Origin of the sequence: Marinobacter sp. DSM 26671 (assembly GCF_900112835.1) — a bacterium.
Taxonomy (GTDB): Bacteria; Pseudomonadota; Gammaproteobacteria; order Pseudomonadales; family Oleiphilaceae; genus Marinobacter; species Marinobacter flavimaris.
In genome coordinates this window covers 447,496-505,166 of sequence record NZ_FONF01000001.1, presented here as the reverse complement: position 1 = coordinate 505,166, position 57,671 = coordinate 447,496, and the positions used below count along the sequence as shown (strand labels likewise).

Sequence of the window (57,671 nt, the reverse complement as noted above, 5' to 3'; positions counted from 1 at the left end):
CGACATCTGATGGCGCAGGAATCCCAAAGCGCTCGGGATGATATGGCGCGGGTCAGCCTGTTCGGCGGCCTGGCGCTGGCAAACTCGGGGCTCGGTGTGGTTCACGGCATTGCCGGCCCGCTGGGAGGGCTGTGTGGCGCGCCTCATGGGGCTATCTGCGGCGCCCTGTTGCCCGCTGGCATCGCCGTAAACCGGGAGCACTCGGACAGTGCTGAGCTGACCCATCGCATCGACCAGGTGACCGGCTGGATCGCTGAGGTGTTTGAAACTCAGCCCGATTCAGCGCTTGCCGACTTTCGCCAGTGGATTATTGACAACGGGCTTCCGGGGCTTGCGTCTCTGGGAGTGACCGAAGCACAGGTCCTAGCGACGGCGCAGGCGGCGGCCAGCTCATCCTCCATGAAAGCCAATCCGGTGGCGTTGTCAGCGCAGACGGTTGAGGCAGTGATGCGCGAGTCTTTCTGACCGATTTGCCATCAAGTAATCTATAGGCATTCCACTAGCTCAACAGGCAGTGGTGTTCGTCCTGAATGCGATCTACGAGCCGGACGTTATGGGGGGGGGGCTCCTATGGTTTTTGGCTGGGTCTAGGACAATACGATCAAGGTATATCCAATAGGCTCAGAAAACGCAGGCGCTGTTCCAGCAGATCTCTGTACTCCCTTTGCTGTAAAGGAGTCATAAACGAGCTTTCTATCACATTAGCGGCCTGTTTCTGGGTATTTCTCAGCAGGTTGGTCATCCGTTTTCTGATGGCTGATTCAAGCAAACCGGCTTTAACGCCCAACTCGAGAAAATCGCTACCTGCATAGTAGCCATTCCCCATTGATTCATAGTAGGTGGGCTGGCCTTCTTTGAAAAAACGAAGGGCCATCGGGTGCGTCTGCACATCCTCTGTGCACACGCACCAATCTTCACCACTAATCCCGCTCTTTTGATCCGGATTTCACGCATCATTTACATGCCAGCCTGTATATTTAAAGCCTTTTCAGTCCTATGGCACAGGGGTTGCAGAAGATCACGCAGAAATCTCAAATACTGCTTGGGGGATAACTGTGGAATTAAAAAGATTCAAAACTCTCTGGGGCCATGAAGGTCCTCTGACAGAAGCCATTGCACAGGTAAAAGAAGCAGGATTCTCGGGCATTGAGGCACCTGTACCGGATTCAGGGAAGGGCGCTGCGGCCTTTGGTGAGGCATTGGCCGAGAACAACCTCCTTTGGATTCAGGAAATCTGCACTGCGGGAGGTTACGTTCCGAGGCGCCACGCAACGATTGAGGAACACCTTGAAGACTTCGAAGAAAAAATACTAAGCGCCTCCGGGACTGGTTTGAAACCGCAATTCGTCAACATCATGGGCGGCTGTGACGCCTGGACAATTGAGGATTCGGTGCGCTTTTTCTCAGAGGCCCAGGACATCGCTGACAGGCACAACGTTCTCGCGAGCTTCGAAACGCACCGCGGACGCAGTTTTTTTAGCCCATGGAACACGGTGGCCATCCTCGAGAAAGTGCCGCACATCGAGGTGACCTGTGATTTCAGTCACTGGGCCGTCGTCAGCGAGCGCCTGCCGCATATCGAGTGGGACTGCATTGTGCGAACAGCTCAGCAGGCCCGCCATATTCACTCCCGCGTTGGCTACGATCAGGGGCCGCAGGTGCCACACCCGGCCGCTCCCGAATACGCTGACGCACTCGCATCCCATCAGGCCTGCTGGGAAGCAGTCTGGGAATCCCAGATGAAGCGTGGTGTGAAGGTCACAACCATGACGCCGGAGTTTGGCACGGACGGATACCTGCACATGCTGCCCTTCACCAAAGCGCCCATTGCCGATCTCTGGTCTCTGAACCGGTGGATCGGTGAAGAGGAACTTGCCCATTTCCAGCGTTGGCAGTCCTCTGCAACCAGAAAAACCAAGATCGCTTAATCCCTGAAGGAGGAGTAGGGACCATGTTTACCATCAAGCAGCATTTTCGCCATGCTGACGGAGTCTGGCCGCTGGCCCTTGTGCTGGCCTACATTCTTGTCACCTATATCGGTGGCTGGCTATTGATGGCCCAGCCCGGCTTCGTTCTGCCTTTGATCGGCGTCCTCGCCTGCGGCCATGGAATGGTGATCGCCGCATACCTGGTGCATGACTGCGGACACAACGCGCTGTTCAGGAAGACCGAGCATAACACTCGTCTGGGCAAAGCACTGAACTGGATTACGGGGGCCTGTTACGGGACTTACGAGGATTTACGCTACAAACACATGCGCCATCATGTCGATAATGCTGATCCCATTTCGTTTGACTACCGCGCGTGGCTGAAAGCTCATCCAAAAACCGAAAAGCTCGTTTTCGCTCTTGAATGGGGGTATTTCCCTGCCGTCGATATCATCATGCATGCCATGCTGGTGATTGCTCCTTTTACAAGCATTGGAAAACCCGGATTCCGGAAACGTTCATTGGCCGTTATTGCCACCCGAATACTTCTGCTTGCAGCGCTTGCCGTGTGGAGCCTGAAAGCGGTTTTGCTCTATGCGCTTGCCTACCTTTTTATGCTCACAGTGCTGCGATTCTTCGATGCCTACCAGCACAACTATGAAATTCTGGTGACCCTGAACGATCCGAACGCAACTTTCCCCCACAAGGGAGACCGAGAATACGAGGAAAATAATACGTACAGCAATCTCCTCAGCCGCCGTTGGCCGGTGTTCAATCTGCTGGTGTTGAACTTCTGCTACCACAACGCCCATCACACCAGGCCCACCACGCCCTGGTACAAGCTGCCAGCGCTGCACAAAGAACTCTACGGCGACAATTACACCCGCACAGTAGGTCTCAAAGGACAGCTCAAGAGCTACCACAGGAACCGTATTGAAGGCATCTATGCTGAAACTTACGGCCAGGTTGAGGTTCCGGCCGCCCTACGTGATGGCAAAGCCGTGCCGGTCTACGGACTCAGCTTTCTGACGGCTTTCTGAGGTTGACCCCATGACAGCAAAACTCTCGGAGCAGGTAACCGGGCAACGACTTCACAAAGCCGCGGGCACCAGCATTCCGCCAAATGGCAAGTCCGAAAAGTGGTTCGATTTCAACCAGAGTATTCCCGGAGCTCAACGACTGCTCCTCGGCGCAGTCGGCTGGTTAGCCTTCCTTGCACTTTGGCAAATCACGTCGCAAATGGATCTTGCACCGGATCGCCTTTACCCGGGGCCCGTCGCTGTTTTCAGCTCTTTGCAGGAACTGTTCCTGGAGAAGAACTTTTTCTCTGACGTCCTTGCCAGCGTTACCCGAATCGTCGTCAGCTTCGGGATTGCGGTCATGATTGCGTTACCTTTCGGGCTTCTGATGGGGTCCTTTGCGCGCGTTGACAGCGTTCTCAATCCGCTGCTGGGAGCCTGGCGTTACCTGCCGGCGCCAGCTTTCATCCCACTGCTTCTGATGTGGCTCGGAACCGGCGACAGCCAGAAAATCACGCTTTTGTTAATGGGGGTGGTTTTTTTCCTGGTCATCATGCTGGCCGATGTAACCCGGCAGACTCCCCGGGTACTCATTGAGACCGCGAAAACACTGGGTGGCGGGCGGCGCATCATTCTCTGGACAGTGCTATTCCGGAACTCGCTACCCGGTTACCTCGATACCTGCCGGCAGATGCTGGCGGTGAGCTGGACCTACCTGGTTATTGCCGAAATTGTCGCAGCTACCGACGGCATCGGCGCCATGATGATGCGGGCCAAACGGTTTGTTCACGTGGACGACATCATGGCGGGTATTGTCACCATTGGCGCCCTCGGTCTCATGTTTGACGTGTTATTCAGACTGATTTACCGAAAATGCTTTCCCTATCTTGGTCATGCGAAGTGACGCAGAACACTTTCTTCGATTCGTTTCTCAATGCAAGAGGTATCAAAAAATGAACTGGCTCAAACGTACCGTTTCTCTGGTGGTGCTCCTGCTACTCTCAAGTAGTGTGCTATCGGCTGAAAAAGTCAGACTGTCGCTGTTTTCATGGCCCGGTTATGGATTCTGGTTTATTGCTCAGGAAAAGAACCTGGCTCCCGATCTGGATTTTGAAATCACAATTATCGAAGATCCTTATGAGAGTTTTGCACTGATGTCGGCCGACGCGCTGGATATAACTTCCAGCACCGCAGAATATGCGCCAATTGCAGCCGATAAAGAGGTACCGGTAAAAATGGTTACCTACACCAACCCCTCCTATGGCACCGACAAGATCATTCTGGCGCCGGGCGTGAACAGCGCTGAGGACCTGAAGGGAAAGTCGGTTGCGGTTCTTGAAGGCGGCCTGACACAGATCTTCATGGGAATCTGGCTGGAGGAAAACGGCGTTAGTATTGATGAGGTCCAGTTCACCAACCTGATCATGGATGACGCTGTTGGCGCTCTGGTCGGCGGTGATGTGGCGGCCGCAGAATTCTGGGAACCGTTCGGCTCTCAGGCACTTGACGCGCTACCCGGTGCAACCGTTGCCGCCACTTCTGAAGAGCCCGGCTGGATCGAAACTGCGTTGCTCGGTGACGCCATGTATATGAGTGACTACTTTCTCAAGGACAAGCCGGAAGTCGCTGCCAAGGTAGTACAGGCCTATTTCGATGCCGTGGACTTCTGGAAAGCCAACCCGACGGAAGCCAACAAGATCATCGCCGAAGGTCTCAACTTCCCGGTGGCCGACGTAGAGAAAGTGCTCGGTTCCGACGGTGAAATTTACAAGGGTGGCATCTGGATCTTCGACAAGACCCAGGCTGCCAGGTACATGGGCTTGATTCCCGGCGAATTGCCTTTGGGGCTCCCCAACGGCCAGGTGACCAACAACTGGGAGACCGTGACCGATTGGTGGCTCAAGTTCGGGCTGGTTGAAGAACGCCATCCGATGGAGTCCGGCGTGGATATGACGCCACTGAAATCCACGCTCTGAAACGTCGGCGGAAAGGAGCTATCTCATGTCTTCCACAACTGGTCTTGCCATCACAGGTGTGAGCAAGGTTTTCAAGTCCGCCGGACGCACCGTTCAGGCTCTCGAGAACATCTCGCTGTCATTGTCCGCAGGCAAGGTGGGCGTGCTGCTGGGGCCTTCGGGTTGCGGCAAGTCCACGTTGCTGCGCATGGTGGCGGGGCTTGAGAAGCCGTCGGAAGGCAACATACAGCTGAACGGCCGGGCGGTTTCCCAGCCCGGCCGGGATCGAGGCATGGTATTCCAGGACTACACCTCGTTCCCCTGGCTGTCCGTGCGGGAAAACGTAGCCTACGGCCTTAAAATCAACGGCGATCGCAGTGCGTTGAATGAGGGCACCGTTGATCACTTCATTCAGGCTGTCGGTCTCGAAAAATTCGCCAGTTCCTATCCTCACCAGCTCTCCGGCGGTATGCGCCAGCGCGTGGCCATTGCCCGTACTTTGGCCAACTATCCCGAATTACTGTTGATGGATGAACCCTTTGGCGCCCTGGATCCGGAAACCCGCTGGCAAATGCAGGATCTTCTGTTAAACGTGGTGCGCAAGGAACGAAATACCGTGTTGATCGTAACCCATGATATTGAGGAGGCGCTGTACCTGGGGGACGTGGTGTACTTCCTGTCACGCCACCCCGGCCGCCTGAAAGAAACGATCCACACGGATTTCAAAGCCAATTTGCCCGCAAACCACCGTGAAGCCTTCCTCCAATCAGACGATTATCGACACCTCGAAATTCACATTCGGCGTCTGATGCGTGAGGAAGGGCGGGATGTTGCCTGACCGGAAGGTCTTGCCCTATTTGCCGGTTCTTTTGCCGTCGAGGGAGCAGTAAACGTCAATCCCTCTTCTTGAAACATCCCGAAAGGTATATCGTTGTCCTGTATAGCCAGGTGGGCACCCATGATTGCGATAGCTCGATTTCGCGACGCATTGCTTTAAGATTGGCCAGAACGTCAGATGTATCACAGCAGTTGTCGTCTGAGTCGTATACCCGATTATGTGCGAGCCTTGCCAGATCCAGATCAGTTGTTCCGGGCAGCCGGTGTTCACAACGGCAGGTGAAATATTCAGGGTTCATACCCTTGACCTCTTTATTCTGGTTCAGGGTAGCAAAATGCTCAGACAACTCAGCTAGCGCTACTGCTGCACCGTGGGTAAATACTGGCTCGCCCCTTGGCCCCTCTGGCTCATACCCTGTACAGACCGATCTCACGATCGACAAAAAGCATTCGCGCTGATACTCCCAATACGCGGGTGATATATGGCGGCCAACACGATAAACGCTTTGATTATTGCGTATTTTTCCGTCGAACAGACCAGTGTTATGAACGATAAACGGTTCTGAAACAGGGTTTTCGAGATCAGTCCATGTAATTCGGACGCCGAAACTTTTACCGACGGGCGCAACCAAAACCGTTCCCGGCAAACCCACAAGAATGTCCTGCAGAGTGAACCCGGGAACCGGAAAAACACCGTTGGCTGCATTGATTCCTGCAACGGACTCAATGTAAGTCTTGAACCGATGATTGGCCTCATCGGATGCGTCCAGGGCGAGTGGTAAATGATTTACCAGTTCTTTGTAATTACTGGCACCCTGACTGGCGGCCAGGGCGCTGCTGATTTGGATGGTTGAAGCACTGATATTATATGAATCAAGCTCCCGTTTAATTTCACAGATAAACTCGTCGTGGTTGTGGTGGGCGATGGACGGCATGATAAAACTCCTTATTGCTGACGTTATGCCAGCTTAAAAGTGGATCGTCCTGTTCTGTCGTCGTTAAAGTGACTATTTTCGACACTTTCACGTCATGAAAGGTTTTTAAGAGCATTGAAGAGTCAGTGTGCCCCCGACGAAAATCGTGACCGGCCCTCCAATAGGCAATACTGTTTGAATTGTGTTGCCAGGGTATTCAAAATGCATAGATATATTGCTGGGCGCCGGGTAAGCTCTGGCGCTTGATGTTGAGGCCGAAGTACGATCGTAATGCGGTCGAAGACAACCTTTTGAACTAAGTCCGGTTTGAGATAAAGGATCAAGTGGATCAATGGCAATTCAGTTTTGTGATGAGATTGAGAAGAGAGGTCGGTTTAAAGGATGGAGGGTATCCGTTGACATCCGGGGGAAGCGTTACCGGAAGAGCTTCAGTCTGGAAAAAATGTCGAATAGTATCCCTGACGATGTCTGGTATCGGTATCAACATACCAAGGCCCGCTATCATGAGGCCAAGCTGCTTGCCAGGGCCGCAGCGACCCAGTATGTCGATTTCATCAATAGCGAACATCGGGGAACCAAGCCCTGTCGTGGGGTAGGCTTTCACGGCCTCACTCTGGGTATTGGAAAACTGAAACGCGATCAGGATTATCAGTGCTATTTTTCGGTGAATGTCTCGGGGCGTCCCCACCGGGTCCCGGTAACTCAGTCACGTAATCTCACAGAAAGCTGGCAAAAAGCGGTGGCCCTCTGGGGACGCCTGCATGGGATTCGACAGAAAGATATTGATACTAAGATGAAGGCCGTTCCGGCACCCGAGCGTTTCAAGGAGTTGAGACAGTACATGAATGCAAACGAGGGTAAGAGCATACCTGTCGATGTACTGCATCATGTGTTTGCCGAGAAGCGCCTCGAGCTGGAAAAGCAGAAGAATCTGAGAAAAGTCGAAGTTCAGTTTTCTGATCAGGATCTCATAGAGTTTCAGAATTCATTGAAGCAGGAAATTCAGAGTTACCGAGCGTCTCGATAGTCATGAACTGTAAACGATGGAGAGCGCGAGAGATCTGATTTGCCCGGTCCTTCATTTATACGAGAAGGACCAGGCCATCAGTCCAGATTATTGGGTCATGGAGACAGGTCGTGGTGTTCCGTCAGTGCTGGGCGGCAATTCCGGGTATTTAATTTCCGGGACTTTGCCGGTCAGGGTTTTCAGGAATGCAACGATGGCGTCGACCTCGTCTCCCGCCAATTCCGCACCCAGCTGTGCGGTTCCCATCACAGCAACGGCTTCTTCAAGGCTCCATACTGCGCCTGAGTGGAAATAGGGCGCCGTCAGTTCGATGTTCCTCAGCGGAGCGGCTCTGAACACATACTCGTCTGAGGCTGTTGCGGTCACTGCGAAACGGCCCTTGTCGCCCTCAGGAAGAATCTCCGCCCCGGGTTTCGTTACCAGACCAAAGGGGAAGTAATTCTGGCCACCGAGATTAACGCCGGAGTGGCAAGAGGCGCAGCCTTTGTCCATGAATAATGCTAATCCCTCTTGTTCATGGTCGCTCAGTGCCGCGGTGTCACCACGCAGAAACCTGTCGAACGGAGCGTCGGGAGTGATCAGCGTTGCCTCGAAAGCTTCAATAGCCGTAGCCATGTTATCGAAAGTAACGGGATCATTCTGTCCCGGGAATGCATCCTCGAACTTACTCACGTATTCAGGCATGCTTTTCAACGTGGCCACAACGCGCTGAGGCGTACTGCTCATTTCAACACCAGCCTGCACAGGGCCTTTTGCCTGTTCAGCAAGGTCGGCGGCTCTGCCATCCCAGAACTGGGCGGCGTTGAATACAGCGTTAAATACCGTTGGTGAGTTGCGGGGGCCTTTCTGCCAGCCGTGGCCAATGGAAGTTGGGAGGTAGTCATGGCCCCCCATACCAACATTGTGACAGGTGTTGCAGCTAATCAGGTGGCTTGAAGAGAGGCGCGGTTCGAAGAACAGCATTTTCCCCAGCTCAACTTTCGCCTGGGTCAGCTCGTTACCATCAATCACGGGTGGGTACTTGGGAACGGCGCTGAACATGGACAAGGCTCGGTCCTGCAGTTCACTGCCGGTAGCTGTTGGCGCGAGTGCAATAAGTCCCACTCCGGCTGCAATGCCCAGTAAGTGTTTAATCATTTGGTTTCTCCTCTGGTTAAACCCTGACAACATTATTAATGTAATAATATCAGTGGTCTGGCCGAGGAGTACGCAAATTTAATACAAATCGAAAAGAAAGTTGACGGTGATCAAATTCGTCAGAGGCTCGGGGCAAATGCTGGTATAAACAGCTTGTCTTGGTTCTGAGTGTTAACCTGGAAAAACTGAAACATTGCTCTTGACGGCCTTTGCGTCGCCAGTAATCAACTGGTCAACAAGAATTGAGAGAAAGTCAGCCAGTTCCATGGGCTTGTAGGCGAAATAGCCCTGCACGAAACTGGCTCTGTGTTCGGCAACAATATCCCATTGTTGTTGATTCTCTATACCTTCAACAACGGTGCTTACGCCCATCTGATGCGCGATATCCAGGATGCCCTTCAGGAACTGGCTTCTGGCGGGACTGTTTTCGATCTCATTCACGAACGACCGATCAACTTTCAGTTTGTCAATTCGGAGGTGCTGCAAATACTCGAGTGATGAGTATCCCGTGCCAAAATCGTCCAGCGCTATGGAGACTCCCATTGCCCGGCACTGCTCTATGACCGGTATGGTTCTGTCAAAATCTAGTGAGGCGTTATCCTCGGTGATCTCAAGGCAGATATGACCGGGCTCCACTCCCGCAGCAACTATGGTGTCCTTGAGAATTTCGGGCAAGGACTCATTGATTAGCGAAGGGTTGAGATTCAGGGACAGAAATCCCTGGAATCTTAGTACAGAGAAAAGTTGGGACGCCTCGTTACCAACTTTTTGGAATAACCACGCACCAAACTTGCTTCCCAGTCCATGGCGTTCGCAGATATCGACAATTACATTGGGCGGTACGAAGGTCTCATTATCCAGTTTTGCCCGCAGAAGCACCTCTGCACCGGCAACTGTTTTCTGCTTGTCGATCTGGACAATCGGTTGATAAACCAAGGATAGGCTGATCTTCGTCGGTTCACCTCGGAAAAAACGTACCAATTCACCAAGAACCTCTGCCCTGAAGTCGAATTTGGACAGCAACTCATTGTCAATAATGCAGAAATTATGGTCATTTAACAAAGAGTGGTTCAGTGCTCTCAGTGCGTTTTGATGCCTTATTTGCCAGGGTCGGCTCACTTCCTCGTCAGGTTCCCCGGGATCGGCCCCCGCTACGAAACGGATAGGTACAGAGGTATTAGCTATTTCCCAGTCAAATGATGAGCATGCGATGACTTCGCTCGTTACGTATTCTGGTGCTTTCCGACAATCCCGCTTGACAATAACAAAGACGCCATAAGAAAGGTGAATGAGCGTGTCCAAACTCGAGATGCATTCAGAGAGTTTTTTGGCGCAAAGAGCGATAAGCTGGTCTGCCTCTGCCCCCCCGTGTTCGGTCTGTACTTGCTGAAAGTCTCGGATTTCGCAGACTATAACGAGGTCCTGCTCACTGACTGAGCCTTTCTTTTCCAGATAGTGACGGTTGGCCAGGCCGGTCAGTGGGTCTTTCCGGAACTGCCGCCTCAGATAAAGGATGGCGAACACGAAATACACAAACCCTGCGGCAAGGAGGATCAGAAGCACGGTGCGCATTTCGGCGAGCTGTTCAAGATCCTTGTCGAATTGCTCTGTAAGGTTCCCGGTTTCTCCTCCAACCATATTTTCGATAACAAGTGCGTTTATGTCCTTGTGCAGAGCTCGCCAGTCAGCTTTCAGTAACTGGAGAGACCGTTCGTCGTACTCTCCATTCGAGACTCTTGAGACAACGGCGTCCAGTGTTTTGAATTGTGAAAATAGGCTTTCGATTCTGGTGACGTTGTCGTTCACGCTCCGAACAGCATAGGATTCTGTGCTGGTGAGCAGATAGTCAAAACGACTCCAAAGGATGTCGTAACGAACGTAAAGCATTTCTGGCTTGGCAAGCCGGGTACTCATCAGTACCAGTTGCCGGTCAAAGGAGCGTGCCTCATCACGAAGCTGTGTCAGGCTCCAGGAGGCAAGCCGGATCCCTGACAAGGTAACGTCTTTTCGGTCCTTCGCCTCCATATAATTTGCGGCGGTGACGATTAACAGAAAGCAGGTGAGAACGAATACCGAGAAAGTAATCCGGTGTGAAAATAAACGATGGAACAGCGTTGACCGGGCCCAGGAAACCATAGGGTCAATCTCCGACTTTGATTCGGGACAACTGCCAGACAAGCAATCTGTGGTACTGCTCGTTATCCAGTTCAGGGCGGTCGGACAGGGGAAGGATGAGCCAGTACGGTCCGCGATCCCGGATTGACAGTCGGATACCGTCCTTGCGAGTGGCTATGATCGCGTCAGCTTCGCTCAGAACGTCAAGTGTGGTCTGGACGAAATAATCATTGAGCGCCGACAATGTAATCGGATTTTTCCCTTCAGGCTCCTTTCCTGTCGCATGGATAAGCACATCCTCTAACAGTGGCCCGCTAAAACGAACCTGCCCTTCAAAATACGGCGATCCCGTAGCAACAGAGTGTTGGGGGAGTGCGTCCAGTGCTGTATGAGAGATAGTTAAGTGGCGGGCACTGTCGCCATGCACAATCTCAAGCGGAATCGACTCATCAGGATGAACAGAAGCCGAAAAGAGCAAAATTATCGCGACTGAGGTAGTCCAAAGTACCCATGACAGGTTATTAGGATGGCTCAACACCTTTATAGCTCCCCGTAAAAACTTCAATCCGAATAGTAAACAAAGACAATACTTAATGCTACGCATGAAGTTTACCTTATCAGGATAAAAGATAGCAGGCTTGTTTTCCGTATTTTGTATTTCACAGTTTTTTGCATATCTGAAAATGCTGCGCGAATCGCCACAAACTCTGACCAGAGCGAGGATGCCTGAAGACAGAGAATTTGATGGATAGTCAAACTCTTTGGTGTCGATTGAAAGCAAAATGTTGACATAATTTCATCAAAGTACTAAAAACGGATATATTATGGATATCGAGTAGTGAAGCAATACGTGGGATCGAGACGATGATGTTTCAGGAGTTTAAAAGTTGTAACGGGTCCTTGGGGTTGGGGCGATCCGGAAGTCCGTCCGATCCCATCAGAGGGATGCCTCTAACAGGGCGCGACAATCGTCTGCGGGGGTATGTTTTCGACTTGAGCACTTCATGTGGTGTCGATGGCGGCTTTTGCCTGGGGATGTCGGACGAACAGGATTCCGAGTGCGTAGAATTCCTGGCATCCAGGATTGGGCGAATTGGTTCATCCGTATACCGGTCGAGTGCGAAGGATCCCGTGGCATCGGATGAGTTGGATGCTAGCCGGGGCGATTCCGTTATTTTCAGGACCGAAGCGGTGGCTCTTTGCAGCGAAGGCATTCAGCAGCAACTAGTGCAGACCGCTGAGCTTTTGCTGAAGGTGGGTGTAAGGGTATTCGTTGCCTTTTCAGAGCCTTCCTCGAGCGACGCTGGGTTTCTGAGAAGTTTTAGGGCGGCTCTTTACGTTCTGGAAGATCAGGGCATTGAGGTATTTTTTGTCGGCACCCTTAGTCAGAAACTCGGCAGAAATTTGCGAAGTGTTCTTGAGCGCAGCGTATCGGGTTTGATGGTTTCTCCAAGAGCCCTGGGACTTGGTGACAAGTACGGAGCCTACAACCCTGTCAAGTTTGAAACCGGAGTAAAAATGCTCAGTGAAGCCATTCATGAACATCGAAAGGTGGTGGTAATGGAGGATGTCAAAACAACCTGGCAACGGGACGTTTTACAAGGGATTCCCTTTCACGCCTTCAGTGGCAGCATCTCCGGATCGCAAGTCATCGTCTAGTCAATGCATGCATAACAGTCTACAGGCAGGGAAGAATCGTATGCGGGGAATTTGGGGGACGGTGGTATGAAGCTCATCAAAGGCGGCAAGCCGTTGGCAGGGACGAACGTCATTACTGGGGACTTTTCGCTTTCCAGTAACCCGCTTTTCTATGCTCGTACTTTCTATGAATTGCCTTTGCCAGGCCTTGTCATTGAGGCCTTCGGAGAGTTTCGCATTACTGACGCGAACAGGTTGGCGATTGAAGAGCTTTCAATGAGCCCATTGAAAATCATCGGCGAAAAGTTCGACGAGGTTTTCGATTCAAGCCTAACAATGCCTGCTTTGATAGGTTTGGCTGACGTACCTGCCGAACTGAAAAACAATAACCCGATTAAGGGCGTGAGTCTCGCCCCAGCTGAAGCTGGTAAAACATTCGAATTGTTTGGCATAAACAGCATGGATGCCAAGGGTGCCTGCTACCTCATACTGCTTTTCAGGTCCCTTCCGGCCGCGTCGCGCGACCAGGAAAGTTCTGTCTCCCGGCCGCTGACGGATGCGGTGACCGGACTTCCCAATACACTCGGAGCCGAAAGAAAGCTTGAAGTCCTGTGCCACAGCCTCTCCCGGAGGTCCAGGGACCTTGCAGTGGCGCTTTTCTCACTTGATGGATGGCGAAAGGAATCAGCGAACTTTCCGAGCGATCTCGCTGATGACCTTATCTCATCAATGGCCCTTCGTCTCAGGCCCTGGATTGAAGATGGGGTTTTCGTTTCCCGTTATCGCAGCGATGAGTTTCTGGTCATTCTGAATGGCAGAGATGACTTCAGAGAAGTTTTCCGTGGTGTGTACGAAGCATTGACCGATGAATTCGTCGTGCATGGCTTTTCGTTTACCTTTTCTGTAAATGCCGGGGTTTATGTGAGAGATATCTGGGATTCACTTCGTGCGGAAGACTTGTTGGCCAAGGCACGAAAAGCCGCTCTGAGAGCCAAGCTGGAAGGCAGTAATCGGTTTGTTGTTTACAGCGATAAGATGGAACAGCCTGCAGGTAATACTCAAAAAGTCGAAGAAGTTGTTGATGCCTTTAGGCGAGGCGAGTTCAGCCTGAACTTTCAGCCAGTGATTAGCTTTTCTACTGGTGACGTTGGCTTTGCTGAAGGTTTGTTGCGGTGGGCGCATCCCGAGAAAGGTGTGCAGAGGCCGATTGAATTTCTTGAGTATATTCAGGAAATGTCGGTTTACGACGAAGTTGGCTTATGGGTGCTTGACCTTGCGCTATCAACCATTGAAGGGTGGGCGAGCCGAGAGATGGATATCCGGCTGTGTATTAACATCGGTGCCCGTCAATTGGCTGATGAAATATTCTTCAAGCGAGCCGTTTCAGTGCTATCGAATTTCGAACCAACTGTCGTAAGTCGGCTTAGTATTGATGTCATTAACCTGAGTAAGTTGCCGGACATAAATTCACTAGCCCAACCGATGAGGACACTTGGCAGCAAGGGTATCAGGTTTTCAATAGACGACTTTGGTGCGGGAGATACTAGGCTGTTCAATGCGACGCGATTGCCAATCGAGAGCATTAAGATCAGCCAGAGTTACGTCTCCAATCTGGAAGACGATCTCGGGAGCATGTTTATCGTTCAGAACATAGTCGAGTTTGCCTCTCAGAATGGCGTTAGCGTCTATGCAAAAGGTGTCGAAAGCGCAAAACAGTTCAATCTGCTTAAGGCGCTTGGATGTGCAGGAGCTCAAGGCTATGCCATTTCGAAGCCTCTTTCCGAGCCGGACTTCATCCATTATCTGCAAAGATATGTGCCAAGCCAGGTTGCTGAATTGGATGCAGGATTGACAGATGAGCAGAGCGCAGAGGTCTTTTCTTTCGCATTAACCGAACATAAAACCCTGTTGAAAGAAATGCTCACGCAGACTATCCACCAGAAGAAAACTCTTAATCACCAAAGAGGCAATCTCGAAGCGTTTTTGGAATCAATGTCCGAAGTGGAAAATAACATAGCGGATTCGCCCGAGAAGCGGGTTCAACTTGAACTTATCAAACGGTCGGTTCGAAGGCTGATTGAGGGAATGCCTGCAGGCAATGAAGAGAGTGGTAATGCTGTCTCGGTTGATGTACGCGAGGTGGTATTGATGCTGAGCGAATTGATTGTTGCCGTCAGCGAGATGGCGGATTAGTGGCGGGCCGGTAATGTTTGCTCGAAAAGGCGGCGATTCTCTGGTGCTGGCCATTTTCGGTCTGGTCGTTTTTCTAGGCTGTGTAGCTCTTTATGGTTTATTGGTTGCACACCGTTACGGCTTTGTCGTTATTCTGTTGTTTTTGACGGTTGTTGCGTCTGCGCTGATAAACGTGTCTCTGAATAAAGTGACGCCAAATGATGGCGGGCTGGTTCGTGGTAACGGGTTTCAGTCTCAAGGCGGTAAGCAAATCGCAGGTGTTGGCCGTGATTTCGGGGGCGACATCGATAGAAAAATCATTCTCTGTTATCAAGATTCCACTCAGAATTCTTCAGCGATCCATGCCCTTAGCGTCCCGGTCGAGCCTGGTGACCATTTGAGTCTCATTGTGAGGGAGGGACACCAAGGGATCTTAATCAAGAGATCCTGAGCCAGAAAGCCATTCAGGGTGAACGGCTTTCTGTCAGCACCTCTTTATACCTGTCGTAAATGCATCAAACAGCCTGTTTTTCATCTCCAAAGAATTGAGACTGCAGGTGTTCAAAACGTTGTTCCAGGGTGCGTAGGCGCTTACGGTGTGCCGCTTCACTCAGGATGTCTTCAAGGTCTTCAGGTGTGAGTCCCTCAAGCACATTCAGTATTTCCATTTTGACATCGCCTTCCTGTCCGGAAGTAGTTTCAATGGGAGTAACGTGCTTCTCGCGTTCCCTGTCTCGCATCATTTGCCCTTCACCGTACAAGAGCCAGTCAAGTGATGCGCCACGGGATTTCGCACACTCTACGCACAGAGCGTAGGGAATGGCAGAGCGCTGACGCCACGAGCTCAGGGTTTGAGGGCTGATATCCAGTGCCCTGGCCAACTCTGCGTCTTTTTCAACGCCATAGATAGTTTTCATCCTTGAGAGAACTGTTTTAACTCCGGTGTCATTCTGAGTCACGGGTAGGCCCCTCGAAAAGAATTAGAATAATTGACAGATGCCAATCCGATGTACTAACTTTGCGTATATTGGTACTCGGCTTTGCATGTCCTGATATGCAGTATAGTCAAATCTAGGCATGAAAATCAAAACTGCGTCACACTTTAGTCGTAGAGATTAAAAATAGTGAGTCGTAACGTACGTTTCCGAGTAACCCTTGACCTCTGACCGTACTCACTGAGGCTTGATCAATGTTACGCAATAATTTGTCCGACCAGGCCGCCAAGGTATATCAGCCAGCAGCGCCTTTTAGCGAAAAACACGAAAAGAAGCCGCTTGTCGGCAAGAGTATATACAGCCGGCGCGGTGATCTAGTGGGCTATTCGGTGCAGCTTGAGTCGAATCGCAGCCTTTCTTCTCGCGGAGTGAGCGGTGTTGTACGCAACGCTGAGACTTACATTGTTCTTTTAAACAGGATCGTGACAGCGTGTGCCCGTTCAGCGCTGAGCTCCCATACCGGCGGAGAGGTCAGGGGGCTTGGTGTCGAGTCGCGCGTGATCATGGGATTGCAGCCACAGGCGCTCCTGATAGAGCGCTTTACCAGTGCGCTTACCAGAGCGACGGAGGAAGTAAAAAGGCAGGGATTCGGTTTTTGCGTGGCGTTTGACGCTTCCGATCTGGCTTTCATCAGAGACTTCCGGGAATTTCGGCAGGTTCTTTACACGCTTGGCGATCACGGCGTGAAGCTGATCATGCGTAACCCTGTTCTTACGGATCCGGGGTCGGATAATACGCTCGTTGTGGAGAGGGCGGTGTCCGCAGTATCGATTACTCCCGAATGGTTGGGAATCGGCGCCAGCGAAAATTCGTTTGACCATTCCAGGTACTTCGAGCAGGTCACCCGCCTCAGCTCTCTGATCCATGAGGAAGCGAAGATTGTCGTTCTCGAAGGCGTCCAGAATGAATGGCAGGAGTCATTTGTTTCTTCTCTTCCGATTGCTTATTTCAGTCTACGGCAATCAGACGACGATGTTTACGTCTGATTAAGGGATTGCTCTACGCCAGATATGCTCAGTAAGGGCGTGTCAGAAGTGCTGAGAAAATGGAATTCACTATGTCGAAACATCAGGTCGCTCTCTGGCTGTGGCTGGCTACTGCGCTCATTAGTGGAGTTGCCAACGCTGAGTCACTAAACTTGCCGGAAACGAGGTTTGCCGAGTTCAGGACTATTGTCCTTGAGGCATTGAACGCGCAACCAGAGCTCTTTCTCGAGAAGTCCCGCCTGGAAGAACTGGCGCAGCGCCGCACTGAGGTTGCTGCCCAACGCCTGCCTCAGATCCGGTTTGGTTTTGAGAACCGTTCCGACATCGTCTCCGCAGACCGGACGGCCTTTGATAGCGGTAACCGTTTGGATGCCGTTGTCACGGCCTCGCAGCTTTTGTATGACTTCGGTGCCTCGGGGTATAAAGTTGCCGCCGCAGATCTTGAGATTGAAGCCCAGCGGTGGCAACGGAGAGTGATCAGGGAGGAGTTGGTACTTGATCTGATCAGCGCCCATTACGAGGTTGCCCGTAACCAAGCGTTACAATCGCTTGCTTTGACCAACGTCGAAGAGCACAAAGTTCTTGTGGAGCAAGTAGAAGAGAGGGTTCAGGCCGGCGCCGGTTCAAAAGCAGATTTACTGCGGGCGCGCAGCCAGTGGGTGGCCGCTCGAACGGCCCTGACGACAATCAACGGGCAGTTACGAAGTTCCGAAAGAATTTACCATGAGCGATTCCAGATGCGCTCGCAACAATTGTACCGAGTGGCACCTGGGTTTCTGAAGCCTGTTCAGGAGCTGCCCTCTGAGTCTCAGATACTTTCTACCAATCCCCGTTACCAATCCGTCCGGCAAAAAACCGAATCGGCCAAGTTCGCAGCGCTTGGAGCAGCTCGTGACAGTCTGCCCAAACTGTCTCTGGAACTGCAGGGCAGGCGGTTTGATGTTGACGACAGCGACCTCGCAGAAGACGATCTCGCGGTCCTGGTTTCTGTCGATTACCCGCTGTACTCGGGAGGGGCACAGTCAGCGCGCACCAGACAGGCGGCAGCCCGGCAGGCGCAGGGCGAGTACCAGCAACAGGTTCTCCTGCGGGAAATTACTCGGCAGGAGCAGACAGCACGAAACGCCATCACTACTCGCGAAGAGGAGATGGCACTTGCCGCCGAAAGCCTGGCCGCTGACAGGTCGGTACTGGATGCGTACAAAGCCCAGTTCCAGATTGGCCGGCGTTAGTCTCGGTGATGTCCTGGATGCTCAGAGGGACGTATTTGAATCCGGTCGTCGGTTGGTGAACGCATCTTTTGATTACGATCTGGCCAATTACAGCCTCCTTCAGATCCACGGAGAGCTTCTCCCCATTTTTGATGAAGCCAGGGGCACTGAATTACAGGGCTCAGGGGATGTCCATGCGAACTGAATCGTCACATTGGTTTTTCAGTGCCCTCGCGGATAACCGCTGGATTTACTTCCAGGTAATTCTTGCTGCGGCCCTGACAAACCTGCTGGGGCTGTCAACATCCCTGTTTATCATGGTGGTGTACGACAGAGTCCTGCCCAACGAAGCGATCGAATCACTCGTTGCGCTGACAGCGGGTGTTGGGTTGGCACTGCTATTTGATTTTGTTGTGAAGATGCTGCGTTCTGCTTTCATCGAGCGGGCAGGGCAGTATGCTGATATCCGTCTGGGTGAGCGAATCTTCGATCATCTGCTGCAACTTCAGATGAGCGCACGCAAGGGCTCTTCCGGTGGGTTTGCCAACACTCTGAGGGAATTTGAAACACTCCGGGATTTCTTTGCTTCGGCGTCCCTGGCGGCCATTGTGGACCTGCCGTTCATACTTTTCTTTATCTGGGTTATTTACCTGATCGGAGGGCCCCTGTTTATCGTTCCATTGCTTGCCGTTCCGACAGTATTGCTGGTGGGGATGGCGGTTCAGCCCTTTTTGTTAAGGCTAAGCAACAACGCCTTTGAAGAAGGCCGCAACAAGCAGAGTGTCCTGGTGGAAGCGATCTCCGGTCTGGAGACCATCAAAACATCCGGCGCTGCCGATCTGGTCAGAGCTCGTTGGCAGGATACCCTCGAGCATCAGTCGGAATTCAGCCGAAAAGGGCGTGGCATCCAGCAGTTTGCCCTCAACTCCACGGCATTTACCCAGCAGCTGGCCCAGGTAAGCATCGTGGTGTACGGCGTGTTTCTGGTGGGTGACGGTATCGTGTCCATGGGCGCAATGATCGCCTGCGTCATCCTGACCGGGCGTGCTCTGGCCCCTCTGGCCCAGCTCGCCCAGACCATGACACGGGTTAATCAGGCCAGAACATCGTACCAAGCGATTGACCAGCTAATGAATCTGCCGTCGGAGCGGCCCGAAGGAAAACAGTTCTTCAGTCGGCCGCAGTTAAAGGGCAAGCTGGAACTCCGCGGTGTCAGCTTCCGTTATCCGGATCAGAGCGAAGCGGCCTTGTCTGACGTTAACCTGACCATAGAGCCCGGTGAGAAAGTGGCACTGCTCGGCAAGGTCGGGTCGGGTAAAAGTACGCTTGCGCGCCTGATGCTGGGGCTCTACCAGCCCGATTCAGGCGCTGTGCTGGTAGATGACACAGACATCCGTCAGATAGATCCGGTCGACCTCAGACATAACCTGCGCAGTGTCCTGCAGGAGTCCTGGCTGATCTCCGGAACGCTCCGGGAAAATATAGCTCTGGGCGACAAGAACATCAGTGACGAAGCCATCCTCAAAGCGGCTACTTTGTCCGGTGCTCACGAATTCATTGCCCGCCATCCCCATGGCTACGACCTGGTCGTCGGCGAGCGTGGTGAAGGACTGTCGGGCGGCCAGCGTCAACAGATATGTATTGCCCGGGCGCTCACGGGGTCGCCAACGGTTCTCATAATGGACGAGCCCACCAGCGCGATGGATGTTCAGTCCGAAAAAACAGTCATCAACAATTTGAAGAGTCTGGATCCGGGGATGACCCTGATTGTGGTGACCCATCGGCCCAGTATTCTCGAGTTGGTAGACCGCGTGGTTGTTCTGGATGGCGGCAAAGTGGCCACTGATGGTCCCCGGCAGCAGGTTATCAAGCCTGTGGTTACAGAAGCCGGCTCGCAACAGTTCAGGGCGCACGGTGATGTCTGAAGCCAACCGTAAAGCAAAACCAAGGCCGATTGCAGGCAGTCTGTTGCTTGCGGTCATTATCGCGTTCCTGGCCACTGCCTGGACCTGGGCATCGGTCACAGAACTTGATGAAGTAACCCGTGGCCAGGGCAAAGTGGTTCCTTCTCGCAGTCTTCAGGTTGTCGAAAGCCTCGAAGGTGGCGTTATTGAGAGTATCCAGGTGCAGCGGGGGCAAACCGTAAAACAGGGCGACGTGCTGATGGTTCTCAATGTGGCGCTACTTGAAGGCACCTTAAAAGAGAGCCGACAACGTTACTATGCCCTGATGGCTCGTTCACAGCGTCTGCGTACGGAAGTACTGGCGATAGATGAACCGGATATCGAGCTGGAGTTTCCTGCGGAGCTCGAACAACAGGCGCCGGGCTTGGGCGCCTCGGAACGGGAGCTTTACCGGGCCCGGCTGGCCGAACTGGAAAGCGATATTGAGGTACTGGATCGCCGTCTTAATCAGAAGCGACAGGAACTGGCGGAAAACCGGGTCAGTATTGAAACGGCGCGCAGAGCCGTCATCCTCACCCGCGACGAAATGTCGATTATGGAACCCCTCGTCCGGCAGGGGCTGGAGCCCAAGACAACACTGCTGCAGCTGCAAAGGACAGAACTGGAATTACAGGGCGAAGTTGAGCGGGCCGGCTATGCGGCTGAGCGGCTGACCTCGGCTATTCAGGAAGTTGAGTCAGAACGCCGGGCGGTCTACCGGAAATTCCGTGCTGAAGCCCTGTCGGATCTCAGCGAGGTCACTAGCAAAATGGCGGAACTGGAACAGACCTTGCCAGCCCGCGCTGATCAGGTCGCGAGAGCGATCATCCGCTCCCCGGTGGATGGCATGGTCAATACACTACATGTCAACACCCTTGGCAGTGTTGCTGGGCCGGGGGAGCCCCTGGCGGAAATCGTACCGCTGGACGATAAATTGCTGGTGGAAGCTTACATACGCCCCAAAGATATCGGTTTTTTATACCCGGGCCAGCCGGTTCGCATCAAGCTTACAGCCTACGACTTTGCCCGATACGGAGGCCTGGATGGGAAATTGACCATGATAGGTGCAGACGCCGTTGAGGTGCCGGACAGCGAGGAACTGATGTACCCCGTCCGGGTAGCCACCGGAGACAGCCTTAAAGATGCGGATGGCCGGCCGCTGGATATCATTCCCGGAATGGTGGCTGAGGTGGATATTCTCAGTGGAAAACGCACGGTAATGGCGTACCTGATGGAGCCGGTGGTGAAAGTCAGGGACAGAGCGCTTCGGGACTGACTTTCAGATTGAGTTAAGAGTTTCAAGCCATTTAAGTAGCAACCTAATTTAGGTTTTGGTTAGGTTTTGATCCAGGACAAAAATAACACAGTACTACTCTTTTTGAGTAGAGACGGTCTGTTCGACTAAAAGGAGATTGTCAAAATGCGCAAGCCAGGCCAGCCTGAGTCATCTGTTCTGCCAACCATTCTTCAGGGGGAATGCCGACCGGCCTTTTTCGGAGGCCAATACATTGCGGGTATATTGGTGGTTGATGGTGTAGAGCTATCTGATTTCCTGGAGCCGAACGATCGGTCTCCTTACCAGGTTACCCCGGTTACTTTTCCGAAGAATGATTCCGATCGGGCACGCTTCGTCAGAGAATGGCTTGTCAGGCATAAAGACGCCACCCGTGCCGGAGGCATTAGTCTGATGATATTGCCTCTGGCCGCCTGTTCTTCCTCGTCCTCGGTTTCTGTCGGTCCGGAGATTACCGATCAGGGCTATGTGATCGATGGGTACATTGAAGGGGCGTCGGTCTCCCGACTTAATGAAAGTGGCAATACCGTTTTAACCGATGAAACAGGCGCATTTAATGGATTAACGGGTAAAGGGGCGATAGTGGCCGAGGGCGGCATTGATCTGGCTACCGGTATGCCATTTTTGGGCCAGTTGCGTGCACCGGAAGGGGCCGGCGTTGTTACTCCCCTTACCACGCTGGTCGAAGCACTGGTTGCCGGGCAGGAAATGACGCTGGACAACGCCAACGCAAAAGTGTCACAAACGTTTGGTCTTGGCGAAGTTGAGTTGACAACTCTCGACCCTTTGGCGGCTGGTACAGAAAACCTTGAGGTATACCGAGCTGGTGTGCAAATAGCGAACATGCTGAATCAGGCCGGTACTGATGGTAGCTATTCACTGGCTGAGTCCCTTGCCGATACCCTTGCAACGGAATCTGACGTCTCCCTTGCTGACCTAGTGACCGATCCCGATTTCCTTGAATCAATGTTCACCGATCCGGACACCGGTAACGCCGAGCTGGGCTCTGCACTGGCCAGAGTACTCGCCGATCAGAACGTCAGAACACGGGAGGCCGATTCCTTCGAGTCAATAGCAGCACAACAGGTGACGCTCTCCGGAAGCGCCGGGGACATACAGGTTCTGGCGGAGTCCGGGCTGGGCTTTGCCTCCATTAAAGTGATCAAAATCGACCCCATATCAGACGCTGCTCTTGTCGAACTGGTTTTGAGTGCGACAGAGGGCCTGACACCCTCGGTGGTTCTCACTGAGGTCAGGCTACCCATTGAGCAACTGGAAGACCTGCCGTCACTTTCTGATGGCCAGAGAATTACCAGTCTTGTCATTGATGGCTCTGATGCGGATCCCGGGGTCGAATTGAATTTGTCCGGGCTGTCCAACGTGGACGAGGTCACCTACACCAACGGCGCCGGCAGCGACACCCTGACGCTCCCGAGTGACGAGGCCATCGCCTTCCGTCTGGCTGAAACCGACGAGAGTGGCGGTACCACCACCCTGATTCTGGCTGACCGATCACTGACCGCAGATGACAACCTGACTACTACTGCTGGAAAGGTCAATCTGGTGACCCGTGGCGAGGTGGATCTGAGCGCTGGGAACCTGTCCGGCATTGCCTCTGTTTCCGGTGATTCTAACGTGCCGACAGATCTGACGCTGACCCTTTCTCAGTTCAAGGCCCTGGAGGGCGGCATCCTTGGCCAGAGCGATCCGGATAAGGGGCGCCTGACCAGTGTCAAACTGGTCAACGACGGCGACCAGCCCCAGATGCTGGAAGGCACGGCAGGGCTGGACACGGTTGCCGAACTCCGGCTCGGCGAGGGGCTGGTTCTGAAGCTGAGCAATGAATCAGAACTGGAAGCCTTCAATGCGGTGAGCACTGCCGATGGCGGCCGTCTGCAGCTGAGCGTGGAGGTAGCCTCGGCGCTGGCTGAACAACAGAGTGACGACTATGCATCGCTGGACCGAACCCTCTTCGGGGCAGCCGGTGAATATGACGGGCTGCAGAACCCCGCTGCCGTGCTGGCAGGCGCGGCCAGACTGGAACTGACAGACGAAGTCAGTATCGAGCAACTTCAGACCATCGTGTCTGCCTTCAATGGCGAACTTTCTGCCATAGATTATCGCCTGTCGGATTCCCTGGTGAATCTGACAGATCCGGCCAATTCGGCGCTAGTCGATGGTGTGAATGAGGAAGGGTATCGGGTTACGGACGAACCAGCGGAGCTGGGCAGCCTGAATGCCAATCAGGCCCTGGTTCTGCTGGAGGCTGCGAACTTCAGCGAAACCGCGTTTGGTGAGGTGGTGGTTGCCGATACCGCCGCCGCACTGCAAGACGTGTTTCAGGCCAGCGAAGCGATCGCGTTTCCGGCAGGTTACCGGATCACGGATACGGTTACGTCCGGTGAATCGGTTGCAGATCTGTTGGCCTCGGCTGGAGGCTCGGCAATGACCTTAGATGAGGTGGAGCTGAGCGCCGATGAGGTGGCGGATCTGCCTGCATTGTCAGAGGGCCAACAGATCACGAGTCTGACCATCAATGGCTCGGGAGAGGGCGCCGGTGTCGACCTGGATCTGTCCGGGCTGACCAATGTGGGCGAGGTTACCTATACCAACGGCTCCGGCAGCGACACCCTGACGCTTCCAAGTGACGAGGCCATAAACTTCCGTCTGGCTGAAACCGACGAGAGTGGCGGTACCACCACCCTGATTCTGGCTGACCGATCACTCACAGCAAATGACAACCTGGCCGCCACCGTGGGCACGGTCAATCTGGTGACCCGGGGCGAGGTGGATCTGAGCGCCGGGAACCTGTCCGGCATTGCCTCTGTTTCCGGCGATTCCGAGGTTTCAACCGACCTGACCCTGAGCGTCGATCAGTTCAACGCTCTCGACGAGGGCATCCTTGGCCAGAGCGATCCGGATCAGGGGCGCCTGACCCGTGTGACGCTGATCAACGACGGCGACCAGCCTCAGATACTGGAGGGCACAGCAGGACTGAATAGTATTGCCGACATCACATTGGGCGCCGGAGTGACCCTTAACCTTGCTAATTCGGCCGACGCCGCTGCGTTTGACACGGTGGTTACTCGGGAGAATTCATACCTGAAGCTGAGTCTGGCTTCAGCCGAAGCAGTGTTGGCAAAGCAGGACGACTACCAGGGGCTCAACCGAATCATTGTAGATACGACGGAACGATTTACATCGACGGACAACCTCGATGTGCTGATTGGGAGCGCAGAGCAGCTCGAAGTGGTTGACCAGGCAAGCCTTGAGCAGATTCAGACCATCGTGTCCGCCTTCGACGGCGAACTTTCTGTCATAGATTATCGACTGTCGGATTCCCTGGAAAATCTGACGGATCCGGCCAACTCGGCGCTGGTCGATGGTGTGAATGAGGAAGGGTATCGGGTTACGGACGAACCGGCAGAGCTGGGCAGTCTGAATGCCAATCAGGCACTGGCTCTGCTGGGGGCTGCGAACTTTAGCGAAACGGTGTTTGGTGAGGTGGCGGTTGCCGATACCGCCGCCGCACTGCAAGACGTGTTTCAGGCCAGCGAAGCGATCGCGTTTCCGGCGAGTTACCGGATTATGGATACTGTTACGTCCGGTGAATCGGTTGCGGATTTGCTGGCCTCGGCTGGAGGCTCGGCAATGACCTTTGATGAGGTGGAGCTGGGCGCCGATCAGGTGGCGAATCTGCCCGCATTGTCAGAGGGCCAACAGATCACGAGTCTGACGATCAATGGCTCCGGAGAGAATGCCGGTGTTGACCTGGATCTGTCCGGGCTGTCCAACGTAGACGAGGTCACCTACACCAACGGCTCCGGCAGCGACATCCTGACGCTTCCGAGTGACGAGGCCATCGCCTTCCGTCTGGCTGAAACCGACGAGAGTGGCGGTACCACTACTCTGATTCTGGCTGACCGATCACTGACCGCAGATGACAACCTGGCCGCCACCGTGGGCACGGTCAATCTGGTGACCCGGGGCGAGGTGGATCTGAGCGCTGGGAACCTGTCCGGCATTGCCTCTGTTTCCGGCGATTCTAACGTGCCGACAGATCTGACGCTGACCCTTGCTCAGTTCAAGGCCCTGGAGGACGGCATCCTTGGCCAAAGCGATCCGGATCAGGGACGCCTGACCAGTGTGACGCTGATCAACGATGGCGACCAGCCCCAGACGCTGGAAGGCACGGCAGGACTGGACACGGTTGCCGAACTCCGGCTCGGCGAGGGGCTGGTTCTGAAGCTGGGCAATCCAGCGGAGCTTGAGGCTTTTGATGCGGTGAGCACTGCCGACGGCGGCCGTCTGGAGCTGAGCCTGGAGGTAGCCTCGGCGCTGGCTGAACAACAGGCTGATGATTACACCTCGCTGGACCGAACCCTCATCGGGACAGCCGGAGAGTATGCCGGGCTGCAGAATCCCGGCGCCGTGCTGGCAGGCGCCGCCAGACTGGAACTGTCAGACGAAGCCAGTATCGAGCAGCTTCGCACGATTATGGAGAGCTTTGATGGAGGCCTTGCCGACATTGACTATCGACTTAAAGACAGTTTGGCAAATCTGTCCGATCCAGAAAACGACGAACTCATTGCCAATGTGAATGAGCAGGGCTACGAGCTGACAAATGCCTCCGGAGATCTTGGCGAACTTACCTCCGCCGAGGCAAGAGTGCTAAACGGCGCCTCCAACTTTTCCAGCAATGATGAAGCCTTATACACCTTCGATCTTTTTGACTCTCCAGAAGAGCTGGCAGCGGAAGGAAATGAAACCATTCTGGAGCAGGCTGAGGTTATCAGAATCGATGGTGACGCATCACTGGCCGAGCTCAACGATATCCTGGACGCAGGCGGTGGCACTCGATACCACAGCACCCGACCCGCTGACCGTCGCCCTGTCTGAAGATACGGGCACTGCAAATGATGACCGGGTGACCACTAACGGTGAGGTAACGATCTCCGGGCTTGAGGAGGGCGCCAGCTGGGAATACTCCGTTGATGGCGGTCTTAACTGGCTGAACCCAGAGCCCGGCAGTGTCAGCTTTACTGTGGAACCGGGGCAATACGGAACCGGAACGGTTCTGGCCCGGCAAATTGATGTGGCCGGTAATACCGGCGATCCGGGCGCGTTGGGGGCCTTCGAGGTTGATCAGGTTGCGCCCGACGCGCCGGCTCTTGCTCTGGCCAGCGACACGGGTACGAGCGCAACGGACGGCCTCACCAGTGATTCAACCCTGTCGATCACCGCTGAAGCAGGCTCAACGGTCGAAGTGTTCAATGGCGAAACCTCCCTCGGGCTGGCACAGGAAGATCCCGACAATGCCGGTACCTTTACCTTCGAGCCGACCGGGCTTGCGGATGGCAGCTACACCCTAACTGCAACTGTCACAGACGCGGCTGGCAACACCAGTGCCGTATCCCCGGGTATTGCGGTGACATTGGACACCGCTGCATCCACCCCGACAGTATCGCTCGCTAACGATACCGGTGTAAGTGGCAGCGATGGTGTCACCAGTGATGGCGCCCTGGCTGTGTCTGGTCTGGAGGCTGGAGCCACCTGGGAGTACTCGGTTGATGGTGGCGAGAATTGGGTTGAAGGTAATGGAACCGGCTTCTCCCTGGATGAGGGCGACTATGCCGATGGTGACGTTCAGGTCCGCCAGATCGACGCTGCCGGCAATGTAAGCACCGCTGGCAGTTTGGGCACTGTTACCGTCGATCAGACGCTGCCGGAGGTTGTTATCGACGCGACGGCGCTGAACAACCTGGAGCTCGGACAGACGGAGTCGGTCACCTTCAGCTTTTCTGAGGCGCCGTATCAGTTCACCGCAACAGATATAACGCTGCCGGAGAGTCTGGCCCTTTCCAGTCTGTCCGTGGTGGCGGGTACCAATGGTCAAACGTATCGGGCAGACGTGTCTGTCATCCGTAATACCGGTATTACAGATGGTGTGGTCAGTGTCGGAACCGGAATCAGTGACCTGGCCGGCAACTCGCCGTTGGCGGCCTTCAGTTCTCAGCCCCTCTCTGTTGTGCAGGCGGACCCGCTCATTGTGGGTGGCGTTGATGCTCAGTTTGAAACAGTGGAGCAGGCGCTGGCTGTCAGTGCCGGCAACGAGACCCTCTTGCTTCAGGATTCATCGTTTAACCTGACGACCCTGACCAATGACCAGGAAGCAGTATTTCGCAATCTGTCTGATGTAGAGATGAATTCAGGCAGCCGACTGACTCTCCCTGCGGATCTGGCCACGGCCACAACCATTACCGCTGCCGACACCGCCTCGGTGGTCATTACCGGCCTCGACGATCAGGATTATGATTTCTCCGCGATTACCGTCGCAGACGGTAAAGTGGCCACTACCGTCAACCAGGACGTCTCGCTCAATACCAATACCGACCTTGGCAGCCTGCTGATCGGTGTCAACCAGGGCGCAACGCTCACACTGACGGCAGCCCAGGCAGACGCGCGAATCATCAGCGGTGAGGGTGGAGTTCAGATTGCAGCCCTTGAAGCCACGCCCGACGCAGATTTGTCTGCCATCACTGCCACCGGCAATGTTGAAGCCAATTTCAATGCCGGAACAGGCACCGATGTGACCTTTACCGGGCAATTGGGCGGTGCCGAGGTCAGTGTCAACAGTGGCAATCTGAGCCTGGAGGCCGGTGCCAGCACCGACGCCGCCGGTTTCGCAGTGGCAGAGGGTGCGAGCCTCACAGGCAGTGCCGCTCAACTGGACGGTCTAACTATCACCGGCAGTGGCGGGGTATCGGTTACCGACCTTGCAGAAAACACAGACTTGTCTGGCTTTGCCGATGCACTTGATGTTACCGCAAGCGTTAATCAGTCCCTGGATCTCAGATCCAATCCTGACCTGAATGCCGTGGATGCCTATCAGGTTGCAGCTGGTGCAACCCTGAACCTCACGGCCGCCCAGGCCAACGGTCTGACGATCTCTGGCGATGGTAATCTGATCATCTCCAATCTTTCTGAAACACCAGACGCTGACCTCAGCGGCATCACCGCAAACACCGAAGTGCAGGTTACCTCCAGCGTCGAGTTTACCGGCAACGCCGGCGATCCTGCTTCGGTGGGCTTTACAGTGGAAGAGGGCCGAACCCTGGCTCTGGATTCGGGCGCGGTGGATGGCCGTACCATCGAAGGCAGCGGCACCCTGGCTGTAACCGGAACGGTTGCCGCTGATGGCAATGGCTCTGCTGCGCTGGATGTCAGCAACCTGACCGTAAACGGCGTTGACCTCACCGGCGCAACGCTGGATCCGGACATCTCCGACCTGACGCTGGCCAGTTCCTCCGTCTTCACGCTTTTGCCTGAACAGGCGGAGCAACTGACGCTGACAGGAAACGAGGGGACCAACTCGCTCACCATTGACGTCAGTGGCCTCTTTGCAGGCGGCGGAACGAGTGCCGACCTGGCAGTGAATGTCTCCACCCTGGGCGGAGACGACACTCTGCGCTTCAATTTCGGGCCCGGAGAAGATAATCGTCAGCTGAACCTTACCGGTACTATCAACCTGGGCGAAGGCACCAACGTGCTCGAAGTCAGCAACGGTGTCGTCAGCATAGCCGGCTTGACCGAGTACTCCGGGGTTACCATCGTGCAGATCAACTCCACGCTGGTCCTCTCTGCCGATCAGTTCTCGGATCAGCTTGCTGATCTTGAAAATAATCCGGACTCCGCCCTCCGAGGTGCTGGTTCAATTGAAGTGACTGGTACTCTGACTGACGGAAAACCGGCAATCGATCTGAACCTGTTGGGTAACTTCGAGCCCGGTGGTGCAACGCCGCCCATCGTGGCATTCCCTGATGGGTTCGTTGAAGGCACTGACTTCATCCTGCCGACCAACACCGAATCTCTCCTGACGGTTACTGTGGGTGGCGTTGAGGACGACATATTTAACGGCGACTATACGCCGGTAGAAGTCACTGTCTTTACAGCGAGTCAGTTCGCTGATGCTCTCGGCATTGAAACCGTCGAGACGATCAAGCTCGCTAACTCCATAACTCTCAATCAATCACTCGACACAAGCGACAGCAACGTAACCTTCGACTTTACCGCCGGGGCGTTGAACCTGGAACCCGGTGCGGAGCTGACACTCTCAGCCGCCCAGGCGGACGGCGCAAGGGTCTCGGGCGAAGGCTCTCTGACCATTTCCGGTGCCACCGGTGATTTCAGCGCCGATCTCTCAAGAGTCTCCGCAGATACCGTTAATATCGTAGTGGCCGGGGGGGAAACTCTCGATGTCACCGGCACCACCAACCTGGCAAATGCCAGTGTGACCGTACCAGCTGGTGCCACTCTGGTTGTCAATGCCAGCCAGGCGTCCGGCCTGAACCTTTCCGGCGACGGCAGGGTCACCATCTTGCTCGATTCCCTGTCTGCCAATCTGACCGGTGTCGGAGCCAACACCGGCCTGAATGTCACGACCGTGTTGGACAGCAACACGCCGCAAGGCGAATTTACCGGCAGGTTCGGTGACAGCGCCGTCGAAATCGGAGCCGGACAGACTCTGACAACGTCGGCGGTGAATATCGACGGCCGTGCGGTCTCCGGTGAAGGCAATATCACGCTGGTCAATCCGGGTTCTTTGTCAGACCGGCAGCTGGACCTGTCCGGTGTTGAAAACACCGGTGACCAGATCCTGGAAGTAACTAACTCGGTGCCGGTACTCGGTGGCGATCTGGGTACCTTCAGTGTCAGCGTCAGTGCCAATGCCACCTTCTCGTCCACTGCCGCGCTGCTTGACGGTGTATCGGTTACCGGAGAGGGCAATGTGCGCATCGGTGGGCTGGATGCCGCCAGCGTGGGTGCCGATTTTGGTGCCCTGGCGGTTACCGGCGATGTTGAGATTGATGTGGCCGAATCCATTACCCGGACGTTGCCATTGCCGGATGGCGCGTTGGTCACGGTGCCGGCCGGTGCAACCCTCACACTCTCGCCGGATGTACTTGCGGATCTGGTTATCTTCGGAAACGGCAACCTGGCTCTGACAGTCGATCAGGATGATGCCGCTGTCGATCTGTCTCTGGTGCTTGTGGAAGGCGATACCAACGTCAGCATTGCCGAAGGCGTTACCGTGGATCTTTCCGTCGCCACCCTGGCCGAAGCTGCTATTGAACTGGCGGCAGGCGCAAATGCCACTCTCAGTGCTGCGCAGCTGGACGGCCGTTCTGTCACCGGTGACGGCAGCCTGGAAATCATCGGGCTGGATGAAGCACCGGATGCAGATCTCAGTGGTATCGCGGATACCATTACCCGCGTACAGGATATTCCGTCCATTACGGTCAACGACCTGACAGACGATAATGTCGTCAATACCGGGGAAGCGCAGGCCGGCGTTGAAGTAACCGGTACGGTGACCAATGCCGAAGCGTCACCGCTGGAAGGCCTTGAGGTTACAGTGACACTCGGTGAGACCGAGTTCACCGCCACCACCGATGCCCAGGGCCAGTGGTCCGTTACCTTGCCCCAGAACCGTCTGACCGACCAGGGTAACGGTGAAACCTCGCTTACGGCCTCTGTTACCAATGCCTCTGGCAACTCAGGCATCGTTGAGCAGACGTTCACCATCGACCTGGCTCCGCCTCCGGCACCCACCCTGGCGCTTGCGGAAGACACCGGTGCTGAAAACAGCGATGGCATTACCAGTAACGGAACCGTCACGGTTGGCAACCTGCAGACCGGCGCCAGCTGGGAGTACTCCGTCGATGGTGGCGAAAACTGGATCACCGGAGAGGGCAACAGCTTTGACCTCGAAGAAGGCAGCTACCCGCAAGGCACTGTGCTGGCCCGGCAGACCAGCGAAACCGGTAATACCAGTGTGGCCGGCAATCTTGGCACTGTTTCTGTAGACAGCACCTCACCGGCGGCACCAACGCTCGCGCTGGCCGTGGACAGCGGCGTTGAGGGTGACGGTATCAGTAACGATGACACACTCACCATAAACGCCGAGCCAGGCAGTGTGGTCACCGTGTTCAACGGTACCGAGAACCTGGGAACCGCCACAGAACAGGCACCCGGTGTTTACAGCTTCAGCCCCGGTCTTGAGGACGGTACCTACAACCTGACAGCCACCGCCACCGACGTTGCGGGCAATACCAGCGTCGCCGGCAGTATCAGCTTTACCCTGGCCACCAGTGCACCCCCCGCGCCTACCGTGGCCCTGGTCGCGGACAGTGGTGTCGGCGGTGATAACATTACCAACAATCCTGAGCTGCGCATCAGTACCCGCGAGAACAGTGTGGTTGAAGTGTTCAACGGAGACGAGTTGCTGGGCGAAGCGACACCGGTTGAAGGCTCCCCCGGTTTCTACCAGTTCACTCCGGAACTGGCTGATGGCAGCTATACCTTGTCCGTCATCACTACCGACAGCCGGGGCAACGCCAGCCCGGCCGAGCAGATCTCAGTGCAGCTGGACACCCAGGCGCCCGACGCACCGACCCTGGAACTGGTAAACGATACCAGTGTGCCTGGTGACAACATTACAAGTGATCTGACCCTGGCAATCAGCGCCGAGGCCGGGAGCACCGTGGAGGTATTCAACGGTACCACCAGCCTTGGCTTCGCCACTGCCGAGGGCGGCGGCTTCGTCTTTACACCGGACAACCTCCCGGATGGTGATTACACCCTCACAGCCCGCGCCACTGATGCAGCTGGCAACACCAGTGCTGCCTCAGCGCCGCTCGAAGCGACCCTGCAGCCGGATGTGGACACGGTCACCAACGAAGACCTGGGTGTGAGCTACAGCAGCCTGACCGAAGCAGTAGCTGCCGCCAGTGAGGGGCATACGCTGACCCTCGCCTCGGGCACCTACACCGAGAACGTGGTAATCGACAAGTCCCTCACCATCAATGGCGCCAATGCCGGCGAAGCCCTGGTGGATGCCGAAGGCAACCCGCTCCCGGATCTTACCGACGGGGTGCGAACCAACGACGAATCCTGGATCAATGGCAAGCTTACGATTGCTGCAGCGAATGTGGTGATCGACGGGGTGCGCCTGCACAATCCGGATGGCCCCCTGGACTGGGATGAATCGTTGCTTACCCAGGGTGGAGGCGGCCTGGACGGCTTCCAGTTACTGAACAGCTACCTGACGGGATACACCGGTAGTAGCGCACCGCGCTTCAATGGCGATGGCGATTACGTGGGTCAACCCGTAGCCAGCAACTGGGTCATCGAGAACAACCTGATCGGCGGCATGATCGACGGTGCCGGAGGGGCACTGTACCTCAGCGGCCTCGCGGACAGCTCGATTTCCGATAACGTGTTCTGGCGCCCGGCGGCCGGCCACCTGTACGTGTCTTCGCTGCAGAACACTGCGGTTGAAGATAACCAGTTCTTCCACGGTGTGCACGCCGGCGGGGCGGATTTTGATGGCCTCGCGGATGCACTCCTCGAGGCCAATGGCTTCGGCTACGGCGACGCCAATACCGACGGCCCGGATGGCTATGGTGCAGACGGCTACGGCGGCACCTACTTTGGCAGAAACTTCTGGATTGAGGTGAAAGGCACCAACAGCGATGTCTCCATCACCGGAAACACCGGCCAGTACAACAGCGGTGGTATCCAGCTCTACGGCGAAGGAAACCAAGCCTACAGTTTTGCCGACTTCACCATCAGCAATAACGTGTTTGAAGACTTTATCAATGCCGATCCGACGGGCGTTCTGGACGGTACCGGCCGTTCGGTGTCCGGCTTCAATGGCGCGATCAACGTCTCGGTGCTGAACGACAGTCAGGTCACCAACCTCGTCGTGACCAACAACACGATTACGGCTGCGGCAGACCAGGTTTACTCGGCTCGGGACTTCTTCAGTCTTATCAACATTCAGGGCAAGGTGACCGATCTGACGGTCACTGGTAACACCACTACTTGGGCAGAATCCTCGCAGGCCGTTATTGAGGCTCTCACAGCCCTCAATCTCTCACTTTCTGATTACCAGGTAGTTGGAGAGCAAGGGCAGCTGCAGGGTATCGCACTGACCGGTGGCATTAGCGGTGAAGCGGTTATTACCGGTAACACCCTGGAGACCGGTATAACCGCTACAACCCCGGATGATGGTTTCGTTGGTATCGTGATCCGTAACGACGTTGGAAGTGTGGTAGAGGGTTTCGGTTTCTACACGGCGCTGACGACGGTTAATGACAGCAACACCTTCCGGCTGGACAATCCGGTCGGTGTTCCGCTGGGGTTGATTGGATTTACTGAGTCCCAACTGGAAACGCTGTTCGATATCGGCTTGTTGAACGAGACTGACATCTTCGCACCCCCCGCCGATGCGCCACTCGAACCCGACTTCCAGACCGTGGTTGCTCAAGCCCTGCAACTGCAACCGGGTCAGGATTTTGAACTGGTAGACCGCTATGCGGTTCAGGAGCTGCCCGCAGGCGGATGGCTGGTACGCGCGGATGTGCTGGAAACGCAAGACTTCCCGATAGGGTATGAGCACTGGTTGCTGCTGGACCAGCAAGGCGGTGTGCTGGCGGATCAGGCGTTCAATACAGGTGAGGGCGTCTTCATGCGCTCCCTTGGGTCGGCGGATAGCAACGCCGTGTACGTTCAGCAAATCACCGTAACCGGCGACCCCGGCGCAGACCCGCTGAACGTCACTCAGGATCAGCCTCCCACGATCCACCGTGTCGACATCACCAACGTTGCGGCTCTGGCAAACCTGCTGGCCAACTCCGGTGGTGAGTCGCTCACCAGCGCGGATAATCTGATAGAGAGCTGGACCATCTCCGACATTACCGGTGGCCAACTCGATACTCTGGAAACCAATCAGGTCCTGATTGGCGAAGGCTACCTGCCGGGTGTGGAAGGTAAAAACACCGCCGTGTTCGCGCTGGAGGATCTGGCGCAGGATCAGGTGATATCGTCCTGGTTCGTTTCCGAGGATGTCACCACCGGTGCTTTGACCAATGCCAGCATTGACGGCGAGCTAACGGACTTGCTGTATCTGGCTCAGCAGGACCCGCAGGGAATTTATGCGCTTGTTACGCCAAATACGCCGGATCCCTCAGGGGCGGCTCGCTTCGATATTGCCAGTGGAAACCTGACTGAGATCCCGGATTCGTTGTTCCAGGCGCTCTCGGATGGCGCACCTCTGGAAGGAGATAATCTGGCCAACTTCGAATTGGCGAACGGAGGCTCCGACACAATTGCATTCTCGGCGACCGTGTCGAATGGTCAGGGCGCTGAATTGCTCAATTTCAGCTTCGACGAACTCGCCCAGGGAGGTGACATCGTTGATCTGACAGGTTTGCCGACAGACTTCGCCTCTGGTGTGCAAATTGTTGATGCCTTCGCTGATGACGATACCCTCAGCCAGGACATCGGCCTGCTGGTATTCACTACGCAGCCGGACGAAGCAACAACCCTGGCGGTTGAGGGAGCCCTTCAGCAGGGGCAGACACTGTTTGTGCTGGCAGATCCTTCGGGGCTGGACGATCCGGACCTTGCGGATGTGGGTGTTGGCCTGTTCCGTGTCGAAGACCAGGGGCAGACCTCGGATCTGATTGCCAACTTCAGCGATCTGTCCGCGGCCGACCTCGCGGGCGTCAGCGGTTCCAACTTCCTGGACTTCGAAGACCCTCAACAGGTAACGGGATAATGGCGACGGTGTTCAAATCCCGGGGCAGCCGGACGGCTGCCCTGTGTCTGGCGCTGGCTTTGCCAGCGTCCGCGGTGCAGGCCCAGGGCGCCATGTCGGAACAGGAGTTTCTGGATTACCTGCGAAGCCTGAGTGAGCCGATCTCATCCGGTAGCGCATCGTTCAGCGAGCTACCGGGTTCGGTTCAGTCCCTGGGCATGCTGTCGGCACCACCGCCCAGTGTTTCAACATTTGGCATAAACAGTGGCTTTGGTCTGCCGGGCGGCTCGGCTTTTGTTGCCGGAGCGTTGACAGACACCCGTGATCGGGCTGGTTCCGATGCCGACGGCTCCGGAGCCCTTGGCTTTGGGTTCGGCGACGCTCGTGACAGCATTGGGGCAGATATCAGTATTGGCATTATCAGCGTCGACCCCCGGGATTTCGGTGAAGATGGCAATGTGAATGCCCGTATCTTCAGGCATCTGCCCGGAATTACGGCCGGTGGCGTGAGCGGTGTTGCGGTGGGGGTGTCAAACGGCTTGCGCTGGGGCGATGCCAAAGACATCAACCGCAACTACTTCATCAGCGGCTCCACCATCGTCAACCTGCGCCCGGATAGCGGGTATACCCCGCTCATGCTCACCGCCGGTTATGGCACCGCAATCAAAAACATTGAAAGGGATCCGGCAGCGTTCGCTGGCGTAGGCGTGGGTTTAACCTCCCGTTTTTCAGCAAGTGTGTCCTGGGGCGGGGATGAGTGGATGGCGGGTGTGGGTATTCGCCCGTTCCTGAGCCACAGCGCCCAGATTACCCTGGGCGTGGGCGATGCCACCAACCGCCTTGATGGTCGCCGGTGGATCATTACCGGCTCCTGGTTTCTGGAGGATCTGTTTTGAGCGTGTTTCAGAAGAGTGCTTTGATGGGTGCGGTGCTGGGTGTGGTTATTGCGGGTAAGGCCCTGGCCGGGCAGGTGTCCGTCATACCGCCAACGGCTATTATCACGCCACCCCCGCCGGCGCCGACACCGGCTCCCACGCCTGCGCCCGCGCCAACTCCCTCACCTGCGCCACCCGTGGCAGCACCAACCCCGGTACCGACGCCTATGCCGCCGGTCGCAACACCCACACCAGTGGCGCCTCCGGTAGTGCCCGGCACTCCGCCTGCTGGTATGCCGGCGCCCGGGGCGCCTCAGCCTCCTGTGGCAGCAACAACGATTCCGTTAACCGTTACACCTGCTCCGCCTCCCGTACCAGCGGCCATGGCCGCCCGTGTGCCCCAGGTTATAGGCAGTTTTCCGGTCAGTGCCATGAGCACCTCGGGCCTCGTCCAGGCTGCAGAGCTTACGCAGCAGGCCATCGAGAACCCGTCACTCGGGCCGGAGCAGGTTGAAGCCTTGACCAACCTCAAGAACGGCATCAGCGGTGAGCTGGACCTCCGGAAGTAAAAAATAGGCATGCGTGGAAACAAAAAGTAACACTATGCGCCGGAAAAGTACTTGTTTCGAGTATTTTTATCAGTACACTCATACGCATATTGAGTGCATAAATTAAGTAATGCAATGGCAAGGCAACGGAGTATTTGCACAATGGCTTGGTACGCAGTCCAGTACAAGCGATCCGAAGGAGACAGGGCCCTTGCGAATCTGGAGTATCAGGGCGCCGAGTGTTTTTTCCCGAAGATTGCAGTGGAAAAAATCCGCAGAGGTAAGCGGACTTCCATTATGGAGCCCCTGTTCAAGGGTTATCTCTTTGTCAATGTTGATAACGCAGACCCGCTCTGGTCGAAGATTCGTTCAACCCGCGGCGTCAGCCGTCTTGTTGCCTTTGCCGGAAAGCCTGCGTCCATTGATGCCGACATAATTGAGTACATTCGTGCCAGCGTCGACAGGCTCAACGATCAGGGTGGCATCAGCAAGGGCCAACTTCTCAAGCTTCACGATGGCCCCTTCCGGGGGCTTGAAGCTGTGTTCCAGCGCTATGACGGCGATGAGCGGGCAGTTGTACTCATCAGCTTTATGCAGAAACAGCAGCTGATCAAAGTGCCACTGGCATCGGTGGCCAGCCTCTGAACCGGTATTTACCGAAGATCCTGTAATTTTTGAACGACCACTCACAACAATAAGAACGAGTGAAGCGCCCGGTCATTGCGGGTGAAAAAGTGAATGTGTTTTGACCGGGCTCCAACGTACCGTGCGGTAGCGTGCCCAGACAGAAATCCTCTCAAGTGGCCCGGCCTGCCTAACCAATGTCTTTATCGAAATTCCTGCTTATCGCCTTGTTGTTATCAATTTCTGCCGGTTGCACCATGATCCCCGGTAGCCACCTCACGGTGCCAGAACCCCGTTCCGTGCGTCAGCAAAGCGAGGGCGATCTGAGCGCCCGGGTCAACGTTTACCCGATATCTCCCGCGCTTGTCGCCACTATTGCCGCCGAGTCAGTCCGTAAGCCTGTCATCGACACCGGCCTGGAAAACCAGATCGACGATTACGACTACGTCGTGAGCCCCGGCGACACCCTTCGTATCACTATTTGGGACCACCCCGAACTGAGCACTTTGGGCGGGTCTGCCGAAGGCGGCGCCGGCCATCCGGTGCACAACGACGGCACCATCGTGTACCCCTTCGTGGGTGACGTGCAGGTTGCCGGGCTGACCGTGCGGCAGGTTCGGGAAAGGTTGGCACAAGCGCTGTCTGAATACATACAGGCACCGACCATCGACGTTACGGTTTCAGATTTCCGGTCCCGCAGGGTCTACGTGACCGGAGCCGTTGGTTCTCCCGGCAAGCTGTATCTCACCAGCGAGCCCATGACCCTGCTGGAAGCCGTCAGCGCCGCCGGGGGCCTGGAAGACAACGCAGACTGGACCGACGTCACGCTCACCCGCAACGGTAAATCCATTCGTTATTCTCTTCGGGAACTCTACGAGTACGGCAACACCAGCCAGAATGTGTTGCTGCGCAATAACGACATTGTACATGTGGCCCGGGACGACGCCGCCAAAGTCTTTGTGCTGGGCGAAGTAGGCAGCCCGAAAGCCGTCAGCTTCGGCCGCTCGGATCTGACGCTGGCCGATGCACTCACCCAGGCTGGCGGCTTCAGCCAGGCCACAGCGGACGCCAGCGGCATCTTCGTGGTACGCCGGGCCCCTGCTGGCAGTGACAAGATTGCGGATGTATTCCAGCTCAATGCCCGCAATGCCATGGCGCTGGTGCTGGCCGACCAGTTTCCCCTGAAAAAACGCGACATTGTGTATGTTACCGCCGCACCCGTTGCCCGCTGGAACCGGATCATTGCCCAGCTGTTGCCCACCGCCCAGGCGGTCTACTTCCTGAATAAGTTCAACGATCAGGTTATCGAGAACAACTGATGCTGCGTCTGAACCGGGTTCTGTTTGTGTGCCTTGGCAATGTCTGCCGCAGCCCTATGGCCGAATATCTCTTGCGACACAAGCTTGGCCCGGATTCCCCGGTTCAGGTGGAATCCGCGGGCATCAATCCGCCGGCCGGAGCGCCCATACATCGTACTTCTGCGGAACTGTTGCAGGCGCAAGGCATCGATGCGGCCGGGCACAGAGCCAGACAGTTAACCCCGGAGCTGCTCCTGCAGGCGGATCTGATTCTGGTTATGGAAAATGAGCAGATTCGCTACCCGCTGGAGAAGGCGCCTCTGGTCCGGGGCAGGGTGTTTCTGCTGGATAAATTCGGCGAAGGCGAATCCATTCCCGACCCCGTGCGCATGGATCGGCCGGCGTTCGAACATGTGTACACACTGATTGACCAGGCCACGGACCAGTGGCTCAAACACCTGGAACCGTGAACTGAATGACAGAAACAACTCCCTCCCCGCAGGCATCCGAGCCGCAGATTGATCTTCTGGAACTGCTCGGCCTGTTGTGGGATAGCCGCTGGCTGATCGCCCTGGTGGCCGTGATCGGAGCCGGCTTTGGCGTGCTGTACAGCATGAGCCAGACACCCATCTACCGAGCGAATTCGCTGGTTCAGGTGGAGCCGGAGCAATCCGGGCTGCTGGCGGTATCCCAGCTCTCCGGGCTTTCCACAGCGGGTATCGGCGTCGGCGCCGAACTGGAGTTGCTGAAAAGCCGAACCGTTCTCAGTGAAGTCGTGGACGAACTGGGCCTGGATGTCTCGGTGTCGTTCAATTATTACCCTTACATCGGCAAGGCCATGGCCTCCCGCTTTAACGGTGCCACTGGCGAGCTGGCAGAGCCCCTGTTCGGAGGGGGTTATGCCTGGGGCGGTGAAGTACTTGAGATCAGTGCGCTGGATCTACCGGCGGGCTACATTGGCCGCCCTCTGCAACTGATCAGCACACACGCAGGCTGGGAGCTTTGGGCAGGCCAGCCCGGTGAAGGCCAGCCGGTGCTGTCCGGACCTGTCGGGGAGCGGGTCGTAGGCAACGGGTTTGTCCTCCAGGTGGATGAGCTGATCGCTCACCCCGGTACCCGGTTTACAGTCGTCAAGCGGCCTAAACTGGGCGCCATCATGGCGTTACAGGGCGGCTTGCAGATATCGGAGCAGCGGCGCGAGTCCGGGATACTGCGCCTGGAATTTGAACACCCGGACCCCGCCCTGGCCCGGGCCATACTGGACGTAGTGGGTGAAAATTATGTGCGCCAGAACATCCAGCGCAGCAGCGCGGCCGTGGCCCAGTCGCTGGACTTTCTGCAACAGACGCTGCCCCGGGTAAAGCAGGATCTGGAAGCCGCGGAGCGCCGGTTCAACGTTTACAAAGTGAACGCGGGCGTGATCGATATCGGCGCCGAAGCCAGCATATTACTCAGTGAATCTGTCGCCCTTGAGAAACGCCTGGAAGAGCTCAAGCTACAACGCCAGGAGATCCAGCGCCGGTTTCAGCCAGATCATCCCCGTTATCAGGAATGGCTGTTCCAGATCGCCGAACTCGAGACCCGCCTGGGCAATCTCGACGGGAAAATCGCCGTGCTGCCGGAGACCCAGCAGGAACTGATTCGCCTGCGCCGTGATGTAGAAGTGGGCAACGAAATCTACCTGCAGATGCTCTCCAAGATTCAGCAGCTGGACATCGCCAAGGCCGGTGCCATCGGCAATGTGCGCATTGTTGACCGGGCGGTGGCCACAGGCGGGCCGGTCAAACCCCGCAAATCCCTAATGGTGGGCGTGGCCGGTGTGGGCGGGTTTTTCCTCGGGTGTCTGTTGGTGCTTGGCCGGGCGGCATTGCACCGCGGCGTGGAAAACCCGGACGTTATTGAACGTATGGGTTTGCCTGTATACGCCGGCATTCCGTTTTCGAAGGCACAGCTGGCCCTGGAGGCGAAGCAAAGAAAGAAAGGGAAGAGCAAGACCCGCCGGGGTGCCGATACCACACTGCTGGCCATGAAGAACCCGGCAGACCCCGCCATAGAGGCTATCCGTAGCCTGCGCACCAGCCTGCACTTTGGCATGCTGGGGGCGGAAAACAACATTCTGATGATCAGCGGGCCCAGCACCAACGTGGGCAAGACGTTTCTCTCAGCCAACCTGGCTGCAGTTATCGCCCAGGGCGGCCAGAAAGTTCTCCTGATTGATTGCGACCTGCGCCGTGGTACCGCCCACCGCCTGCTCAATACCGGCAACCACAAGGGTCTTTCTTCCATTCTGCTGGGCCAGTCCAGCCTGGCCCAGGCTGCTGTTGACACCGCCGTTACGGGCCTGAGCTTTATCCCCCGGGGCAACGCACCGGTAAGCCCGTCGGAGCTGCTGATGAGTGAGCGCTTTGAAACTTTGCTCAAGGAAGCGGCCGAGCAATACGACCTGGTGATTGTGGACACGCCACCGATTCTGGCGGTCACCGATGCCGCTATCGTAGGCAAACACGCCGGCACCACGATGCTGGTGACCCGCTTCGGAGTGAACCCTGCCAAGGAAATCGAGCTCACCCGGCGCCGGTTCGAGCTCAACGGCATCCAGGTTAAAGGCGTGGTGTTCAACGCCATCGTCAAAAAGGCCTCCGCCTACGGCTACGGCAGCTACCGCTACTACAACTACAGCTACAAATCAGACAACCAATCATGAAACTACTCGTTACTGGCGGTGCCGGCTTCATTGGCTCCGCCGTCATCCGGCATTTGATCCGCCACACCGGGCACGAAGTCGTCAACCTCGACAAACTCACCTACGCAGGTAACCTCGAGAGCCTGGCCGAAACCGTACGCAGCGAACGCTACCGCTTCGAACAGGCAGACATTTGCAACCGTGCCGAAATGGACCGCATCCTGGCTCAACACCAGCCAGACGCCATCATGCACCTGGCCGCCGAAAGCCACGTGGACCGCTCCATCGACGGCCCGGCGGAATTCATCCAGACCAACATCGTCGGCACCTACACCCTGCTGGAAGCCACCCGCCACTACTGGCAGGCATTGGAAGGCGAAAACAAGGCCAACTTCCGTTTCCACCACATCAGCACCGACGAAGTCTACGGCGACCTGGGCGAATTACCCCCTCCCCAAGAGGAACACAACCACCCCGTAGGTCTGATTAGCCCCGTAGGTCGGATTAGCGCCGCAACGCGGCACGTAATCCGACAACCCAACCTACCCCTATTCACCGAAACCTCCCCCTACAACCCAAGCAGCCCATACTCCGCCAGCAAAGCCAGCTCCGACCACCTGGTAAGAGCCTGGATGCGCACCTATGGCCTGCCAACACTGATCACCAATTGCTCCAACAACTACGGCCCCTATCACTTCCCGGAAAAGCTCATCCCCCTGGTGATCCTCAACGCCCTGGATGGTAAACCCCTGCCTATTTATGGCCAGGGTGACCAGATCCGGGATTGGCTCTACGTGGAAGACCACGCCCGGGCCCTGGTGGAAGTGGTCACCCGTGGCCAGCCTGGTGAAACCTACAACATCGGCGGCCACAACGAGAAAACCAACCTCCAGGTGGTGCAGACCCTCTGCGACCTGCTGGCGGAACTGGCCCCGCAACCCGGCAGGGACTATCGCAGTTTGATCACCCATGTCGCCGACCGCCCCGGCCACGACCACCGCTACGCCATCGACGCCGGCAAAATTGAACGGGAACTGGGCTGGACGCCCGCAGAAACCTTCGAAACCGGCCTGCGCAAAACCGTCACCTGGTACCTCAACAACCAGGAATGGTGCAAGCGGGTACAGGATGGCAGCTACCAGCGCCAGAGACTGGGCCTGACCGCATGAAAATTCTGCTGCTGGGCCGGGATGGCCAGGTGGGCTGGGAACTCCAGCGTGCGCTGGCGCCACTGGGTGAAGTGATTGCCCTGGGCCGCTCACGCAACAACGGTTACTGCGGAGATCTTCGAGACCACCGTGCGCTGCAGGAAACCCTCCACCTGCTGCGGCCCACGGTCATCGTAAATGCCGCCGCCTACACCGCGGTGGATAAAGCCGAACAGAACCAGGAACTGGCCCACGTAGTCAACGCCGAAGCCCCCACGGTTCTGGCTGAGACTGCCTATCAGCTAGGCGCGCTAATGGTGCACTACTCAACCGACTATGTGTTCAGCGGCGAAGGCAGTACGCCCTGGCAGGAAACCGACAAGACCGGGCCGGTAAACTTCTACGGCGCCAGCAAACTGGCGGGTGAGCAGGGCATTGCCCAGAGTGGTTGCCATCACATGATATTCCGTACCAGCTGGGTCTACGCATCCCGTGGCAATAACTTTCTGCTGACCATGGCCCGCCTGATGAAAGAGCGGGAACAGCTGAACATCGTGAACGACCAGATCGGTGCGCCTACCTCTGCGGAGCTGATAGCGGATGTAACCGCCCACGCCCTCAGAGCCCGCAGAAGGGGCAGTCGCCATAATGGCACTTACCACCTGACTGCTTCCGGAGAAACCAGCTGGCAGAGCTATGCCCGTTACATCTGCGAAACGTTAGCGGCTCTCGGTGTGGAAGTGAAAGCCACCCCCGAAAACATTGGTGGCATCGCCACCCGAGAATACCCGACCCCGGCTAGTCGCCCTCTCAATTCCCGGCTCAACACCACAAAGCTGCGGGATACGTTCAATCTGGCATTACCCCACTGGAAAACCGGCGTGCGTACGGCCCTTACGGAATACGCAGCCAATCAGGGATTTTTATGAAAGGCATCATCCTCGCCGGTGGCTCCGGCACCCGTCTGTACCCCATCACCCGGGGCATTTCCAAACAGCTGCTCCCGGTGTACGACAAGCCCATGATCTATTACCCGCTTTCAGTGCTTATGCTGGCGGGTATTCAGGACATCCTGATCATCACCACCCCGGAGGATCAGGAAGGCTTCAGGCGATTGCTCGGGGACGGCGAACAGTGGGGTGTAAGGCTGAGGTACGCCGTTCAGCCCAGCCCGGACGGTCTCGCCCAGGCGTTCGTGATTGGCGAAGACTTCATCGGCAACGACAGTGTCTGTCTGGTACTGGGCGATAACATCTACTACGGCGAGGGTTTCAGTAAGCTCTTGCAGAAGGCCGCCCAGAGAACCCAAGGCGCCACTGTGTTCGGCTACCGGGTAACCGATCCGGAACGCTTTGGGGTGGTGGAGTTCGACGAGAACCAGCGAGCCATATCCATCGAAGAAAAGCCGGCGCAACCCAGATCCTACTACGCAGTTACCGGCCTGTATTTCTATGACAACGACGTTGTCGACATCGCGAAAGCCGTACAGCCCTCAGCCCGGGGCGAACTGGAAATCACCAGCGTTAATCAGGCTTACCTGGAGAGGGGAGACCTGAACGTGGAACTGCTGGGCCGCGGTTTTGCGTGGCTGGACACCGGCACCCACGACAGCCTGCATGAGGCATCCAGCTTTATCGAAACCCTGGAAAAACGCCAGGGCCTGAAAGTGGCCTGTGTGGAAGAAGTGGCCTGGCGCATGGGCTTTATCAGCCGTGAGCAGCTACTGAGCCAGGCCGACGAGCTGAAAAAGAACGGCTACGGCGCCTACCTGAAACAACTGGCCGAGAGCGAGGCCTGACGTGAAACTGATTACCACCCGTATTCCCGATGTCAAAATTATCGAACCCAAAGTGTTCGGTGATGAGCGTGGCTTCTTCATGGAAACCTGGAACGCTCAACTGTTCAGTTTCCTGGGCATCAAAACGAATTTCGTGCAGGACAACCACAGCCGCTCGGTGAAAAACACCCTCCGGGGCCTGCACTACCAGATCAAGCAGCCCCAGGGAAAACTGGTGCGGGTAACCCGGGGGGAGGTGTTTGATGTGGCCGTGGACCTGCGCAAAAGATCACCCACCTTTGGCCAATGGGTAGGGAAATATCTCTCCGAAGACAACAAGAGAATGATGTGGGTGCCGCCAGGGTTTGCACATGGCTTTCTGGTAACCAGTGACACGGCGGATTTTCAGTACAAGTGCACGGATTTTTATGCCCCCGAGTATGAGCGAACGGTTCATTGGGCGGACAGCGACCTGGGCATAGATTGGCCGTTGGCAGAGGACACTCAGCCGATCATTTCACAGAAAGACCGGCAGGCGGTTCCGCTTGCCCAGGCAGAGAAATATCAGTAGGTGGGATGAGCGAATGAGTCTGGTTAAGTGGATCGATTTCCAGAGCCTTGGAGATGAGCGGGGCAGTCTGGTAGCCGTCGAAATCGGCATGGACAAGGCCGTACCGTTTGACATCAAACGTGTGTATTACATCTACCACACTGAGCAGGGCGTCAGCCGTGGTTACCACGCGCACAAAAACCTTAAGCAGGTTGCCATCTGTGTAGCCGGCAAATGCCGCATGGTGCTGGATGATGGCACAAACCGGGAAGAAGTCTGGCTGGATTGCGCAACTAGGGGCCTCGTGATTGAGGATCTTGTTTGGCGAGAAATGCACGATTTCAGTGAAGACTGTGTGTTGCTTGTGCTCGCTAGTGAGCACTACGATGAATCAGATTATATTCGCGATTTCAAACAGTTTCTGAAGGTGGCTCGCTCATGAATATTCATCCGACTGCAATTGTTTCAACAAAGGCCAATATTGCTGATGATGTTGTAATAGGTCCGTACTCAATCATTCACGACAACGTAGTCTTGGGTGCCGGGACCGAAATTCAAAGCTACTGCGAGTTGGGCATTAGCAATGGGATGTCTGATGGTGAGCCACTAGAGATAGGGGAAGGCTCTCTTATTAGATCCCACAGTGCTTTCTACGAGGGCTCTGTTTTCGGGGATGGCTTAGTTACTGGCCACAGAGTCACCGTGAGAGAGAAAACCTTGGCGGGGAAGAATCTTCAGATTGGCACGTTGTCAGATATCCAGGGCCATTGTGAAATTGGCGATTATGTTCGGTTCCACAGCAATGTTCATATTGGCCAAAAAAGCAAAATTGGTAACTTTGTTTGGATTTTCCCGTACGTGGTTCTAACGAATGACCCGCATCCACCTAGCGAAACGCTTATAGGTGCCACAATCCGCGACTTTGCAGTGATTGCAACCATGAGTGTTGTTCTACCTGGTGCTGAGATTGGGCAAGGCTGCCTGATTGGAGCACATTCGTCGGTCAAAGGTACGACAGATCCAGACACTGTATACGCTGGCTCTCCGGCAAAAAAGATCTGCCCAACTTCTCGGATAAAACTCACAGATGGAAGCGGGGCAGCTTATCCATGGCAGGAACACTTTAATAGAGGATATCCAGAAGAAGTCATTAAAAAGTGGGGGGGTGAAATATGCAACCTTGGCGAATAGAGGATCTTCGTGAGGGAATGACAGCGAGTTACTCTCAAACAATTACAGATTACGATACTAAAGCTTTTGCAGGGATTTCCGGGGATCATAATCCCATTCATGTTGATGACGAATATGCCTCCGAGTCCCGTTTTAAGCGAAGAATCGCCCATGGGTTCCATTCTGCTAGCTTTTTTTCGGCAATATTTGGAACGCAGCTACCCGGGAAAGGCTGTGTTTACGTATCACAAAGTTTGAACTTCAAACGTCCAGTTTATTTAGGGGATACAGTTACTGCTTCAGTAACTGTTATTGGAATTGATCTGCAGTCGAAGAAGGTAGACTTTGAAACTTTGTGTAAAGTTCGGAACAAGGTTGTTACGTCGGGAACCGCACAAATCTTTCTTCCCGAGGGGTAATCTGTGATCCCTTTCCTAGACCTTAAAGCCCTCAACGCTCAGTACCGAGACGAACTCATAGCCGCCACCACCCGTGTAATCGACTCCGGCTGGTACATCCAGGGAACCGAAGTCAAAGCTTTTGAAGAAGAGTTCGCCGACTACTGCGGCAGCAAATATTGCATAGGCGTAGCCAACGGCCTGGATGCGCTCACCCTCACCCTCAGAGCCTGGAAAGAGATGGGCAAACTGAAAGAGGGCGACGAAGTTATCGTGCCAGCCAATACCTACATCGCGAGCATACTGGCCATAACCGAAAACCGGTTAAAGCCCGTACTGGTCGAGCCGGACGAGGCCACCTTTAACCTGTGCCCTGAAAAAACCGCTGCGGCCATCACCCCCAATACCAAAGCCATCGTTGCCGTTCACCTCTATGGCCAGATATCCCCAATGCCAGAGTTGATGCAACTGGCGTATAAACACGACCTGCTGGTACTGGAAGACGCCGCCCAGGCACACGGAGCCAGCATAGGTGGCCGAAAAGCCGGCAGCTGGGGCCACGCGGCCGGATTTAGCTTCTACCCAGGGAAAAACCTTGGAGCACTGGGGGATGCGGGTGCCGTAACCACCGATGACGAAGAACTGGCCAGAACTATCCGAGCGCTGGGGAATTACGGCAGCCACAAGAAGTACGAAAATCTCTATCAGGGCGTAAACAGCCGGCTGGATGAGATCCAGGCAGCCATGCTGAGGGTAAAACTGCGCAATCTGGATGACGAAATCGAAAGCCGGCGAAATGTGGCGGAGTATTACCTCGCGCACATTGATAGTCCGCGTATTCAGTTGCCTGCAGTAGGCAATCGCAAAAGCCATGTTTGGCACTTGTTTGTTGTGCGTTCGGTCCATCGAGATGAACTGCAGAAGTATTTGGCTGAGCAGGGCGTGCAGACGTTGATTCACTACCCGGTGCCGCCGCATCATCAACAAGCATACAAGGCGTTCTCTGAAATGGCGTTACCGCTGACGGAAGAAATGCACCGCTCGGTCTTTAGCCTTCCTATGGGGCCACACCTGACACCTGAGCAGGTGAGTCAAGTGGTAGAGGCGACTAATCTCCTCTAATGAGCACTTCCAACGCCTCTAACTCGCGCGGCCTGATCCGATCCATGCTGGTGATCGGCTCCGCCCAAGTGGTCAATATCTTCCTTTCCATCATCCGCATGAAAGTTTTAGCAGTGCTTTTGGGGCCGGCTGGTATCGGGTTGTTCGGAATCTACAACAACCTCCAGCAGATGGTCGGCAATGCCGCCGGTCTAGGGATGGGCTCCAGTGGAGTTAGGCAAATCGCCGGTGCGAAGGGTGACGCGGAGACGTTGAACCGGGTTAGCCGCGTCCTTCTGGCGGCTCACCTGGTGCAAGGTACGCTGGCCATGGTCGCAGTATGGGTGTTTCGTAAGCCCTTGGCGGTTTGGTTGACAGGCGATGCCTCTCTCTCCACTGAGATTGGATTGGTAGGCATCGCCATCCTGTTAATGCTGTTGGCGACGGCACACACCACACTGCTTCAGGGCCTGCGAAGAATCGGTGATCTGGGCCGGGTAACCGTCATGGGTGCCATAGCGGCTACACTGATTGGTTTGTTGGCGGTTTGGTGGCTCGGACGGGCCGGCCTGATCTGGTTTTTAATTGTGCAACCGCTAGCGAACCTCTTGGCAGCTTTGTTTTTTATTCGCAAGCTTCCACGGGAAGCTGACCGTCCGTCTATCGGCTTCAAAGAGATATGGGCAACCTGGAAGCCGATGGCGCGCCTTGGTGCGGCATTCATGGCGGGAGGGCTTGCAACAACGGGGACGCTGTTACTGGTGCGAGCAATAGTAACCCGGGAGCTAGGATTAGACGCTGCCGGCTATTTTGCCGCTGCATGGGGCATTACCATGACCTACGTCGGTTTCCTGCTCGGCGCCATGGGTGCCGATTATTACCCGCGACTGACTGAAGTGATTCACGACCGAGACGCGGCCAACCGGTTGATGAACGATCAGGCGCAACTGGGTCTCGCCATTGGTGGACCCGTGTTATTGCTGCTGATTGGTTGGGCTCCTTGGCTCATTACTCTTCTGTATGCCAGTGACTTTGGGCCAGCCGCGACGCTCCTGCAGTGGCAGACGGTTGGAAATGTGTTCAAGCTGGCCAGTTGGGCGATGAGTTTTGCGATTGTTGCGGGTGCTCATGCCCGAATATATTTCTTCATGGAACTTAGCTTTAATCTGGTGTTCTTGGCGTTGATCTGGTTGCTGCTGCCAATAGTTGGTCTTGATATGACCGGTGTAGCATTTTTGCTGGGGTACATCGTTTATTTCGTCACGGTTTACCTTCTAGTTAGGCATTTGCGAAGCTTTCGTTGGCAGTCGCTCTCCCTACAATTATTCGGATTGCAGGTGTTATTAGCGATCGGACTACTGGCTGTATCGCTGATAGTCCCGACCGTCGGCTTTATTTTCTCACCATTAGTTGCAGTTGCAACTGGTATTCTGGGGTTGCGAATTGTATTGGAGAAAACAGGACCGGAAGGCCGGTTGGCGGGTAAAGGTTATAAACTATATGCCAGACTAGGCTGGCCGATCAGGATTGTAAAATGATACAAGATACAGATTGCAAACACCCGGTAGTGACGTTCGCCCTATTTGCGTTTAATCAAGAGAAATATATTCGTGATGCCGTTCTCGGGGCGCTTTCTCAGACCTATGAACCTTTAGAAATTATTTTGTCCGATGACTGTTCAACGGACCGGTCGTTCGAAATTATGCAGGATGTGGTTTCAAGTTATGAGGGCAACCATAGAGTCTCGGTGCGACGGAATCGACAAAATTTGGGACTAGCCGCTCATATTAACTCAGTGTTGATGGATTCCAATGGCCAAATCGTTGTTCTGGCTGCGGGTGATGATGTCTCACTTCCGGAGAGAACGGCCGAGTCGGTTGAATTGCTTTGTAAAAATCCAACGGCGACATCAGTGCTTATGTCTGGCGACGTTATTAATGAAGACGGAAGAGTGGTTTCAGAGAAAATTATTTCGAAAAATAAGAATGCCGAAAGCGTTCAATGTCTTAATGATTTGTTATCGTGGACTCATGTAACATTTGGAGCATGTCGGGCATTTAGAAAAGAACTATTTAAAGTTTTTGGTCCCTTGAGAGAGGATTGTCCGACAGAAGATACTCCACTGCTGTTAAGGTCTTTGATCATGGGGGATAATATATTGTCACCAAAGAAAGGTGTTTTATACAGACGGCATGATAACAACTTAAGTGGCGTTGAGTCTCTGATCTCGATGAAAATAGAGAAAATTTATGATCAATATGAAAGCGATCTTTCCAAGGCAGCAGAGCTTGGGCTCCTAAATTTCAGTGAAGTGAAAAGTATACGCAGTTGGATGAAGTCTGATTTAAGGGCTCGAATTGTTAGCTTAAGAAGTTTAAGTGGGAGTAGGTTGAGCTTAAGTGACTGTTTTTTCATTTTCAGGCATCCTAAATTCGATATTAAACAAACATTACTTTTGTTTTTTAAGAATATGAAGTTAGTGAAGTAAAATGAATAAAAAACCTGTTGCTGTGATCGTGTCGGAAAGTGCCTCTAAGAATCTTGGTGATCGAGCAATTGCCGACGCCTTAAATGATATTCTCTCGCCATTTTACTCCGTTAAATTTTTACCATTCAGTACAGTGCCGTCACATAGAAAAGATGTCCGTCAATTCAATTCGTCCAACCTTCATTTCTTATCTCGAAAGTTTTCTAAATTTATACCTCCAATTATTAAAGCTAGGATCCGGTGGTACCTTTTAGGAGAGCGAGTTCGGTATAGAGAGAAGTGTTTGGAAGAAATTCGGGGTGCGGACTTAGTAGTTGTAGGGGGCGGTCAGCTTATAAAAAATAACTCATCACTTTTCTGTGATCGATTACTTGTACTTGATCAAATATTGAAAAAATTAGATGTTCCATACGTGTTTTTGGGCATTGGTGTTGATAGTAGGATGAATGGTCTAACTTGGTGGCTTGTAGATGGTATTTTAAAAAGAAGCAAATTCCTATTTTTTCGAGATTCTGAATCTTTAAAACGGACATTGAATAGAGTTCCAGTGAATGGGAAGTGTTTTGTTACTCCCGACTTAGCATTTTCACTGAAAAATAGTTATCTGCCTGTTGAAGGTGTTCGAAGATCGGGTTCTTTTGCTATCAATGTGATGAGCATTAACTCGATGATTGCAGGTAAGTTAGATAGTGCTTCAATAGAAAGGGATGAAGTTCTTGAAGGTTATTTCAGAATTTATGACTTTTTGAGCAAGGATAGTGTTGATTTTTGTCTATTTACTTCTGGTTCAGATGAAGATTATCAGGAATGCATAAGTATACAATCTTTTATCTACTTAAAGACCGGAGTTAAAGTGGCTATTTTTCATCCACAATCTTTGGATGGACTGCTAAGATTTTTGGTAAGTATCGAACGAGTTGTTGCAACTAGGATGCATGTGGGTATCTTGTCCTATATTTCTAAAAGTAATCCGGTTTGTATAAACTGGGACCAGAAAGTTGAAGGTGTTTGGTCAGTGGTTGCGCAGGAAGATCGGATTATAGATTTGCGTGATTTTGTAGATGATGAAGTCGGTCGGATTGTGAAAGAAAAAATTCGGAGGGTTTCTCCCCCTTCAACTGCTTTAGTGGTTGAGAGCTCAAAAATGGTTCGTGACAAAGTGTTAAATCAAATAGGAACCATGTCTTTGTAATTTGCATCCATGAAAAGAGCAAGGGGATTGGCTTTTGATCTCTATTATTCTTCCAGACCTCCGCCCTGGTGGCGCCGAGCGGCTCCACGTAAACTTAGCTGATGAGTGGGCGCACGCAGGTGTTTCAACAGAGTTCGTTCTGCAGAATGCCACTGGAGAGTTGCTGGGCCATCTACCGGCATCGGCAAAAGTAGTAGATTTGAAATCCGCCAGAATTCGAAGCGTTCTCTGGCGGTTGGTGGAGTATTTAAAAGAGAGCAAGCCAAACGCGATTATCGTCGCCATGTGGCCTCTTACGATACTTGCTCCTTTTGCTGCTAGACTGGCTGGGTATAAGGGACGCGTTCTTATCAGCGAACACTCGCCTTTGTCCATTGCCTATGGTCGCTATGGGCGATTGCACCGGCTTATGATGCGGGCCTCCCAGCGTATGTGCTACCCATTGGCAGATGTGAGAGTCGCTGTTTCCTGCGGTATTGCTGACGATCTGGCAACATTGTCCGGCCTCCCCCGCGAACAGTTCACGGTAATCCATAACCCGGCCGCATTAGGGAAAGTCAACGTTAATGCCGCGTGCCCCGAACAACTCAGCGGGTGCCCAGGGCCGATCATTCTCACAGTTGGTACTCTGAAGCCGGTTAAGCGGCATGATCTCCTGATTGAAGCGTTTTCTCGTCTGCCAGCTTCCCTTTCGGCAACCCTCTGTATTCTTGGGGAGGGGCAAATGCGTGAGCAGTTAGAGCGGCAGATTGATGGCCTTGGCCTTCACGGCAGGGTTCTACTCCCGGGATTTTCATTAGACCCAGGGCCTTGGTACGCCCACTCTGATTTGTTTGTATTGTCCTCGGATTATGAGGGCTTTGGGAATGTGATTGTTGAGGCCATGGAGTATGGGTTGCCGGTTGTGAGTACGGATTGTCCCGTTGGGCCGACGGAGATTTTAGAGCAGGGGCGATATGGAAGATTGGTATCTCCGGCAAATGTCGAAGCCCTTGCGTCCGGAATGCTAGCCTCCCTTCGTGAAGAGCCTGATAGGGATGCTCTCAAAAGGAGAGCTAGAGATTTCTCGCTTGATGTTATCGCCCAACAGTATCTCGATGTGATGTTTCGCTGATTCTTGATCAGAAAAAATTGCCAGTTGAATTTGGGGCTTTTCTTTGAAGAAAAAAACGGTCTTGTATATCACCCGCAATGGAATGCTGGAGCCTCTTGGCCAAAGCCAGGTTCTTTCCTATCTGAAAGGGTTATCAAAAAATCACCAAGTCTCTCTGATTAGTTTCGAAAAGCCAGAGGATCGAACAAACCAGCAAGCACTCGAGAGTGTACAGAATGAATGCGTCAGGCATGGAATCCGTTGGCTGCCACAGCGGTTTCACCATCGCCCAAAAGTGATTGCTCCAGCCTGGAGCATGATTGTTTTTCTGTTCCTGTGCCTTCGGGAAGTCCGCAGGGGTAACGCAGAACTGATTCACGCGCGCTCCTATATTCCTGCTTCCGTTGCCTTGCTAGTTCATAAGCTGACCGGTACGCCCTTTATCTTTGATATGAGGGCGCTGTGGCCGGAGGAGCTGATCACTGCAAGTCGCTTGAAACGCGGTTCGATCATGCACAAGGCGATTACTTGGGTTGAGCGGTCATGTTTGAAAAACGCCGCGGTGGTGGTTTCGCTTACCAATTCGGCGGCATCTTATCTTCGTAAAATTTACCCGGATGAACTTCAAGACCAGAAGTTAGTTGTCATTCCAACCTGTGCTGACCTCAACCGATTTGTGCCACTAGATGCGGAAGATAGAAATTCTGCTGAAGAAAACGGGGCTGTCTTCAGTTGTTTGGGCACAGTGCTAAGCGGTTGGTTTCGCCTGGATTGGCTCCGGCTTTTCTTTCAAGAGATTGGATCGCATGAACCGACTGCAAGTTTTGAAATTGTTACTCGGGATGATCCCGGTGAGGTAAGAAAGCACCTGAGTCTGGCTGACGATCTCAATGAAAGGTTAAAAATTTACTCGATGCCTTCTCACGATGTGCATGAAGCTGTTCAACGGCATGCTGCGTCGGTCATGTTTTATGCCGGCGGCGAGGTCTCTGAGTTAGGTCGATCTCCAACCCGCATGGCGGAAATTCTAGGTTGTGGCTTGCCCGTTGTCGCTAACCCGGGTGTTGGGGATGTAGCCGAAATCATCCAGAAATATCGTGTGGGTGTTTTGGTGACTGAGGGCACTTCGGAAGCGATGAAGTCGGCGTCTAGAGAGCTAGAGGAGCTGATGAAGGATCCCGAGTTGCCTGGGCGTTGCAGGTGTGCGGCGGAGGAAGTTTTTTCTCTTCAGGCGGGTACCCAAGCCTATCGGGAGCTTTACCGGGACATTCTCAAATGAAGGTACTGCTGTTATCGAAGTACCCTCGCATGGGAGCCAGTTCCCGGTTGCGCTCCTTGCAATACCTTCCTGCTTTGGCCGACGAAGGTATCGAGGTTACGGTAAGTAGTTTGTTTGATGACGAATACCTCACAGAACTCTACGCGGAAGGGCGACGTTCGAAGATGCGCTCGCTTGTGTTGTATTTGAAGCGGCTTTTCGTTTTGCTGACAGTCTTTCGGTATGACGTGTTGTGGATTGAGTACGAAGTATTTCCCTATTTTCCAGCCTTTGCAGAGCGATTGCTGAGATTGTTCGGTAAGCCCTACGTTGTTGATTACGATGATGCGGTTTTCCATAACTATGATCTCTCTGGAAGCCGGTTTATCAGAGGGTTATTGGGAAAGAAAATTGATGGGGTGATGCGCAATGCTGCCTGTGTCGTTGCCGGTAACGAGTACCTGGGTTCGCGAGCACGAAAGGCCGGTGCGCGTCGTATTGAACGAATTCCTACCGTGGTGGATAGCGAACGATATCAATATGGAAAACGTGATCAACCCAAGAAGCCGATAATTGGCTGGATTGGTTCGCCCTCCACGCAGCGTTATGTCGTCGATATTCGGGATGCTCTGAAAAAAGTCTGTGACGAAACGGGAGCTCATTTGCTGCTGGTTGGAGCTACAGAGAGTGTGCGGGAGCAATTACCAGGGATTCCGGTGGATGTTGTGCGGTGGACTGAAGAATCCGAAGCAGCCCTCGTTGCCCAAATGGATGTGGGCATCATGCCACTTGAAGATGGTCCGTGGGAAAAGGGCAAATGTGGTTACAAGCTGATTCAGTATATGGCCTGTGGTGTTCCAGTGGTGGCTTCGCCGGTTGGGGTTAATTTCGAGATCGTGAATGAGAACTGCTGTGGGCAACTGGCTGAATCGGTTAGCGAGTGGGCGCAGGCTTTGACAGGAATTCTCAGTTCCAGGCCCCTGCAATCCGAGCTTGGAATGGCCGGTCGGAAAGCAGTGGAGCGGAAGTATTCTCTGCAGGTACAGGCCCCGGTTTTGGCCGGTATTCTCCGGAGCGTCGTGCAGCAGCGGGGTAACGCCTGAATCATGTGCGGCATTACGGGTATTTTTACGGGCGCTCCTTCCGGCACTGCTCTCAAGCCTGCTCTGGAACATATGGCCGAAGCTATTACTCGCCGCGGCCCAGATGATTCGGGAGTTTGGGAAGATCTGCCGGTAGGTCTGGGGTTGGGGCATAGGCGCCTTTCGATTGTGGATTTGTCGCCTGCAGGCCATCAGCCCATGCATTCGGATTGTGGACGCTTTGTGGTGGCGTTTAACGGCGAAATCTACAATCACAGCGCACTTCGCAGAGAGCTGGAGTCTTCCGGGAGGGCACCTACAGGCTGGAAGGGACACTCCGACACTGAAACCTTGCTCTGTGCGTTCACCGTATGGGGCGTCGAAAAAACCCTCGAAATGGCAACCGGTATGTTTGCCATTGCCCTGTGGGATCGCGAAGAGCAAATGCTTACCCTGGCTCGGGATCGATTCGGGGAAAAGCCTCTCTATTATGGTTTGGTGGCGGGTGCACTGGTGTTTGGTTCTGAGCTAAAAGCGCTTCAGCGGGCCCCGGGATGGAGGGGAGAGCTCGAGCCCAATGTGGTAGAGAACTACCTCCGCTTTGGTTGCGTGGGCGGGCAACAGAGTGTCTTTAAGGGTGTGTTCAAGCTACCGCCGGGCTGCTTACTGAAAATATCGCTTTCGGATGCCCGTAACGGGGTGCTGCCTTCGGTGCTGCAGTGGTGGTCTCCCGTTGGGGCGGCGCGCATTGCACTGGAGGGCCGGAACAATAACCCTGCCATGGCCCTGGACAATGCAGAGCAGGCGTTGGCTGCTTCGGTTAGCCAGCAGATGGCGGCAGATGTACCCCTTGGGGCCTTTCTTTCCGGTGGTGTAGACAGTTCGCTCATTGTGGCGCTGATGCAGAGCCAGAGCAGCCAGAAGATTCGAACCTTTTCGGTGGGTTTTGACGACCCTCGTTATGACGAGTCAGAACATGCCGCAGCGGTTGCGGCCCACCTTGGTACAGAGCACACAACACTCAGGGCAACGTCGCAGATGGCTTTGGACCTCGTGCCGAAGTTGCCTGAGCTGTACGATGAGCCGTTTGCTGATTCATCTCAATTACCTACCTGTCTAATATCAGCCCTTACCCGTCAGCATGTAACGGTTGCCTTGAGTGGTGATGCGGGTGATGAGCTGTTTGGTGGCTATAACCGATATGTCTGGGTGCCGAGAGTGTGGCACAAGTTGAGCCGAATGCCTTTGCCGATGCGGCAAACCCTGGGGCGCATGCTGAAACTGGTTCCTTCGTCTGGATACGATCGGATGATGGCCCTGGGCAGCAAGGTTCTGCCTTCCAGGTACCGGATTCGTACCTTTGGCGAGAAGTTGTACAAGCTGGCCGATGTGCTTGCCTGTGGCTCAGACCGGGCGCTTTACGGTGGCCTGGCCTCTATGAATCGCCACCCTGAACAGTTGTTAAGGCCTGACTGCCGATCTGGCAATGGCGTCGAGGATCTGTATCCCGCCTTGGCAGGCTTTGATCAGGTGGAATGGATGATGTTGATGGATACCCTCAACTTCATGGTGGATGACGTGCTGGTGAAAGTGGACCGTGCCAGCATGGCCAGCAGCCTTGAGGTGAGGGCACCCTTCCTTGATCCAGACGTATTTAAAGCTGCCTGGCAGTTGCCATTGAATATGCGGGTGCGAAATGGTGAGGGCAAGTGGGCCTTGCGCCAGATACTTTATCGCCATGTTCCGAGGGAACTGATTGAGCGGCCCAAGATGGGGTTTGCGATTCCGCTAGATGACTGGTTGCATGGGCCGTTGAGAGAATGGGCAGAAGATCTGCTTTCTGCTCTCAGTTTATCGTCTCTTCCAATGCTTGATACTGCGGCCATTCGGAAACTCTGGCATTTGCATTTGAAAGGCCATGGCCACTATGCCCAGCAGCTTTGGGCGGTGCTGCAACTCCTGGCCTGGCAACGGCATTGGCAACCGTCTGTTCGTTGATGTTGGTTTCACCCTCTGTGAATAGAGCTTGAATGCTTCCTTATTGGTTGTTGTTTCTTATCCCGGCCGTTGGCGTATTTTCCCCCGAACTCCTTGATGCCCGATCTCGGCAACGTGTGCTTTGGCTCATTGCGGTTGTGTTTACGTTGGCCATCGGGCTGCGATTTGAGGTAGGAGGTGATTGGTATGCCTATCTCGACTACCTGGAACGCGGCTCGGCCCTGACTTTCCCTGAGGTTTTAAAACGGGGAGATCCAGGCTACTACCTGGTGAACTGGTTGGTTGGCAGTTTGGGTGGTTCGATCTTTTGGGTGAACGGGCTGTGTGGCTTGGTGTTGATGGCCGGCGTGATCCGGTTTGCCCTTCGCCAGCCACTGCCCTGGCTGGCTCTGTTGGTGGCTGTGCCTTACCTGATTATGGTTGTGGCCATGGGGTATACCCGCCAGGCCACGGCGCTGGGGTTTGTTTTGCTGGGGTTGGTCGCGCTCGGAGACGGAAAGTTACGGGCGTTCGTGTTCTGGGTTCTGATTGCAGCAGCTTTTCATAAATCCGCTGTGCTGATGATACCCATAGCCGCTCTGGCATCCGGCGGAAACCGGATCTGGGTTGGCTTTTGGGTGGGGTTGATGACCCTGCTGGGGGGCTATCTGTTTTTGTTTGATTCTGCAGATGCACTCTGGACCAACTACGTGGAGGCGGATTATCAGTCCTCGGGCGGCTTTATCCGGGTAATGATGAATGCAGTGCCGGCCCTGTTGTTTGTTCTGCTTCGCAATCGGCTTGACCTGAAACCTTCAGAGAGCCGTCTTTGGTGGTGGATGGCGGTATTGTCCATCGTTTGTATTCCTTTGGTGCTGTTGTCCTCGACAGCGACGGATCGGGTGGCACTGTATCTGATCCCGATCCAGTTGTTCTTATTTGCTCGCTTGCACTTGATAAGTAATGATGTGTTTTGGCGCTCCATGATTGTTCTGGGTGTTGTGGCTTACTACGCACTGGTGCAGTTTGTCTGGTTGAACTTTGCCGCGCATGCCTTTGCCTGGCTTCCTTATCAAATGATCTGGCTGGTGCAATAGCCTGATTGTTCCCGGGCCTGCCCATGGCCTAACGCTGACTATCTGCTGAATTTACCTATGACTTCCCTTAATCGGCCTCCGGCTACCGCCGGAGGCCCGGTGGTGCTTGTCTCTAACACCTCATGGTATCTCTACAACTTTCGCCGCGGCACCATCCTGGCCCTGACAGCGGCCGGTTATACCGTCGTGGCTTTGTCGCCCATCGATGAATTTTCCTGCCGTCTGGAGCAGGAGTTGGGGGTGTGCCACCAGCCTCTGGCTCTGGATGGCAAGGGCACCAGTGTTCTGGGGGAGGCCCGCAGCCTCCTAGCCCTGGGGTCTGCTATCCGGCGCCTGAAACCGGCTTTCGTGTTCAATTTTACCGTCAAGGCCAATATCTATTCCGGGCTAGTGTGCCGGGCACTGGGCATTCCCTACGCCAATAACGTGTCCGGCCTGGGCACCGCCTTTATTCATGATAGCTGGCTGTTCCGCCGGGTGCGTTCGCTGTATGGCATCGCCAACCGTGGGGCCCGGC

Annotated in this window: 45 protein-coding genes (2 of these 45 only partly in view); 39 read left to right on the top strand and 6 right to left on the bottom strand. The window is 54.7% G+C overall.

The window, feature by feature from the left end:
• On the top strand, positions 1-465 hold the 3' end of the coding sequence (locus tag BM035_RS01990; protein ID WP_092030078.1) for an iron-containing alcohol dehydrogenase. 678 nt of this gene lie to the left of the window's left edge; the window shows 465 of its 1,143 coding nt (coding positions 679-1,143); its start codon lies beyond the left edge, outside the window; it ends in the stop codon at positions 463-465.
• A gap of 136 nt (positions 466-601) precedes the next feature.
• On the opposite strand, the gene BM035_RS01985 is transcribed toward BM035_RS01990, so the two are convergent.
• Positions 602-874 (bottom strand): hypothetical protein, encoded by a 273-nt coding sequence (locus tag BM035_RS01985; protein ID WP_092030077.1) that lies wholly within the window; start codon positions 872-874, stop codon positions 602-604.
• Positions 875-1,055: 181 nt separating this feature from the next.
• Here BM035_RS01985 and BM035_RS01980 point away from each other — a divergent pair, with 181 nt between their 5' ends.
• Genes BM035_RS01980 through BM035_RS01960 form a run of 5 tightly spaced genes read left to right on the top strand, consistent with a single transcriptional unit; the run spans position 1,056 to position 5,740 of the window.
• Positions 1,056-1,928 carry a sugar phosphate isomerase/epimerase family protein gene (locus BM035_RS01980; RefSeq protein WP_175497325.1) on the top strand — a complete coding sequence of 291 codons (873 nt, stop codon included), beginning with the start codon at positions 1,056-1,058 and terminating at the stop codon, positions 1,926-1,928.
• Between the two features lie 23 nt (positions 1,929-1,951).
• Entirely contained in the window at positions 1,952-2,968 is a 1,017-nt protein-coding gene (locus BM035_RS01975; protein ID WP_092030073.1) for a fatty acid desaturase family protein, read from the top strand.
• Positions 2,969-2,978: 10 nt separating this feature from the next.
• Positions 2,979-3,851, top strand: a complete 873-nt coding sequence (locus BM035_RS01970; RefSeq protein ID WP_254775345.1) for an ABC transporter permease — start codon at positions 2,979-2,981, stop codon at positions 3,849-3,851.
• A gap of 49 nt (positions 3,852-3,900) precedes the next feature.
• A complete protein-coding gene (locus BM035_RS01965; protein WP_092030071.1) occupies positions 3,901-4,923 on the top strand; it encodes an ABC transporter substrate-binding protein in 1,023 nt (340 codons plus the stop codon).
• A gap of 25 nt (positions 4,924-4,948) precedes the next feature.
• A complete protein-coding gene (locus tag BM035_RS01960; RefSeq protein ID WP_092030070.1) occupies positions 4,949-5,740 on the top strand; it encodes an ABC transporter ATP-binding protein in 792 nt (263 codons plus the stop codon).
• Between the two features lie 55 nt (positions 5,741-5,795).
• On the opposite strand, the gene BM035_RS01955 is transcribed toward BM035_RS01960, so the two are convergent.
• The gene (locus tag BM035_RS01955) at positions 5,796-6,674 is read right to left on the bottom strand and encodes a hypothetical protein (RefSeq protein ID WP_092030068.1); all 879 of its coding nucleotides are present in this window, start codon (positions 6,672-6,674) and stop codon (positions 5,796-5,798) included.
• Between the two features lie 331 nt (positions 6,675-7,005).
• Here BM035_RS01955 and BM035_RS01950 point away from each other — a divergent pair, with 331 nt between their 5' ends.
• Positions 7,006-7,701, top strand: coding sequence for a hypothetical protein (locus BM035_RS01950; RefSeq protein WP_092030066.1), 696 nt, complete (start codon positions 7,006-7,008; stop codon positions 7,699-7,701).
• Positions 7,702-7,788: 87 nt separating this feature from the next.
• Here the strand turns inward: BM035_RS01950 and BM035_RS01945 are convergent, their stop codons facing one another.
• The 3 genes from BM035_RS01945 to BM035_RS01935 form a co-directional block, all read right to left on the bottom strand.
• Positions 7,789-8,838 carry a cytochrome-c peroxidase gene (locus BM035_RS01945; RefSeq protein ID WP_092030064.1) on the bottom strand — a complete coding sequence of 350 codons (1,050 nt, stop codon included), beginning with the start codon at positions 8,836-8,838 and terminating at the stop codon, positions 7,789-7,791.
• A 171-nt stretch (positions 8,839-9,009) separates the two neighbouring features.
• The gene (locus tag BM035_RS01940) at positions 9,010-10,974 is read right to left on the bottom strand and encodes an EAL domain-containing protein (protein ID WP_092030062.1); all 1,965 of its coding nucleotides are present in this window, start codon (positions 10,972-10,974) and stop codon (positions 9,010-9,012) included.
• A 4-nt stretch (positions 10,975-10,978) separates the two neighbouring features.
• Positions 10,979-11,734, bottom strand: coding sequence for a hypothetical protein (locus BM035_RS01935; protein WP_139216010.1), 756 nt, complete (start codon positions 11,732-11,734; stop codon positions 10,979-10,981).
• 350 nt (positions 11,735-12,084) lie between these two features.
• On the opposite strand from BM035_RS01935, the gene BM035_RS01930 reads away from it, so the two are divergent.
• The 3 genes from BM035_RS01930 (at position 12,085) to BM035_RS01920 (ending at position 15,214) form a co-directional block, all read left to right on the top strand.
• Entirely contained in the window at positions 12,085-12,612 is a 528-nt protein-coding gene (locus tag BM035_RS01930) for a hypothetical protein (RefSeq protein WP_139216009.1), read from the top strand.
• Positions 12,613-12,678: 66 nt separating this feature from the next.
• Positions 12,679-14,784, top strand: coding sequence for a GGDEF domain-containing phosphodiesterase (locus BM035_RS01925; protein WP_092030057.1), 2,106 nt, complete (start codon positions 12,679-12,681; stop codon positions 14,782-14,784).
• A 13-nt stretch (positions 14,785-14,797) separates the two neighbouring features.
• The gene (locus BM035_RS01920; RefSeq protein ID WP_092030055.1) at positions 14,798-15,214 is read left to right on the top strand and encodes a hypothetical protein; all 417 of its coding nucleotides are present in this window, start codon (positions 14,798-14,800) and stop codon (positions 15,212-15,214) included.
• 64 nt (positions 15,215-15,278) lie between these two features.
• Here BM035_RS01920 and BM035_RS01915 read toward each other — a convergent pair whose 3' ends face one another.
• Entirely contained in the window at positions 15,279-15,680 is a 402-nt protein-coding gene (locus BM035_RS01915; protein WP_092030052.1) for a helix-turn-helix domain-containing protein, read from the bottom strand.
• Between the two features lie 272 nt (positions 15,681-15,952).
• Between BM035_RS01915 and BM035_RS01910 the strand changes: the two genes are divergently transcribed.
• The 29 genes from BM035_RS01910 to BM035_RS01770 all read left to right on the top strand — a co-directional run.
• Positions 15,953-16,744 (top strand): hypothetical protein, encoded by a 792-nt coding sequence (locus BM035_RS01910; protein WP_092030050.1) that lies wholly within the window; start codon positions 15,953-15,955, stop codon positions 16,742-16,744.
• 71 nt (positions 16,745-16,815) lie between these two features.
• Positions 16,816-17,976: a TolC family protein gene (locus BM035_RS01905; protein ID WP_175497324.1), complete on the top strand. Its 1,161-nt coding sequence runs from the start codon at positions 16,816-16,818 to the stop codon at positions 17,974-17,976.
• 173 nt (positions 17,977-18,149) lie between these two features.
• A complete protein-coding gene (locus tag BM035_RS01900) occupies positions 18,150-19,880 on the top strand; it encodes a type I secretion system permease/ATPase (RefSeq protein ID WP_217646297.1) in 1,731 nt (576 codons plus the stop codon).
• The gene (locus tag BM035_RS01895; RefSeq protein ID WP_092030045.1) at positions 19,873-21,174 is read left to right on the top strand and encodes an HlyD family type I secretion periplasmic adaptor subunit; all 1,302 of its coding nucleotides are present in this window, start codon (positions 19,873-19,875) and stop codon (positions 21,172-21,174) included. The genes BM035_RS01900 and BM035_RS01895 overlap by 8 nt, the downstream gene beginning before the upstream one ends.
• A 144-nt stretch (positions 21,175-21,318) precedes the next feature.
• Positions 21,319-26,091: a hypothetical protein gene (locus tag BM035_RS22585; protein WP_175497323.1), complete on the top strand. Its 4,773-nt coding sequence runs from the start codon at positions 21,319-21,321 to the stop codon at positions 26,089-26,091.
• Entirely contained in the window at positions 26,042-34,816 is an 8,775-nt protein-coding gene (locus tag BM035_RS01890) for a beta strand repeat-containing protein (protein ID WP_175497322.1), read from the top strand. The genes BM035_RS22585 and BM035_RS01890 overlap by 50 nt, the downstream gene beginning before the upstream one ends.
• Complete coding sequence (locus BM035_RS01885) at positions 34,816-35,691, top strand: hypothetical protein (protein ID WP_092030042.1); 876 nt, start codon at positions 34,816-34,818, stop codon at positions 35,689-35,691. Before BM035_RS01890 ends, BM035_RS01885 begins: the two co-directional genes overlap by 1 nt.
• A complete protein-coding gene (locus BM035_RS22255) occupies positions 35,688-36,239 on the top strand; it encodes a hypothetical protein (protein ID WP_139216008.1) in 552 nt (183 codons plus the stop codon). Before BM035_RS01885 ends, BM035_RS22255 begins: the two co-directional genes overlap by 4 nt.
• 141 nt (positions 36,240-36,380) lie before the next feature.
• Positions 36,381-36,863 (top strand): transcription/translation regulatory transformer protein RfaH, encoded by a 483-nt coding sequence (gene rfaH, locus BM035_RS01870; RefSeq protein WP_092030037.1) that lies wholly within the window; start codon positions 36,381-36,383, stop codon positions 36,861-36,863.
• A 176-nt stretch (positions 36,864-37,039) separates the two neighbouring features.
• Positions 37,040-38,161 (top strand): polysaccharide export protein, encoded by a 1,122-nt coding sequence (locus BM035_RS01865; protein ID WP_092030035.1) that lies wholly within the window; start codon positions 37,040-37,042, stop codon positions 38,159-38,161.
• Positions 38,161-38,610: a low molecular weight protein-tyrosine-phosphatase gene (locus BM035_RS01860; RefSeq protein ID WP_092030034.1), complete on the top strand. Its 450-nt coding sequence runs from the start codon at positions 38,161-38,163 to the stop codon at positions 38,608-38,610. Before BM035_RS01865 ends, BM035_RS01860 begins: the two co-directional genes overlap by 1 nt.
• Positions 38,611-38,615: 5 nt before the next feature.
• A complete protein-coding gene (locus tag BM035_RS01855) occupies positions 38,616-40,844 on the top strand; it encodes a polysaccharide biosynthesis tyrosine autokinase (protein ID WP_092030032.1) in 2,229 nt (742 codons plus the stop codon).
• Positions 40,841-41,992, top strand: coding sequence for a dTDP-glucose 4,6-dehydratase (locus BM035_RS01850; RefSeq protein WP_092030030.1), 1,152 nt, complete (start codon positions 40,841-40,843; stop codon positions 41,990-41,992). Before BM035_RS01855 ends, BM035_RS01850 begins: the two co-directional genes overlap by 4 nt.
• The gene (gene rfbD / locus BM035_RS01845) at positions 41,989-42,900 is read left to right on the top strand and encodes a dTDP-4-dehydrorhamnose reductase (protein WP_092030029.1); all 912 of its coding nucleotides are present in this window, start codon (positions 41,989-41,991) and stop codon (positions 42,898-42,900) included. Before BM035_RS01850 ends, rfbD begins: the two co-directional genes overlap by 4 nt.
• A complete protein-coding gene (gene rfbA / locus BM035_RS01840) occupies positions 42,897-43,769 on the top strand; it encodes a glucose-1-phosphate thymidylyltransferase RfbA (RefSeq protein WP_092030027.1) in 873 nt (290 codons plus the stop codon). Before rfbD ends, rfbA begins: the two co-directional genes overlap by 4 nt.
• 1 nt (position 43,770) lies before the next feature.
• Positions 43,771-44,319: a dTDP-4-dehydrorhamnose 3,5-epimerase gene (rfbC, locus tag BM035_RS01835; protein ID WP_092030025.1), complete on the top strand. Its 549-nt coding sequence runs from the start codon at positions 43,771-43,773 to the stop codon at positions 44,317-44,319.
• A gap of 13 nt (positions 44,320-44,332) precedes the next feature.
• The gene (locus BM035_RS01830; RefSeq protein ID WP_092030023.1) at positions 44,333-44,740 is read left to right on the top strand and encodes a sugar 3,4-ketoisomerase; all 408 of its coding nucleotides are present in this window, start codon (positions 44,333-44,335) and stop codon (positions 44,738-44,740) included.
• Positions 44,737-45,489, top strand: coding sequence for an N-acetyltransferase (locus BM035_RS01825; RefSeq protein WP_092030022.1), 753 nt, complete (start codon positions 44,737-44,739; stop codon positions 45,487-45,489). The genes BM035_RS01830 and BM035_RS01825 overlap by 4 nt, the downstream gene beginning before the upstream one ends.
• A gap of 17 nt (positions 45,490-45,506) precedes the next feature.
• A complete protein-coding gene (locus BM035_RS01820) occupies positions 45,507-45,887 on the top strand; it encodes a MaoC family dehydratase (RefSeq protein ID WP_254775343.1) in 381 nt (126 codons plus the stop codon).
• 3 nt (positions 45,888-45,890) lie between these two features.
• Positions 45,891-46,988 (top strand): DegT/DnrJ/EryC1/StrS family aminotransferase, encoded by a 1,098-nt coding sequence (locus BM035_RS01815; protein ID WP_092030019.1) that lies wholly within the window; start codon positions 45,891-45,893, stop codon positions 46,986-46,988.
• Positions 46,988-48,505 (top strand): O-antigen translocase, encoded by a 1,518-nt coding sequence (locus tag BM035_RS01810; RefSeq protein WP_092030017.1) that lies wholly within the window; start codon positions 46,988-46,990, stop codon positions 48,503-48,505. The genes BM035_RS01815 and BM035_RS01810 overlap by 1 nt, the downstream gene beginning before the upstream one ends.
• Entirely contained in the window at positions 48,502-49,455 is a 954-nt protein-coding gene (locus BM035_RS01805) for a glycosyltransferase (RefSeq protein WP_092030015.1), read from the top strand. The genes BM035_RS01810 and BM035_RS01805 overlap by 4 nt, the downstream gene beginning before the upstream one ends.
• A gap of 1 nt (position 49,456) precedes the next feature.
• Positions 49,457-50,647: a polysaccharide pyruvyl transferase family protein gene (locus tag BM035_RS01800; RefSeq protein ID WP_092030014.1), complete on the top strand. Its 1,191-nt coding sequence runs from the start codon at positions 49,457-49,459 to the stop codon at positions 50,645-50,647.
• Positions 50,648-50,681: 34 nt separating this feature from the next.
• Positions 50,682-51,761 carry a glycosyltransferase gene (locus BM035_RS01795; protein WP_092030012.1) on the top strand — a complete coding sequence of 360 codons (1,080 nt, stop codon included), beginning with the start codon at positions 50,682-50,684 and terminating at the stop codon, positions 51,759-51,761.
• A 43-nt stretch (positions 51,762-51,804) separates the two neighbouring features.
• The gene (locus BM035_RS01790) at positions 51,805-53,019 is read left to right on the top strand and encodes a glycosyltransferase family 4 protein (protein ID WP_217646296.1); all 1,215 of its coding nucleotides are present in this window, start codon (positions 51,805-51,807) and stop codon (positions 53,017-53,019) included.
• On the top strand, positions 53,016-54,101 hold the full coding sequence (locus tag BM035_RS01785) for a glycosyltransferase family 4 protein (protein ID WP_092030008.1): 1,086 nt from the start codon (positions 53,016-53,018) through the stop codon (positions 54,099-54,101). The genes BM035_RS01790 and BM035_RS01785 overlap by 4 nt, the downstream gene beginning before the upstream one ends.
• A gap of 3 nt (positions 54,102-54,104) precedes the next feature.
• Positions 54,105-56,078 carry an asparagine synthase (glutamine-hydrolyzing) gene (gene asnB, locus BM035_RS01780; protein ID WP_092030007.1) on the top strand — a complete coding sequence of 658 codons (1,974 nt, stop codon included), beginning with the start codon at positions 54,105-54,107 and terminating at the stop codon, positions 56,076-56,078.
• Positions 56,079-56,110: 32 nt separating this feature from the next.
• Positions 56,111-57,154: an EpsG family protein gene (locus BM035_RS01775; RefSeq protein ID WP_092030005.1), complete on the top strand. Its 1,044-nt coding sequence runs from the start codon at positions 56,111-56,113 to the stop codon at positions 57,152-57,154.
• A 102-nt stretch (positions 57,155-57,256) separates the two neighbouring features.
• Positions 57,257-57,671, top strand: the 5' portion of a protein-coding gene (locus BM035_RS01770) for a glycosyltransferase family 4 protein (RefSeq protein ID WP_254775341.1). The gene runs 722 nt beyond the window's last position; only the first 415 of its 1,137 coding nucleotides appear in the window; its start codon is at positions 57,257-57,259; the stop codon falls past the right edge of the window.

Bases quoted from the DNA above. Each gene is read 5' to 3' on its own strand.
- BM035_RS01945 (WP_092030064.1), bottom strand. From the start codon at position 8,838: ATGATTAAACACTTACTGGGCATTGCAGCCGGAGTGGGACTTATTGCA.
- BM035_RS01775 (WP_092030005.1), top strand. From the start codon at position 56,111: ATGCTTCCTTATTGGTTGTTGTTTCTTATCCCGGCCGTTGGCGTATTT.
- BM035_RS01925 (WP_092030057.1), top strand. From the start codon at position 12,679: ATGAAGCTCATCAAAGGCGGCAAGCCGTTGGCAGGGACGAACGTCATT.
- BM035_RS22585 (WP_175497323.1), top strand. From the start codon at position 21,319: ATGCGCAAGCCAGGCCAGCCTGAGTCATCTGTTCTGCCAACCATTCTT.
- asnB (WP_092030007.1), top strand. From the start codon at position 54,105: ATGTGCGGCATTACGGGTATTTTTACGGGCGCTCCTTCCGGCACTGCT.
- rfbA (WP_092030027.1), top strand. From the start codon at position 42,897: ATGAAAGGCATCATCCTCGCCGGTGGCTCCGGCACCCGTCTGTACCCC.
- BM035_RS01860 (WP_092030034.1), top strand. From the start codon at position 38,161: ATGCTGCGTCTGAACCGGGTTCTGTTTGTGTGCCTTGGCAATGTCTGC.
- rfbD (WP_092030029.1), top strand. From the start codon at position 41,989: ATGAAAATTCTGCTGCTGGGCCGGGATGGCCAGGTGGGCTGGGAACTC.
- BM035_RS01830 (WP_092030023.1), top strand. From the start codon at position 44,333: ATGAGTCTGGTTAAGTGGATCGATTTCCAGAGCCTTGGAGATGAGCGG.
- BM035_RS01800 (WP_092030014.1), top strand. From the start codon at position 49,457: ATGAATAAAAAACCTGTTGCTGTGATCGTGTCGGAAAGTGCCTCTAAG.
- BM035_RS01915 (WP_092030052.1), bottom strand. From the start codon at position 15,680: ATGAAAACTATCTATGGCGTTGAAAAAGACGCAGAGTTGGCCAGGGCA.
- BM035_RS01965 (WP_092030071.1), top strand. From the start codon at position 3,901: ATGAACTGGCTCAAACGTACCGTTTCTCTGGTGGTGCTCCTGCTACTC.
- BM035_RS01855 (WP_092030032.1), top strand. From the start codon at position 38,616: ATGACAGAAACAACTCCCTCCCCGCAGGCATCCGAGCCGCAGATTGAT.
- BM035_RS01905 (WP_175497324.1), top strand. From the start codon at position 16,816: ATGTCGAAACATCAGGTCGCTCTCTGGCTGTGGCTGGCTACTGCGCTC.
- BM035_RS01900 (WP_217646297.1), top strand. From the start codon at position 18,150: ATGCGAACTGAATCGTCACATTGGTTTTTCAGTGCCCTCGCGGATAAC.
- BM035_RS01785 (WP_092030008.1), top strand. From the start codon at position 53,016: ATGAAGGTACTGCTGTTATCGAAGTACCCTCGCATGGGAGCCAGTTCC.
- BM035_RS01885 (WP_092030042.1), top strand. From the start codon at position 34,816: ATGGCGACGGTGTTCAAATCCCGGGGCAGCCGGACGGCTGCCCTGTGT.
- BM035_RS01970 (WP_254775345.1), top strand. From the start codon at position 2,979: ATGACAGCAAAACTCTCGGAGCAGGTAACCGGGCAACGACTTCACAAA.
- BM035_RS01950 (WP_092030066.1), top strand. From the start codon at position 7,006: ATGGCAATTCAGTTTTGTGATGAGATTGAGAAGAGAGGTCGGTTTAAA.
- rfaH (WP_092030037.1), top strand. From the start codon at position 36,381: ATGGCTTGGTACGCAGTCCAGTACAAGCGATCCGAAGGAGACAGGGCC.
- BM035_RS01895 (WP_092030045.1), top strand. From the start codon at position 19,873: ATGTCTGAAGCCAACCGTAAAGCAAAACCAAGGCCGATTGCAGGCAGT.
- BM035_RS01920 (WP_092030055.1), top strand. From the start codon at position 14,798: ATGTTTGCTCGAAAAGGCGGCGATTCTCTGGTGCTGGCCATTTTCGGT.
- BM035_RS01910 (WP_092030050.1), top strand. From the start codon at position 15,953: ATGTTACGCAATAATTTGTCCGACCAGGCCGCCAAGGTATATCAGCCA.
- BM035_RS01975 (WP_092030073.1), top strand. From the start codon at position 1,952: ATGTTTACCATCAAGCAGCATTTTCGCCATGCTGACGGAGTCTGGCCG.
- BM035_RS01810 (WP_092030017.1), top strand. From the start codon at position 46,988: ATGAGCACTTCCAACGCCTCTAACTCGCGCGGCCTGATCCGATCCATG.
- BM035_RS01825 (WP_092030022.1), top strand. From the start codon at position 44,737: ATGAATATTCATCCGACTGCAATTGTTTCAACAAAGGCCAATATTGCT.
- BM035_RS01820 (WP_254775343.1), top strand. From the start codon at position 45,507: ATGACAGCGAGTTACTCTCAAACAATTACAGATTACGATACTAAAGCT.
- BM035_RS01985 (WP_092030077.1), bottom strand. From the start codon at position 874: ATGGCCCTTCGTTTTTTCAAAGAAGGCCAGCCCACCTACTATGAATCA.
- BM035_RS01850 (WP_092030030.1), top strand. From the start codon at position 40,841: ATGAAACTACTCGTTACTGGCGGTGCCGGCTTCATTGGCTCCGCCGTC.
- BM035_RS01940 (WP_092030062.1), bottom strand. From the start codon at position 10,974: ATGGTTTCCTGGGCCCGGTCAACGCTGTTCCATCGTTTATTTTCACAC.
- BM035_RS01805 (WP_092030015.1), top strand. From the start codon at position 48,502: ATGATACAAGATACAGATTGCAAACACCCGGTAGTGACGTTCGCCCTA.
- BM035_RS01960 (WP_092030070.1), top strand. From the start codon at position 4,949: ATGTCTTCCACAACTGGTCTTGCCATCACAGGTGTGAGCAAGGTTTTC.
- BM035_RS01955 (WP_092030068.1), bottom strand. From the start codon at position 6,674: ATGCCGTCCATCGCCCACCACAACCACGACGAGTTTATCTGTGAAATT.
- BM035_RS01865 (WP_092030035.1), top strand. From the start codon at position 37,040: ATGTCTTTATCGAAATTCCTGCTTATCGCCTTGTTGTTATCAATTTCT.